The sequence below is a fragment of the Rhizobium sp. WW_1 genome, from assembly GCF_003610155.1.
Lineage (GTDB): Bacteria > Pseudomonadota > Alphaproteobacteria > Rhizobiales > Rhizobiaceae > Rhizobium > Rhizobium tropici_A.
The window spans coordinates 169,634-227,304 of record NZ_RAIN01000002.1 but is presented as its reverse complement, the minus strand read 5'-3'; the positions used below and the strand labels follow the sequence as shown (position 1 = coordinate 227,304).

The 57,671-nt window shown below is 59.7% G+C and carries 50 protein-coding genes (2 of these 50 running past the window's edge); 21 read left to right on the top strand and 29 right to left on the bottom strand.

Annotated features, from left to right (window positions below; translation table 11 throughout):
- Positions 1-622: the 3' portion of a CheR family methyltransferase gene (locus BJ928_RS08490; protein WP_047635516.1), read on the top strand. 224 nt of this gene lie to the left of the window's left edge; 622 of the gene's 846 nt are visible here — the last part of the coding sequence; its start codon lies beyond the left edge, outside the window; its stop codon occupies positions 620-622.
- Positions 623-627: 5 nt separating this feature from the next.
- Positions 628-1,710, top strand: a complete 1,083-nt coding sequence (locus tag BJ928_RS08485) for a chemotaxis response regulator protein-glutamate methylesterase (RefSeq protein WP_047635514.1) — start codon at positions 628-630, stop codon at positions 1,708-1,710.
- A 53-nt stretch (positions 1,711-1,763) separates the two neighbouring features.
- Here the strand turns inward: BJ928_RS08485 and BJ928_RS08480 are convergent, their stop codons facing one another.
- Positions 1,764-2,210 carry a GNAT family N-acetyltransferase gene (locus BJ928_RS08480; protein WP_047635512.1) on the bottom strand — a complete coding sequence of 149 codons (447 nt, stop codon included), beginning with the start codon at positions 2,208-2,210 and terminating at the stop codon, positions 1,764-1,766.
- Between the two features lie 227 nt (positions 2,211-2,437).
- Between BJ928_RS08480 and BJ928_RS08475 the strand changes: the two genes are divergently transcribed.
- From BJ928_RS08475 to BJ928_RS08460, 4 genes are all read left to right on the top strand, one after another.
- On the top strand, positions 2,438-3,160 hold the full coding sequence (locus BJ928_RS08475) for a ParA family protein (RefSeq protein WP_047635510.1): 723 nt from the start codon (positions 2,438-2,440) through the stop codon (positions 3,158-3,160).
- Positions 3,161-3,314: 154 nt separating this feature from the next.
- Positions 3,315-4,043: an SDR family oxidoreductase gene (locus tag BJ928_RS08470; RefSeq protein WP_047635509.1), complete on the top strand. Its 729-nt coding sequence runs from the start codon at positions 3,315-3,317 to the stop codon at positions 4,041-4,043.
- A gap of 3 nt (positions 4,044-4,046) precedes the next feature.
- Positions 4,047-5,741, top strand: coding sequence for a GMC family oxidoreductase N-terminal domain-containing protein (locus tag BJ928_RS08465; protein WP_047635508.1), 1,695 nt, complete (start codon positions 4,047-4,049; stop codon positions 5,739-5,741).
- 131 nt (positions 5,742-5,872) lie between these two features.
- Positions 5,873-6,766, top strand: coding sequence for a hypothetical protein (locus BJ928_RS08460; RefSeq protein ID WP_047635506.1), 894 nt, complete (start codon positions 5,873-5,875; stop codon positions 6,764-6,766).
- Between the two features lie 21 nt (positions 6,767-6,787).
- Here the strand turns inward: BJ928_RS08460 and BJ928_RS08455 are convergent, their stop codons facing one another.
- The 3 genes from BJ928_RS08455 to BJ928_RS08445 all read right to left on the bottom strand — a co-directional run bounded on the left by BJ928_RS08455 (position 6,788) and on the right by BJ928_RS08445 (position 9,228).
- Positions 6,788-7,558, bottom strand: a complete 771-nt coding sequence (locus tag BJ928_RS08455) for an SDR family oxidoreductase (RefSeq protein WP_047635505.1) — start codon at positions 7,556-7,558, stop codon at positions 6,788-6,790.
- Positions 7,559-7,642: 84 nt separating this feature from the next.
- Positions 7,643-8,485: an alpha/beta hydrolase gene (locus BJ928_RS08450; protein WP_047635504.1), complete on the bottom strand. Its 843-nt coding sequence runs from the start codon at positions 8,483-8,485 to the stop codon at positions 7,643-7,645.
- A 56-nt stretch (positions 8,486-8,541) separates the two neighbouring features.
- On the bottom strand, positions 8,542-9,228 hold the full coding sequence (locus tag BJ928_RS08445; protein ID WP_047635503.1) for an alpha/beta hydrolase: 687 nt from the start codon (positions 9,226-9,228) through the stop codon (positions 8,542-8,544).
- A 161-nt stretch (positions 9,229-9,389) separates the two neighbouring features.
- Between BJ928_RS08445 and BJ928_RS08440 the strand changes: the two genes are divergently transcribed.
- Positions 9,390-10,010, top strand: a complete 621-nt coding sequence (locus tag BJ928_RS08440) for an ABATE domain-containing protein (RefSeq protein WP_047635501.1) — start codon at positions 9,390-9,392, stop codon at positions 10,008-10,010.
- 82 nt (positions 10,011-10,092) lie between these two features.
- Here the strand turns inward: BJ928_RS08440 and BJ928_RS08435 are convergent, their stop codons facing one another.
- Together BJ928_RS08435 and BJ928_RS08430 are read right to left on the bottom strand one after the other, a co-directional pair.
- Positions 10,093-11,250, bottom strand: coding sequence for a patatin-like phospholipase family protein (locus tag BJ928_RS08435; protein ID WP_047635499.1), 1,158 nt, complete (start codon positions 11,248-11,250; stop codon positions 10,093-10,095).
- Between the two features lie 38 nt (positions 11,251-11,288).
- Positions 11,289-12,035 carry an acetoacetate decarboxylase gene (locus BJ928_RS08430; RefSeq protein WP_047635498.1) on the bottom strand — a complete coding sequence of 249 codons (747 nt, stop codon included), beginning with the start codon at positions 12,033-12,035 and terminating at the stop codon, positions 11,289-11,291.
- Between the two features lie 207 nt (positions 12,036-12,242).
- On the opposite strand from BJ928_RS08430, the gene BJ928_RS08425 reads away from it, so the two are divergent.
- The 3 genes from BJ928_RS08425 (at position 12,243) to BJ928_RS08415 (ending at position 15,452) form a co-directional block, all read left to right on the top strand.
- Complete coding sequence (locus BJ928_RS08425; RefSeq protein ID WP_047635496.1) at positions 12,243-13,031, top strand: 3-hydroxybutyrate dehydrogenase; 789 nt, start codon at positions 12,243-12,245, stop codon at positions 13,029-13,031.
- A 97-nt stretch (positions 13,032-13,128) separates the two neighbouring features.
- A complete protein-coding gene (gene ppk2, locus BJ928_RS08420) occupies positions 13,129-14,043 on the top strand; it encodes a polyphosphate kinase 2 (protein WP_047635494.1) in 915 nt (304 codons plus the stop codon).
- Between the two features lie 125 nt (positions 14,044-14,168).
- The gene (locus BJ928_RS08415; RefSeq protein ID WP_047635493.1) at positions 14,169-15,452 is read left to right on the top strand and encodes a cystathionine gamma-synthase family protein; all 1,284 of its coding nucleotides are present in this window, start codon (positions 14,169-14,171) and stop codon (positions 15,450-15,452) included.
- 39 nt (positions 15,453-15,491) lie between these two features.
- Here BJ928_RS08415 and BJ928_RS08410 read toward each other — a convergent pair whose 3' ends face one another.
- The 4 genes from BJ928_RS08410 to BJ928_RS08395 form a co-directional block, all read right to left on the bottom strand.
- Positions 15,492-15,875 carry an SgcJ/EcaC family oxidoreductase gene (locus BJ928_RS08410; RefSeq protein ID WP_047635491.1) on the bottom strand — a complete coding sequence of 128 codons (384 nt, stop codon included), beginning with the start codon at positions 15,873-15,875 and terminating at the stop codon, positions 15,492-15,494.
- A 61-nt stretch (positions 15,876-15,936) separates the two neighbouring features.
- A complete protein-coding gene (locus BJ928_RS08405) occupies positions 15,937-16,530 on the bottom strand; it encodes a hypothetical protein (protein WP_047635489.1) in 594 nt (197 codons plus the stop codon).
- A 180-nt stretch (positions 16,531-16,710) separates the two neighbouring features.
- The gene (locus BJ928_RS08400) at positions 16,711-17,568 is read right to left on the bottom strand and encodes a MurR/RpiR family transcriptional regulator (protein WP_047635488.1); all 858 of its coding nucleotides are present in this window, start codon (positions 17,566-17,568) and stop codon (positions 16,711-16,713) included.
- Between the two features lie 54 nt (positions 17,569-17,622).
- Entirely contained in the window at positions 17,623-18,666 is a 1,044-nt protein-coding gene (locus BJ928_RS08395) for a spermidine/putrescine ABC transporter substrate-binding protein (protein ID WP_047635486.1), read from the bottom strand.
- A 164-nt stretch (positions 18,667-18,830) separates the two neighbouring features.
- On the opposite strand from BJ928_RS08395, the gene BJ928_RS08390 reads away from it, so the two are divergent.
- Genes BJ928_RS08390 through BJ928_RS08375 form a run of 4 tightly spaced genes read left to right on the top strand, consistent with a single transcriptional unit; the run spans position 18,831 to position 22,797 of the window.
- Positions 18,831-19,925, top strand: coding sequence for an ABC transporter ATP-binding protein (locus BJ928_RS08390; protein ID WP_047635485.1), 1,095 nt, complete (start codon positions 18,831-18,833; stop codon positions 19,923-19,925).
- Positions 19,925-20,824, top strand: coding sequence for an ABC transporter permease (locus tag BJ928_RS08385; protein ID WP_047635484.1), 900 nt, complete (start codon positions 19,925-19,927; stop codon positions 20,822-20,824). Before BJ928_RS08390 ends, BJ928_RS08385 begins: the two co-directional genes overlap by 1 nt.
- 10 nt (positions 20,825-20,834) lie before the next feature.
- A complete protein-coding gene (locus BJ928_RS08380; protein WP_047635483.1) occupies positions 20,835-21,665 on the top strand; it encodes an ABC transporter permease in 831 nt (276 codons plus the stop codon).
- 1 nt (position 21,666) lies between these two features.
- Positions 21,667-22,797: a P1 family peptidase gene (locus BJ928_RS08375; protein ID WP_047635482.1), complete on the top strand. Its 1,131-nt coding sequence runs from the start codon at positions 21,667-21,669 to the stop codon at positions 22,795-22,797.
- A 50-nt stretch (positions 22,798-22,847) separates the two neighbouring features.
- Here the strand turns inward: BJ928_RS08375 and BJ928_RS08370 are convergent, their stop codons facing one another.
- Positions 22,848-23,786: a LysR family transcriptional regulator gene (locus tag BJ928_RS08370; protein ID WP_047635480.1), complete on the bottom strand. Its 939-nt coding sequence runs from the start codon at positions 23,784-23,786 to the stop codon at positions 22,848-22,850.
- Positions 23,787-23,913: 127 nt separating this feature from the next.
- On the opposite strand from BJ928_RS08370, the gene BJ928_RS08365 reads away from it, so the two are divergent.
- Positions 23,914-24,687: an SDR family oxidoreductase gene (locus tag BJ928_RS08365; protein ID WP_047635479.1), complete on the top strand. Its 774-nt coding sequence runs from the start codon at positions 23,914-23,916 to the stop codon at positions 24,685-24,687.
- A gap of 37 nt (positions 24,688-24,724) precedes the next feature.
- On the opposite strand, the gene BJ928_RS08360 is transcribed toward BJ928_RS08365, so the two are convergent.
- From BJ928_RS08360 to BJ928_RS08345, 4 genes are all read right to left on the bottom strand, one after another.
- The gene (locus BJ928_RS08360; RefSeq protein ID WP_047635542.1) at positions 24,725-25,498 is read right to left on the bottom strand and encodes a FadR/GntR family transcriptional regulator; all 774 of its coding nucleotides are present in this window, start codon (positions 25,496-25,498) and stop codon (positions 24,725-24,727) included.
- A gap of 115 nt (positions 25,499-25,613) precedes the next feature.
- Positions 25,614-26,570: an L-arabinose ABC transporter permease AraH gene (araH, locus tag BJ928_RS08355; protein WP_047635477.1), complete on the bottom strand. Its 957-nt coding sequence runs from the start codon at positions 26,568-26,570 to the stop codon at positions 25,614-25,616.
- Between the two features lie 16 nt (positions 26,571-26,586).
- Positions 26,587-28,092, bottom strand: coding sequence for an L-arabinose ABC transporter ATP-binding protein AraG (gene araG / locus BJ928_RS08350; protein WP_047635540.1), 1,506 nt, complete (start codon positions 28,090-28,092; stop codon positions 26,587-26,589).
- 67 nt (positions 28,093-28,159) lie between these two features.
- Positions 28,160-29,143 (bottom strand): arabinose ABC transporter substrate-binding protein, encoded by a 984-nt coding sequence (locus BJ928_RS08345; protein WP_047635476.1) that lies wholly within the window; start codon positions 29,141-29,143, stop codon positions 28,160-28,162.
- A 378-nt stretch (positions 29,144-29,521) separates the two neighbouring features.
- Here BJ928_RS08345 and BJ928_RS38760 point away from each other — a divergent pair, with 378 nt between their 5' ends.
- Entirely contained in the window at positions 29,522-29,668 is a 147-nt protein-coding gene (locus tag BJ928_RS38760) for a hypothetical protein (protein ID WP_156151459.1), read from the top strand.
- A 124-nt stretch (positions 29,669-29,792) separates the two neighbouring features.
- Here BJ928_RS38760 and BJ928_RS08340 read toward each other — a convergent pair whose 3' ends face one another.
- The 6 genes from BJ928_RS08340 to BJ928_RS08315 all read right to left on the bottom strand — a co-directional run bounded on the left by BJ928_RS08340 (position 29,793) and on the right by BJ928_RS08315 (position 36,528).
- Positions 29,793-31,997: a DUF1217 domain-containing protein gene (locus tag BJ928_RS08340; RefSeq protein WP_047635474.1), complete on the bottom strand. Its 2,205-nt coding sequence runs from the start codon at positions 31,995-31,997 to the stop codon at positions 29,793-29,795.
- A 113-nt stretch (positions 31,998-32,110) separates the two neighbouring features.
- A complete protein-coding gene (locus tag BJ928_RS08335; RefSeq protein ID WP_047635471.1) occupies positions 32,111-33,070 on the bottom strand; it encodes an ROK family protein in 960 nt (319 codons plus the stop codon).
- 33 nt (positions 33,071-33,103) lie between these two features.
- On the bottom strand, positions 33,104-33,805 hold the full coding sequence (locus BJ928_RS08330) for a ribulose-phosphate 3-epimerase (protein ID WP_047635470.1): 702 nt from the start codon (positions 33,803-33,805) through the stop codon (positions 33,104-33,106).
- Positions 33,798-34,619 carry an alpha/beta hydrolase gene (locus tag BJ928_RS08325; RefSeq protein WP_047635469.1) on the bottom strand — a complete coding sequence of 274 codons (822 nt, stop codon included), beginning with the start codon at positions 34,617-34,619 and terminating at the stop codon, positions 33,798-33,800. The genes BJ928_RS08330 and BJ928_RS08325 overlap by 8 nt, the downstream gene beginning before the upstream one ends.
- Entirely contained in the window at positions 34,616-35,452 is an 837-nt protein-coding gene (locus tag BJ928_RS08320) for a sugar phosphate isomerase/epimerase (protein ID WP_047635468.1), read from the bottom strand. The genes BJ928_RS08325 and BJ928_RS08320 overlap by 4 nt, the downstream gene beginning before the upstream one ends.
- Positions 35,452-36,528, bottom strand: a complete 1,077-nt coding sequence (locus tag BJ928_RS08315) for a Gfo/Idh/MocA family oxidoreductase (RefSeq protein ID WP_047635467.1) — start codon at positions 36,526-36,528, stop codon at positions 35,452-35,454. Before BJ928_RS08315 ends, BJ928_RS08320 begins: the two co-directional genes overlap by 1 nt.
- Positions 36,529-36,805: 277 nt before the next feature.
- Here BJ928_RS08315 and BJ928_RS08310 point away from each other — a divergent pair, with 277 nt between their 5' ends.
- Positions 36,806-38,005 (top strand): ROK family transcriptional regulator, encoded by a 1,200-nt coding sequence (locus BJ928_RS08310; protein ID WP_047635466.1) that lies wholly within the window; start codon positions 36,806-36,808, stop codon positions 38,003-38,005.
- Positions 38,006-38,044: 39 nt separating this feature from the next.
- Here the strand turns inward: BJ928_RS08310 and BJ928_RS08305 are convergent, their stop codons facing one another.
- Together BJ928_RS08305 and BJ928_RS08300 are read right to left on the bottom strand one after the other, a co-directional pair.
- Positions 38,045-39,427 carry an ATP-binding protein gene (locus BJ928_RS08305; protein WP_052227914.1) on the bottom strand — a complete coding sequence of 461 codons (1,383 nt, stop codon included), beginning with the start codon at positions 39,425-39,427 and terminating at the stop codon, positions 38,045-38,047.
- Positions 39,424-40,164 carry a response regulator transcription factor gene (locus tag BJ928_RS08300; protein ID WP_052227913.1) on the bottom strand — a complete coding sequence of 247 codons (741 nt, stop codon included), beginning with the start codon at positions 40,162-40,164 and terminating at the stop codon, positions 39,424-39,426. The genes BJ928_RS08305 and BJ928_RS08300 overlap by 4 nt, the downstream gene beginning before the upstream one ends.
- A gap of 719 nt (positions 40,165-40,883) precedes the next feature.
- On the opposite strand from BJ928_RS08300, the gene BJ928_RS08295 reads away from it, so the two are divergent.
- Complete coding sequence (locus BJ928_RS08295) at positions 40,884-43,139, top strand: LPS-assembly protein LptD (RefSeq protein WP_245432275.1); 2,256 nt, start codon at positions 40,884-40,886, stop codon at positions 43,137-43,139.
- A 174-nt stretch (positions 43,140-43,313) separates the two neighbouring features.
- On the opposite strand, the gene BJ928_RS39300 is transcribed toward BJ928_RS08295, so the two are convergent.
- Positions 43,314-43,658 (bottom strand): hypothetical protein, encoded by a 345-nt coding sequence (locus BJ928_RS39300; protein ID WP_245432280.1) that lies wholly within the window; start codon positions 43,656-43,658, stop codon positions 43,314-43,316.
- Between BJ928_RS39300 and bamA the strand changes: the two genes are divergently transcribed.
- Entirely contained in the window at positions 43,555-45,774 is a 2,220-nt protein-coding gene (bamA, locus tag BJ928_RS08290; protein ID WP_245432257.1) for an outer membrane protein assembly factor BamA, read from the top strand. The two genes, BJ928_RS39300 and bamA, sit on opposite strands and share 104 nt — an antisense overlap.
- 169 nt (positions 45,775-45,943) lie before the next feature.
- On the opposite strand, the gene BJ928_RS08285 is transcribed toward bamA, so the two are convergent.
- The 4 genes from BJ928_RS08285 to BJ928_RS08270 are packed head-to-tail and all read right to left on the bottom strand — an operon-like array spanning position 45,944 to position 54,994.
- The gene (locus BJ928_RS08285; RefSeq protein WP_047635464.1) at positions 45,944-47,347 is read right to left on the bottom strand and encodes an efflux transporter outer membrane subunit; all 1,404 of its coding nucleotides are present in this window, start codon (positions 47,345-47,347) and stop codon (positions 45,944-45,946) included.
- A complete protein-coding gene (locus BJ928_RS08280) occupies positions 47,347-50,628 on the bottom strand; it encodes an efflux RND transporter permease subunit (RefSeq protein WP_047635463.1) in 3,282 nt (1,093 codons plus the stop codon). The genes BJ928_RS08285 and BJ928_RS08280 overlap by 1 nt, the downstream gene beginning before the upstream one ends.
- On the bottom strand, positions 50,625-53,738 hold the full coding sequence (locus tag BJ928_RS08275) for an efflux RND transporter permease subunit (protein ID WP_047635462.1): 3,114 nt from the start codon (positions 53,736-53,738) through the stop codon (positions 50,625-50,627). Before BJ928_RS08275 ends, BJ928_RS08280 begins: the two co-directional genes overlap by 4 nt.
- Positions 53,735-54,994: an MdtA/MuxA family multidrug efflux RND transporter periplasmic adaptor subunit gene (locus tag BJ928_RS08270; protein WP_052227911.1), complete on the bottom strand. Its 1,260-nt coding sequence runs from the start codon at positions 54,992-54,994 to the stop codon at positions 53,735-53,737. Before BJ928_RS08270 ends, BJ928_RS08275 begins: the two co-directional genes overlap by 4 nt.
- Before the next feature lie 315 nt (positions 54,995-55,309).
- Here BJ928_RS08270 and BJ928_RS08265 point away from each other — a divergent pair, with 315 nt between their 5' ends.
- Positions 55,310-56,029 (top strand): response regulator transcription factor, encoded by a 720-nt coding sequence (locus tag BJ928_RS08265; RefSeq protein WP_047635533.1) that lies wholly within the window; start codon positions 55,310-55,312, stop codon positions 56,027-56,029.
- A gap of 233 nt (positions 56,030-56,262) precedes the next feature.
- Entirely contained in the window at positions 56,263-57,339 is a 1,077-nt protein-coding gene (locus BJ928_RS08260) for an ATP-binding protein (protein ID WP_245432256.1), read from the top strand.
- Between the two features lie 282 nt (positions 57,340-57,621).
- Here the strand turns inward: BJ928_RS08260 and BJ928_RS08255 are convergent, their stop codons facing one another.
- Positions 57,622-57,671 carry the 3' portion of an MFS transporter gene (locus tag BJ928_RS08255; RefSeq protein ID WP_082011976.1) on the bottom strand. It continues 1,495 nt past the right edge of the window, so only the last 50 of its 1,545 coding nucleotides appear in the window; its start codon lies beyond the right edge, outside the window; it ends in the stop codon at positions 57,622-57,624.

Genomic DNA, 57,671 nt, shown 5'->3' with positions numbered 1-57,671 from the left:
TCTGATCGATGCCGTGACGACGAACAAGACGGACTTCTTCCGGGAACCGAAGCATTTCGAGCACATGGAGAATGCCGCCCTGCCCGAACTTCTGGCGGCAGGCCATGGCCGCCTCAGAATCTGGAGCGCTGCCTGCTCCACCGGCGCGGAACCCTATACGATCGCAATGGTCATGGAAGACTATCGCGACGCCCACGGTGCCCCGGAATACAGCATTCTCGCCACGGACCTTTCAACTGACGTCCTCAGGGCGGCGCGCAGGGGCGTCTACCCCTCATCGATGATCGACCCGGTCGACCGACAAAGGCGGCTTCGCTATGTCATGGAGGCGCGCGATCCGGAACGAGGCGAAGTCCGGATTCACCCCAGGCTGCGCTCACGGATCGGCTTCGGCCGTCTCAATCTCATGGATCGCGCCTATGAAATCGGCGATAAGGTTCATATCGTCTTCTGCCGCAACGTGCTCATCTATTTCGACAAGCCGACGCAGGAAAAGGTCCTCTCGAGGCTTTGCGACAAGCTGGTGACGGGGGGCTTCCTCTATGTCGGCCACTCCGAGACGATCAGCGGGCTCAACCTGCCGGTCAAGCAGGTCGCCAATACGGTTTTCAGAAGGGTCTGACACCCATGGCCAAGAAGATCCGTGTGCTCATCGTCGACGATTCCGCCAGCGTCCGTCAGGTCATGACGCAAGTGCTGTCGGCAGATCCGGAGATCGAGGTCATGGGCGTCGCCTCCGACCCCTTCATGGCTGCGAAGAAGATCCAGGAAGAGATACCGGACGTCATTACGCTCGATGTCGAAATGCCGCGGATGGACGGTATCACCTTCCTGCGCAAGCTGATGGCGCAGCGGCCGATCCCGGTCGTCATGTGCTCGTCGCTGACCGAGGCCGGCTCGGAAACCTTAATGCAGGCGCTGGAGGCTGGCGCGGTCGACATCATTCTGAAACCGAAGATCGCGGCCGCCGATCATCTTGCCGAAACGGCTGCGATGATCCGCGAAACGGTCAAAGGTGCGGCAGCGGCACGGCTCGGCAGCACGCGCCGGCGTATCGTCGCGACAGCCGAACCCTCGGCCAAGCTGACGGCAGATGCCGTTTTGCCGCCGCCGAGCGGCAGGGCAATGGCCAAGACCACTGAAATGATCGTTTGCGTCGGGGCCTCGACGGGCGGCACGGAGGCGCTACGCGAACTGCTCATGGCGCTCCCGGCCAACACGCCCGGCATGGTCATCGTGCAGCATATGCCGGAAAAGTTCACCGCCGCCTTCGCCAAGCGCCTGAACAGTCTTTGCGAGGTCGAGGTCAAGGAAGCGGAGCACGGCGATGCGGTTCTGCGCGGTCATGTGCTGATTGCACCCGGCGGCAAGCACATGCTGCTGGAACGTCAGGGCGCGCGTTATGTCGTCGCGATCAAGGACGGCCCCCTCGTCTCCCGGCATCGACCCTCCGTCGACGTGCTCTTCCGCTCGGCTGCGCGCTCGGCGGCTGGCAACGCCATGGGCGTCATCATGACCGGCATGGGTGATGATGGCGCGCGCGGCATGAAGGAAATGCACGACGCCGGCGCCTTCACCGTGGCGCAGGACGAAGAGACATCCGTTGTCTTCGGCATGCCCAAGGAAGCGATCGCCCACGGCGGCGTCGACAGGACGGTCGGCCTGGATCAGATCGCCCGCGAAATCCTGGCGGCCGACAAGCGGCATTGATGATTTGAAGTCATAACGTCGCCGTTGCGGCGTGAAGCTCCAGATTTGGAGGCCTATCTCAAGGATTGCTCCATGTATAGAGATCGCTCAATCAGCCCCATTCTACGATAAAAAGCCTGGGCCGCTTCATTGGAAAATGACACATTCAGACTTAGGTAGTCGACTTCCTTTTCGGCAAGCCAATGTCGCATGTGCTCGAAAAGCGCGGTACCGAAGCCTTGGCGACGCTCGATCTCATCGACGCCGAACGCCATAATAAACGCCATCTTCTTGTAGCGGGATCGCGGATGTCCGGATAAGTCGACCAGTTGAATGGCATTCAATCCAACGACACCCCCGCCCTTCTGAAGCACGAACGTGGTGCAGTCTTGAATGATGACGAGCATCTCCTCGTCGCTGGTGTCGGCTCCATAGTCAATATTGTTCGAAGAGGATGCTATTTGACGGAGAAGCCTTAGTAGCACCGGCGTATCTTCAGCTGCTGCCTCGCGAATAAGCATTTTTCTCCACCGCACGAACCGCCTTCATAGTTCGGGACACATTCAATGGATGTGGTGTGCCGACGCCGCCGATCCAACTTCGACATGATGGCTGAAAGCGTGACACTCGATGAACGCTTCGCTTAAAAGAGTTTGTTAACCATAAATGCGTAACCATTTCCGCAAGCCATGACAGCTCCTCGCCTCACCCTATTGCGTTGTCCATCCGATCAGCCCAGGGAGTTCCCATGGCCGTTTTGACCTTTGCCAACACCAAGGGCGGTGCCGGCAAGACCACTGCCGTCGTCATCGTCGCCTGTGAACTCGCGCGAATGGGATTCTCGGTGGCCATCCTCGACGCCGACCCGCAATTGTGGATCTCCAAATGGCATGAGCGGTTGGCCGAGAGGGCGCCCGCATCGCTTTCAGTCGTTCCCTATGTCACGGCTGCCAATCTCGGCCAGCATGCGCGTAAACTACGCGGCGAGGTCGATTTCCTTCTGATCGACCTGCCCGGCGCCCGCAGTCCGCTGCTTGCACAGGCGCTCGGCTATTCTAACTATGTGCTGATCCCTGTGCAGGGCTCGGCCATGGATGCGGAAGGCGCAACCAACGTCATCGAGCTCCTGCAATATCTCGAAGATCGGGCCGATATCCGCATCCCGCATTCGGTGGTTCTAACCCGCGTCAATCCGATGGTGACCACGCGGGCATTGCAATCGGTGAAGGAATTGCTCTCCAGCCGGCGCGTCCATGTGATGTCCACGCCCATCATCGAGCGCGCGGCATATCGCGAGGTTTTCGGCTACGGCCAGACCCTTTATTCGATCGATCCCGGAACGGTCAGCAATCTCGACAAGGCACAACAAAATGCCCAGGCGCTGGCGCAGGAAGTTCTGCGCCGCATTCTGCCCTATAGCGGCCGTGTCGGCGAGCAGCTCAAAGCCGAAGGTTTCAGGCTTTCCGCCTGACGAACCCTGCCAGAAGGTCATGCTAGTCGCTACCGGCATCGATGTTCGTAGCTGAAATTTATGTGAGAAATATTTTTCATTGACGGATAAAGATGGCCTGCCTAGGCTTCCTCACGGGCGGGATTCTCCAAGGGCCGCCGGCGGGGAGGACATCTTGGAACAGAAGCTTGAAGGCAAGGTCGCGCTCGTCACAGGCGCAAGTTCCGGCATCGGGCGCGCGATTGCATTGGCGCTTGGTGAGAGGGGTGCGAAGCTCGCGCTCGTTGGCCGTTCCGCTGAAAGGTTGCAAGCCGTGGCCGACAAGTCCGGCGACGGCGCGCTGGTACTGCCGACGGATCTCACGGAACCGGGCGCCGTCAAAAATGTCGTCGATGCAACGATCGAGCGCTTCGGCCGGATAGACATTCTCCTGCCCAATGCAGGCCTCTATATTCCCGGCGATGTCGCCGAAGGCGATCCCGACACGTGGGACGAACTCATTTCGATCAACGTCAATTCGGTCTTTCGGCTCGCACGCGCCGCGCTGCCCGGCATGATTTCCCAAGGTGGTGGGCAGATCGTCGTAACCTCCTCGGTCGCAGGGCATCAGGCGATCCATTGGGAGCCGATCTATTCGGCGTCCAAGCACGCAATCCAGGCCTTCGTCCATGGGCTGCGGCGGCAGACGATGAAACACAATATCCGCGTCGGCTCGGTCGCACCCGGTGTCGTACTGAACGAGCTCTGGGGCTATACCGACCCTGCCGCCATCGATGCCAAGGTTGCGGCGCGAGAGGGCTTGAGGTCGGAAGATGTCGCCGATGCAGTGCTCTTCATGCTGACGCGGCCAGCCAACGTCACCATCCGCGATCTCGTGATCCTGCCGCAGACCCAGGATATCTGAGCCTTGGCCGAATTCGACTATATCATCGTCGGTGGAGGTGCGGCGGGCTGCGTGCTCGCCAATCGCCTGAGCGAGGACCCGGCTAACCGCGTCTGCCTCGTGGAAGCGGGTATGGATCGCAACGCGCGCAGGGCCATTGTGCGTATTCCGCTTGCCATGATCACCTTCATGGCCCCGGCGCTCGCCATTCTCGGCGGTCCGAAATTCATGTCCTGGTTCGAAACCGAACCGGAGCCCGGTCTGCAGGGCCGCTCCATCGCTCTTCCGCGCGGCCGGGGCACCGGCGGCTCGACCAATGTCAACGGCCAGATCTTTATTCGCGGCCAACGCGAGGATTTCGACCATTGGCACGACCTCGGCAATCCGGGCTGGGGTTACGACGACCTGCTGCCCTACTTCCGGAAGCTAGAGCGTTTCGAAATCCTGGCCGAGCCCGGCGCGGCCAAACATATCCGTTTCGGCGACATGCCGCTCGAAAGGCAGATCGACCCCGCCTACCACGGCTCAAGCGGACCGTTGAACATCGCGCCGCTACGCAGCGTCAATCCGATGGCGGAGGTGTTCCTGGAGGCGGCGCAGCAAGCCGGCCATCCCTTGAATGCCGATTTCAACGGCGCGCGGCAGAACGGCGTCGGTCTCTATACATTTACGCAGAAAAACGGCGAGCGCGTCACCGCGGAAGGTGCCTATCTCGATCCGGTACGGCATCGGCCGAACCTGACCGTGATGAGCGAAACCGAAGTCGCACGCGTCGTGTTCGACGGCCGGAAGGCGACCGGCATTGCGTTTCGGCGGCAAGGCCAGCATGGAACGCTTAATGGGCGCGAGGTCGTTCTTTCGGCAGGCTCGTTCGTATCGCCGCATCTGCTGATGCTATCGGGCATCGGCAATGCAAAGGACCTTGCACGCCATGGCATTCCTGTTATCGCGGATTTGCCCGGTGTCGGCGAAAACCTGCAGGATCACCTCGACGTCACAATCGAATACAGGGCGAAATCCATTGCCCCCTACGGGGTTTCCTGGCGAGCATTGCCGCGCAATGTCGGTCATGTGCTCAATTGGATTTTCAACAAGCGCGGGCTGTTTTCCTCAACAACGGGTGAAGGTGGTGGCTTCATCTCCACCGATCCGGAAAGCGACCGACCTGACATCCAGCTCTTCTTCTGTACCGGCCGGGCCAATACTCAGGCGGCATCAGGCTTTACCGGCCACGGCTTTCTGATGCATGTCTGCCAGTTGCGGCCCGGCAGCATCGGCCGCGTCGCCCTGAAGAGCGCCGATCCGCACGACAAGCCTTCGATCCTCTACAATTTCTTTCGCGGCGCCAGCACGATGGACGTACTGCGCAAAGGCGTCCGGCTCGCACGGCAAATCACCGCACAGACTCCTTTCGCACCGCATCTCGATGCCGAAATCGACCCTGGACCGGAGATCGAAAGCGACGGAGCGCTCGACGCCTTCATCCGCGAGCGCGTCGGCACCTTGTTTCATCCCGTCGGCACCTGCGCCATGGGGCGCGGCGAGCGTTCGGTCGTCGATCCCGTGACCATGCGCGTGCATGGCGTTGAGGGCCTGCGCGTCGTAGACGCCTCGATCATGCCGAGCATCGTTTCGGCCAACACGGTCGCAGCCACCTATTGTCTGGCTGAAAAGGCAGCCGATCTCATCCGTGCCGACGATAAGGCCGCTTCGACCTAGGAAGGCTTCTCCGTCCCGAAAGGCAAAGGTGCGGGCATTTATCCAGGCGCCGCGTCTTGACATGGACGGCATAGCCGCAAACATGGCGCAGCTTGTATTTGCCGATCGACTCAAACAGGTAGACCTGAAAGATGCGCTTCCCCCTCCTGCTCTCGCTGCTCGCTTCCCTTGTCCCCGCCGCCGCTGTTGCAGCCGGAACGCCTTGCACAGACCTTATCGAGAGCAGTGAGATCATCCAGCATGCGGACGGTTTCGCCATCTCCGACCTGCATGACGGCTGCGCGGTTACGAACGGCCTCTTCAAATCCGGCAGCAGAATGGGATGGACCTTTGAACGTGCCGAGTTCAAGGGAGACGGGCTCGCCGACTTCCTCAAGACCATGGCAAGCAAACCCGATCATCTGCCCAACTGGGGGCGGTTCTCCGTCGAGGGCGTGCGTTTCACGCCGATGCTCGACAGCGCCATGGCCAACTACATCACGACGGTCCAGCAATGGCCGATGGACATGTCCGGCTCTTTCCGTTTCGATCCGAAGGACGGTTATCTGGATATTCAGGAGCTGCAGCTCACCAATCTGCGCCTTGGCAAGGCGTCGTTTTCGGCCGAACTGAGCCTGCCGAAGAATGCCGGCATACCGGCGCTGACACAGGATGGAACGGTCAGCCTCACGCATCTGCGCTTCCGGCTCGATAACATGGGACTGTTCGAGGGGATGGCCATCCCCTCGCTCGCCGCATTCCTGCAGCAGATGAGCGGCTCGGATGATCCGGCGCAGGGCATCAACCAACTGCGAGACACCACGGTCACGGCACTCCAGGCCCTGCCCGACAGCCAGATCGATGCGGCATCGAAGAAGGCGCTGCTCCGCTTCGTGCAAGACCTGCCGCACCCCACAGGTTTCTTCGCGCTCGATCTTGCCTTCGACAAGCCGCTTAAGATCGGCACACTTGATTTCAACGGCGCGCAGCTGGCGCAAACCGCCCTGGCAAGCGCCAAGATCTCGGTCAGCTACAAGGCGCGCTGATATCGCGCAAGCAAGCATGGGTCAGATGGACTTCACCTCGCCGCCATCCATGCGCAAAGCCGAACCTGTCATCCAATGTGCGCCTGGCGAGACCAGGAAGGCCATCAGCTCCGCAATCTCCTCCGGTTCGCCATAGCGGGCGATCCCGGCTTCCCGCGGGAACTTGGCAGTTGCCTCCTCGACTGTCATGTCGTGCAAGGGCGCCCAATGTTCGACGTAGGATTGCCGCCGCCCGGTCATGACGGGGCCGGGCAAGACACTGTTGACCTGGACGTCATCGGCAATACCGCGATCGGAGAACGCCTTGGCCAAGGCGACAATTGCAGCGTTTATCGTGCCGACAGCCGCATAGGGCGCCTTGGGGAAAGCCGCCGAATTGCCGGACATCAGCACCACCGATCCTCGGCTCTCCTTCAATGCCGGCCAGGCGGTAATGGTGAGCCTGCGCGCACCATGTAGTTTCAGCGCCAAACCATCGTCCCATTGCTGATCCGTCATGTCGAAAAGGTCGATCTGCGGCACGGCACCCGCAATGTTCAGGAGCGCGTCGATGCGGCCGAAAGCCGACAGGCTTTCGTCGACGACCCGCTGCGCCGCCGGCGGTTCGCCGAGATCGGCGTCGATGACAAGCACTCTGCTGCCCGCCGCCTCCACCGCCTTGGCCGTCTCCTCCAGCTTGCCCCTGTTGCGGGCGACCAGCACCAGTGCATCAAAATCCCGTGCAAGGCGGATGGCGGTCGCACGTCCGATACCTTGGCTGGCACCGGTAACAATAGCCACTCTGTCCGACATGATATTCCTCCTTTTTCAAAAAATGCCGCTTGGAGAATGTTGCCCGGCCGCACCCGCCAATCGCCGACGCGGCCGGGCTCGACATCAACCGAGGAAAGCGCGGATTTCGTCCGCGATCTCAGCCGCATGGGTCTCCAGGGCAAAATGGCCGGTATCCAGGAACTTGACGATTGCTTCGGGAATATCCCTGCGATAGGCCTCTGCGCCCGGCGGCACGAAGAAGGGATCGTGCTTGCCCCATACCGCCAGCAATCGCGGCTTGTGGGTGCGGAAGTAATTCTGGAACGTCGGATAGAGCGCGACATTGCTCTTGTAGTCACCGAAGAGATCGAGCTGTATCGTCTCCGCTCCCGGCCGCGCCAGATAGAAACTGTCAAGCGAATAGCCGTCCGGAGAAACCTTGGAGACATCGGGAACGCCGTGCGTGTATTGCCACGCCGTTGCTTCGGGCGTGAATGCCGCCTTCAGCGCATTGCGGTTTTCCTCGGAAGGTTCGCGCCAGTAAGCCTGGATCGGGCTCCACTCGTCGCCCAGACCCTCTTCATAGGCATTACCATTCTGCGAGATGATGGCCGTGATCCGTTCGGGATGCTTCACCGCCAGCCGGAACCCTGTCGGCGCACCGTAGTCAAAGACATAAACGGCATAGCGATCGAAGCCGACAATTTCCGTGAAGCGGTCGATTGTCTCGGCGATGCTGTCAAAGCTGTTGCTACCCTTCGGCGCATCGGACTGACCGAAGCCGGGAAGATCGGGCGCGACGATGTGATAGCGGTCGGCAAGCAGCGGAATGAGATCGCGATACATATGGCTGGAGCTCGGGAAGCCATGCAGCAGCAGGAGCTTGGGCGCGCCTGGCGAGCCTGCCTCGCGATAGAAAATCTTGACGCCTTCAACATTGACGGTGCGATAGCTGATGTCAGTCATGATAAGGTCCTTTCATAACCTTCCTGATTAGATTTTTAGAGTTACAGATTGAGGATTCAGATCGTGGTCGCCGCAGCTCGAATAATGTCGACAACGACAGACGGCGCCGTAACCATCGGCATGTGATCAACCGGGATGGAGCGCTGCTCCGCCTTCATCCGCGCCGCCATGAAACGCTGGTTGTCGCCGCGGATCATTCGGTCTTCCTCGGCAATCAGGAACCAGGCGGGACGATCTTTCCAGAGCGGACGTCCGACGGGGACGGTAATACACGCCGGCGAGATTGGCCGCTGCGAAGCGGCGAGAACTGCAAGCTCGTCAGCCTTGGCATTCTGGGCAAAGGCTGTGGCGAATGCATTCTGCGGGAGGTAGATCAGCCCGTTGCTATCGGGCGCCAGTTTCGGTGCCTGCGGATGCGGCTCACCGCGATAGAAGACATCTGCGACCGTTTCCCCTTCATCCGGAGCAAGCGCCGCGACATAGACCAGCGCCTTGACCCTTTCGCTTGAGACGGCGGCGATGACGGCGCCGGCATAGGCGTGTCCAACCAGGACCACCGGCTTTTCCGTTCGCTCCAAGGTGCGATCCAGCGCGGCGATATCCTCGGCAAAGGAGGTCAACGGCAGTGGAGCGGCGGCTACCGAAAAGCCGGCGGCGGTCAATGGCGCGATCACCTTTGCCCAGCCCGACCCATCCGCCCAGGCACCATGAACAAGAACAATATCTGCATTTTGCGACGACATGAGTTTTCTCCTCGCGCCTTGAAGGCAGTAACCGTTTAAATAACATCTATAGGGTTACGTCCGATGTGCGTAACTTGTCAAGTGGCATTTGATAGGTTATATAGGCGCTGTGCTTTCGAGCGGCCGTTCGGCATCGCCGCCGGCCCGAACAGGAGTAGTCCATGGACAACCATTCACCCGCCATCTTTGTCGGCGACGCGCCGGGACTGGATTTCCTCAATTCGGTCGCAACGCCTGTGGACACGCCGATCGACTGGCTTAGCGATGGAGAGGGTTTGCTGCGCTGGCTGGAACAGGCCGAACTGGTGCCGCGAGAAACGCTTGTCGCCATGCGTGAGCAGGCGCTGCCCGGCGAACTCGACAAGGTCGCCGATCAGGCAAGAAGCCTGCGTGAATGGTTCAGGGCTTTCGTGCTTGCCCGCAAGGGAAAGCCACTGGCATCGGATGCCTTGAGCGAGTTGGAGCCGTTAAACCGCCTGTTGGAACGTGATGAAGGCTTCGGCCGGATCGTTGCTGATCAGCGGGATGAAAGCGGCGAGTTTGCTTTTCGTCCGATGCGGAAATGGCGCTCGCCCGAGGCGTTGCTATTGCCGATCGGGGAGACGCTGGGGCGCTTCGTCTGCACGGAGGACTTCTCCGATGTGAAAGCCTGCGAGGGCCATGCTTGCACCCTACTTTTCGTCGACCACACGCGCGGTCATCGCAGGCGCTGGTGCAGCATGGCGATGTGCGGCAATCGCGCCAAACAGGCGGCTCATCGGCACCGGCTAAAGCAGAGTTGAGACCGTCGTGCGAAAGCCGGAGCTTGCAACGCTCGCGCCGGCCTAATCAACCCTGAAATCCAGCCGCCTTTCGTCTGCCGGCTCAAACCGGATCTTCGCGGTGCAGATCATGGATCGCGACGGCATCGTCACTAAAGGGTGGCAGCAGCCATTCGCTGTGACGCAGCGTGCGCTTGGTGTCTTCAAGTCCCATGTCCCAATGCTCGCGCATCGAAGTGCCGGAGAACTCATAGTCCTTGGCGTGGCCTTCGTAGCTCTTATGCTGATAGATCAGATGCACGATGTTGACGACGCCGGCATTAGAATAATCCGCGATCAGCTCTTCCTCTTCAGGCGTCAGCTGGTCCTTCGGCACCCGCTTCAACGCACCGAGCAGCTTCATCTTCAGCCCGTGGATGCGCTTGAAATTGTCGGTGTTCTGCCGCGTGCGGCTCGAATACATGATGTCTTTATGGCGTGACAGCACATCCGGCATGCTGCGCGGCAGGACGCCGCGGGCGCTGAACAGATCCACCTGGAAGACGAGCGAGCTGCGGTCTTCTTCCTGATCGAGCAGATATTGCAGCGGCGTGTTGGAAACGATGCCGCCGTCCCAATAATATTCGCCTTCGATACGAATGGACGGCAAGGCGGGCGGCAGGGCGCCGCTTGCCATGATGTGCTCGGGGCCGATGCGGATGTTGTCGGTGTCGAAATAGACGAAGTTGCCGGTGCGCACATTGACGGCGCCGACGCTGAAACGCTTCTTGCCATCGTTGAGCACGTCGAAGTCGATCAGCATCTCCAGCGTCTTCTTCAGCTCGGACGAATCGTAGAAGCTGGTCGCGCCTTCGGCACCCGGCAGTTCGAGCCAGGGATTTGGAAAGCGCGGCTTGAAGAAGCCGGGCTGGCCCATCGTCATCGTCATCCAAGAGCTGGTGCGGTTACGGATATCGCGGAAAAAGTCGCCTTCCGGCGTATAGGCCCAGATCTTGCGGCCGGAGATGATTTGCCAGAACTGCTCCAGACGCTGCAGGCGCCGGCTCGGCTCATTGCCGGCGATGATCGCCGCGTTGACCGCGCCGATCGAGACGCCCGAAAGCCAGGTGGGCTCACAGCCGGCGTCGGCCAACGCCTGGTAGACACCGGCCTGATAGGCGCCGAGCGCCCCGCCACCCTGAAACACCAGAGCGACACGATCATATTGCGCGGCTATTTCAGAAATGGTCGGGGCTGCAGCCTTGGCGTTTCGTTCAAGCACGGTCCGTCTCCAGTATCATCTAACAATAAGGCAGCCGCTTACCGACGCTCAGCGAGGTAGTCGTGAACGACTTCACCCAGCCCGAGCGTCAGATCGGCGGTAAAATGCACGGCGGAAACCACTTCGAGGACCGGCAACCGCGCGACATCGGCCATGACATGCGGCCTGAGATCGAGAGCGGCTGGCGAGGTCCATGCTTCCTTGATGGTGATATCCGTCAGGTAGTAGCGCACCAGCTCGCAGATGCGCGGGGTGGCATCGACATGCGGCACGATCTTGATCAGGAAATTGGGCTCCGAAAGAACAGAGAGAAGCGGCCCTTGATCGACCGGCTTGTGCTTGTAGCCCATCGTCCCCGTGGCGCAGAGAACGCTGCCGTAATGCAGCGTGCCGACAATGACCTCGCCCTCGTTGACGATCTTCGGGCTGGCAAGCTTCTTCGGGAAACCCCAGATCTCGCGACCGCCGGTGATCGGCGCATCGTCGTCAAGATACATGGAGTGGACGTAGCCGCCCTTCTGCCCGCGATAGGTGACCGGGATGACCTGCCCGGTCTCGGTATAATCGCCGAAGCCGGTGGAATCGGGCATGCGGATGAATTCGTATTTCACCAGCGGCTCGTCGATTTCGAGCGGTGCGGGCACGACCGCCTCAAGCGCTTCGCGCGAGGTGCGGTAGGTGATGATGATATATTCTCGATCGAAGAACCTGTAGGGTCCGGGCGGATAGGAGGGATTGGTCAGCGGCATTGCATAGGCATGCTTGAGGATGTCTTCGACCTTCATCATATTGTCCGTCGCTAGAGAAAACCGCCGGGCGCCGGAGCGGAAATTTGCACGGTTGCATGACAGTGAAGTGTCAGGCGCCGAACGGTTGCGGCAAGAGGCCCCATCGCCACTGTAATCAAAGCGACATATCAGGCTGGCAGTGTGCGCCCAGCTTGAGCATTTCCCTTTACTCAACCATGTCATAGCGATTGCGGGAGTAGCATTATGGGTTCGTTGACTTCGAAGAATGCACTGGTCACCGGTTCGACGAGCGGCATCGGGCTTGCGATTGCCCGCGCCTTTGCAGCCGAGGGTGCGAATGTGACGATCAACGGCCTCGGCGATGCCGATGCGATCGAGAAGGAACGCGCCGCCATCGAAGCTGATTTCGGCGTAAAGTGCCGCTACTCCGGCGCCAACATGATGAATGGCGAGGAAGTTACCGCCATGGTGCATGAAGCCGAGGAAGCTTTCGGTAGCCTCGATATTCTCGTCAACAATGCCGGCATCCAGTTCGTTGCCCCGATCGAAGAGTTTCCCGACGACAAATGGGAAGCGATCATCCGCATCAACCTGCTTGCCGCCTTCTACGCCATCAAGGCCGCCATTCCCGGCATGAAGGCGCGCAAATGGGGCCGCATCATCAACACGTCCTCGGCGCATGCGCTCGTCGCCTCGCCATTCAAGTCTGCCTATGTTTCCGCCAAGCACGGTATTACCGGTCTTACAAAGACCATTGCTCTCGAAGCCGCACAGAACGGCGTGACGGTCAACTCCATAGCGCCCGGCTATGTCTGGACGCCGCTCGTCGAGAAGCAGATCCCCGAGACCATGAAGGCCCGCAACATGACGGAAGAGCAGGTCAAGCATGACGTGCTTTTGGCCGCCCAGCCGACGAAGGAATTTGTGACCGTCGATGAAGTCGCGGCAATCGCCGTCTTCCTTTGCGGCGACGCCGCCAAGCAGATTACCGGCACGACGCTTTCCGTCGACGGCGGCTGGACCGCAGAATAATGCCGAAGTCGCAGCCGGCACATGCTCGAGCAACGTGCCGGCTTTCTGCGGCTTCAGGGCTGCAGCACTAATATGAAAACAGAGCAGGAGGCGCATAATGACCGAAGAAAACCAGGACCCGCTCAGCCGCATCAAGGATGAGATCGTCGACAGCTTCGACGAAGAGCTGGAAATGCAGCTCGAAGAGGATCGCCTCGATGAGCTGGTCGCCGAGGGCCTCATCAGCGAAGGCGAAGCGACCCTCGACCGCAGGGTCTACTTCCGCGAACTCTTCCGTCTTCAGCATGAGCTGGTGCGCCTGCAGGACTGGGTGCAATACAAGAAGCTCAAGGTCGTCGTGCTGTTCGAAGGTCGCGATTCCGCCGGCAAGGGCGGCGCCATCAAGCGCGTCACACAGCGTCTCAACCCGCGCGTCTGCCGCGTCGTCGCGCTGCCGGCACCGACCGAGCGCGAACGGCATCAGTGGTATTTCCAGCGTTATACCGCCCACCTGCCGACGGCAGGCGAAATGGTGCTGTTCGACCGCAGCTGGTACAACCGCGCCGGCGTCGAGCGCGTCATGGGCTTCTGCTCATCGGAGGAGCTGGAAGAGTTCTTCCGTTCCGTGCCGGATTTCGAACGCATGCTCGTCCGCTCCGGCATCATCCTTCTGAAGTACTGGTTCTCGATCACCGACGAGGAGCAGGAATTCCGTTTCAACATGCGCATCCAGGACCCGTTGAAGCAGTGGAAGCTTTCGCCGATGGACCTGCAGAGCCGCGTGCATTGGGAAGAATACACCAAGGCCAAGGAAGAGATGCTGGAGCGCACCCATATTCCGGAAGCCCCCTGGTGGGTCGTCCACGCCGTCGACAAGAAGAAGGCGCGCCTCAACTGCATCGCCCATCTTCTGAGCCAGATCCCTTACGAAAACGTGCCGAAGCCGGAAATCATCCTGCCGGAGCGCATGCGCAACGCCGACTACCATCGTACGCCGGTGCCGCCGGAAATGTACGTGCCTGATATCTACTGACGATGTTGACGAGGCGGGTTCGCCAAAGCGAACCCGCCTCGTCTACCAAAGACTATGGCAAGCGGCACCGCAACTGATGATATGATGCGATTCTAAAATTCGTGTCGTTGGCTGAGGAGACCGTCATGACCGCGCCGCATCCGTCCAAAACGCATATCGGCAACCACGCACTTCATCCCGAAACCCAGATGCTGAATTATGGCTACGACCCGGAACTGTCCGAGGGCGCGGTCAAGCCGCCGGTTTTCCTGACCTCCACCTTCGTTTTCAAATCGGCCGAGGACGGGCGCGATTTCTTCAACTATGTCTCCGGCCGTACCGAGCCACCGGCGGGCACCGGCGTCGGCCTCGTCTATTCGCGCTTCAACCATCCCAACAGCGAAATCGTCGAGGATCGTCTCGCTGTCTATGAAAAAGCGGAAAGCGGCGCGCTGTTTTCTTCCGGCATGTCTGCAATCGCGACCACCCTTCTCACCTTTGCACGACCGGGCGATGCAATCCTGCATTCCCAACCGCTTTATGGCGGTACGGAAACGCTGATCGCTAAAACATTCCTCAATCTCGGGGTCGCAGCCGTTGGCTTTGCCGATGGCGTCAACGAAGGCTCGGTGACGGCAGCAGCCGAAGAGGCCATGGCCAAGGGCCGCGTCTCCGTCATTCTCGTCGAAACGCCAGCCAATCCGACGAACAGCCTGGTCGATATCGCGATGATCCGCCGCGTTGCCGATGCGATCGGCAAGAAGCAGGGGCATACGCCGATCGTCGCGTGCGACAACACGCTGCTCGGCCCGGTCTTCCAGCGGCCGATCGAACATGGGGCGGATATCTCGCTCTACTCGCTGACCAAATATGTCGGCGGCCATTCCGATCTGATCGCCGGCGCAGCCCTTGGTTCCAAGGCTGTCATCAAGCAGGTGAAGGCACTGCGCGGAGCGATCGGCACGCAGCTCGACCCACATTCCTGCTGGATGCTCGGCCGCTCGCTGGAGACGCTGCAGATCCGCATGGAACGGGCCAACAGCAACGCCCGGGCCGTGGCCGATTTCCTGCGGGATCACCCGAAGGTCGAGCAGATCCACTATCTGCCCTATAGCGATCCGTCATCGGCAACGGGCCGCACCTTCGCCGCCCAATGCAGCGGCGCGGGCTCCACCTTCTCCTTCGATATCAAGGGCGGCCAGCCGGCATCGTTCAAATTCCTGAACGCGCTGCAGATCTTCAAGCTCGCGGTCAGCCTCGGCGGCACGGAATCGCTTGCATCCCATCCAGCAACGACGACGCATTCCGGCGTGCCCATCGACGTGCGGCACCGCATAGGCGTGCTGGAATCGACGATCCGCCTATCGATCGGGATCGAGCATCCAGACGATCTGATCGCCGACCTGGCGTCTGCGCTGGACAGGGCCTGATGAAGCCATTGAATTCGACAGGCTAACAACGATGCCGGGTCAGTTGCGGACGGACAGAAGGTGTGCGTCTCGTGCGAGGCGCCACTGACCATCGGCCTCCTTGCGCAGAAGCGTAAGAGTATAGCCCGAACGATGAACAGCATCGCCACCCGGCGGTGTCACGGTTATGTCGATATGGTTGCGGATATAGGCCCAGTCGCCGAGCACCTGAAGCTCGACGATCTCGCTTGCGCCCTCCATCTTCATGCCGTCCATGCCCTTGGAAGCCGCGGCAAACGCCTCCTTCCCGAAGGGCTCCCGACCGGGAACCATGAAGACGACATCATCCGTCATCAACTCCAGAACGGTGGTCGTATCACCCTCCTTGCTGGCTGCGGTCCAGCTTTCCACGACATCCCGGATTGCCTTCTCATCCTCGGTCATTCCGAGATCTCCTCCACATTCAATGTCGAGATTCACAGCGCCTGTGCGCCACCGGCTACCATTATTCATCCGGCCATGCCTCAATATCCGGATCGACAATATAGCGTGCGCCGTCATGCCAGATATAGGTAATCAGTAGGGTCTTTGTGCCGGCGCCGGTGACGACATTGTAGCTGCACGTCAAGCGGTAGGGGCCCGTATGATCACGCAGCATACCTCGCGTGGTGGTGAAGTCTCCTTCGCCATCATCGGCCACGCCGACGACGCGCAGCTTATCATCCCCGCGCAATTTGCGAAGTTCAGCCTGCGCCACATCGAGCGGAGCGCAAGCCCCATTCATATCCGGCGGTCGTCCCGTGCGATCAAGGATGATCTGCCAGCGGCGGTCGACAAACCGAAATGGAATGGACTGAACGAAATCGGTTCCTTCCGCCTTCAGCGCGCAGAGGCGAATGGTCATCGGCTTTTCGAAGACGGGGACGCAGCCGAAAAACTCGCGGATTCGCGCAAGCCCAGGCTTCACCTCGTCAAGTGCGGATTGCAGCTGCTGCACGGTCGGAAGTTGGGGCCCGGTTGCCTCGGCAAATGCAGGCGTCGGACCCGCCGCCAAGACGGTGCAGAAAAAGGCGCGGAAAAACAAAGCCACGGTCGTCATCGATTGGTTCAAGGCATGGTGCGGTGCTACATTTATGCTCGGACTTCCTGCAAGCGCAAGGAGCGAGGAGCCGGTGATTAGAGCATGTCGCGCAAAAGTGTGCAGCGGTTTTGCGCCAACGACATGCAAAAATCAAAGAGCTAAAGCGCGGGGAGCGAATCTGAAAGATCGCGACGCGCTTTAGCTTTCGAAATCGCCGAACACATCCTGCAGACGGGTCAGAAGCTCGACACGCTCGTCGACCTTGCCGCGCAGAAGGACGATGATGTTGCTGAGAAGCAGATCCATCACCGCGGTCATCGTCGCAGCCCCATCCCAAAGCGGGCCATGCGAACCGGGTATGACAAGCGAGATATCCGACACCTCTTCCGCCCAGGGACAGAACTCATCCGTCAGCAGAATGACCTTGACGCCGGCACGGCGGGCCTCCTCCGCCAGCGGTCGCGCCTTTGAGGCGAAGCGCCTGACGTCATGAAGGAAGAGCACACGGCCTTCGACCGAACCGTCAAGCAGTTCGGAGTAGGTGCCGTTCAAGCCATCCATGAAGGCGACCCGCGGCCGGGTGTAGGAAAGCTGGGCGGCGAAATATTGCGCAATGCCGCGAACATTCTGATAGGCGGCGACATAAACCTCGCTCGCCGAGATCAGCGCATCGATGGTCTGCTGCCATTGCGGCGTCGTCGTCAGCTCGTAAATCATGCCGAGATTGTCGACCTGCTGCTGCAACAGGCCCGCAAGGAACTTGCCGTCGCGCAGATCCTCCTGGAAACGATCCAGCGATCCCTTGACCTGCCAGGCCGGATTGGAGCGACTGCCACGGCGCAACGCCGCCTTGAGTTCGTCGAGACCATCGAAACCCAGCCGCCGCAGATAGCGGCCGACGGTCATCTGCGAGATCTCGAGTCTTGCTGCAATGGATTTGGCTGTCTCGAAGGGAAGTTCGGCGATATTGCGCTCGATATAGCTTGATATCAGCTTGTCGGATTTCGACTTGCGCATCTCAGCGCTCTGAACGAGCTTCAGTATATGCTTCGACAATCTTCCCTCCGGTGAAGCTCCGCCCGCGGGCCGGGCGGAGTATCTTTTGCAATACTACTGCGCTGTTTTGACTTTCGTCCATGCACGATCGAACTGACGCAGCCCCGGACCGAGATTCTCGAAGATCTGCAGACGCTTCATGGTGTCGTCGGTCGGATTGATCTCCTTGCTATTCTTGATGTTTTCCGGCGTCAATTGGCGCGCCGGAACGTTGGGCGTGCCGTTCGTCTGCTGCGAGACGTTGAGTGCCGCAATATCCGGACGCGTGTAGAACTGCTGGAACTTGATGGCATTGGCCTTGTTCGGCGCCGTCTTCAGCACGCACATGTCTTCCTGATACATGGTCGCGCCCTCCTCGGGAATGACATAGCCAAGATCCTTGGGGTTGCCGAAGACGTTGATCATAGAGCCGACGAAGAAATGCGCAGCAGCAATATCGCCGGATTCGACCATCGGCCGGGAATCGTAGGTGAAGGCGGCAACATAGGGCTTCATGTCGATGATCGTATCTGCAGCCTGCTGCAGCTCTTCCGGCTTGACCGAATTGACGGAATGGCCGTTGAGCATCAGACCGACACCTAGCACTTCGCGCATATCGTCGAGCAGAGTGAACTTCAGATGCTTGGCCTTGACCGTTGTGACCAGATCCTTCCAGCCGGTGATGTCCTTGCCGAGAACCCTGCGGTTATAGAGAATGCCGACCGTGCCGAAGGCGTAGGGCAAGCAATATTCGCCCTTGGGGTCGCTCTTCGCCCGCAGGAAGCGCGGGTCGATGTTCTTGAAGCCTTCATAGCTGCTGATATCGGTCTTTTCGAGGAGATCGAGCTTGGCCATGATGTCCTGCATGTGCACGGACGGGAAGACGATGTCATAGCCGGTGGCGCCGCCCTGGATCTTGGCGAGCATTTCCTCGTTCGAGGAATAGGTCGAGAGATTGACCTTGATCTTGGTTTCCTCCTCAAACTTCTGGAGGACGGCCGGATTGATGTATTCGCCCCAGTTATAGATGTTGAGTTCATCGGCGAGAACTGCTGTGGGCAGCAATGCGGTAAGCGCAAAGAGACCCAGGCGCCGAAACGCGCCTTTCAAAATCATCATTTCTGTTCCCCTTAGTAGGATTATTGTCCCTTCGGCACGCTTGGTTCGGCCTTTCTCGGAAGCAGTAACCGACCGCACTGAGGGCGTTGACTTCGACGAAAAAATGATATCAACATATCCAAATCACGCAAGAGTTAATTTAATAACATTTCGGGGAACGACGAATGCGAGATGCGATTGTGCGGCTGGCCTCAGCCGCAAAGGCCTTTGCGACTCCTGAGGGTCGGCAGGTCAAGGCATTGGACGGCATCGATCTTGAGATCGGCCGCAATGAATTCATTACACTTCTCGGGCCTTCCGGCTGCGGCAAGACCACGCTTTTGCAGGCGATCAGCGGCTTCGTCGAACTCGACGCGGGTCGCATTATGATCGACGGCGAAGACATGACCGACCGGCCGCCCTATCGCCGGCCGGTCAACACGGTCTTCCAGAATTACGCCCTGTTTCCGCATATGAGCGTCGGCGAGAACACGGCCTATGCGCTGGAGGCAGCTGGCGTCGGCAAGACCGAGCGCATCGAGCGCGTGCGGGCAATGCTGAAGATGGTCGGGCTCGAAGGCATGGAAGGCCGCCTGCCGCGGCAATTGTCGGGCGGCCAGCAGCAGCGCGTGGCGCTTGCCCGTGCCATCGTCGCGCGCCCGAAGGTGCTTCTTCTCGACGAACCGTTATCGGCGCTGGACCGGCATCTGCGTGAGACGATGCAGCTCGAGCTTAAGAACCTGCAGCACGAGCTCGGCATCACCTTCATCTTCGTGACGCATGATCAGCAGGAGGCGCTCACCATGTCGGATCGCGTGGCGGTGCTCGCCGAGGGCCGCATCCAGCAGCTGGATACGCCCAGGCAGATCTACGATCATCCGCAAAATACCTTCGTCGCAAGCTTCATCGGAGCAAGCAATCTCTTCGAAGGCAGCAGCGACGGTCGGACCTTCGTTACCAGCGAGGGCACGGCGATCCTGCATGCTCCGGCGGCAGCGGCGGAAGGCAGGGAACCAGCCGTCGCGCTCATCCGTCCGGAGAGTTTCTTCCTCGCAAGCTCCGCAGACACTTGCCCGGCCATCGATGTCACCGTGGAGCAAATCGTCTATGTCGGCTCCTCCTTCGAGGTCTTCGCTCGAACCACGAGTGGCCGCAAGCTCATGGCGCAGATCCCGGCGTCGCAGCGCGGTGCAATCGGTCAACTCAACGCCGGCCAATCGGCACGCTGGCACTACGATCCGGCAAGCGTCCACCTCATCACCACGAGGGAGGCCGCCTGATGAATATCGTTGCGCGCCGGCGACTCCAGCTCGGGCTGCTGCTCGGGCCGGTGACGCTGTTCCTTCTTGTCTTCTTCCTCGTCCCGCTTGGCATCATGGTGGTGACGAGCTTCCTGACGCCCGGCCTCTATGGCGGTGTCGAATGGAGCTTCTATCCCGACAATTTCGGCCGCATCCTCGGCTTCGCCAATCCGGAATTCGAGGAGTACGATCCGGTCTATATCGGCATCTTCCTCCGCTCGATCCGGATTGCGGCGATGACCGTGGGCGCGACGCTTCTCGTCTGCTATCCCGCCGCCTTCTACATCAGCCGCCTGCCGGACAGATGGAAGAATTTCTGCCTCTTCCTGATTACGCTGCCGTTCTTTTCCAGCCTCATCGTCCGACTGTTCGTCTGGGTCATGATCCTGCGCCCGACCGGGCTGGTCAACAATACGCTGATGGCGACAGGCATTATCTCCGCGCCGCTGGAGATGATCTATACGGACGGCGCGATCATCCTCGGCATGGTCTATGTCTTCATTCCGTTCATGTTCATGCCGATCTATGCCAGCATCGAGAAACTTGATTGGCGACTGGTCCAGGCGTCGCTCGATCTCGGCGCCGGCCCGATCCGGACGTTCCTGCGCATCATCCTGCCACTGACGGCGCCAGGGATTGCCGGCGGTTCCGTCATCGTCTTCATCCCCGCGCTTGGCAATTTCGTCGTGCCGGCGGTGCTTGGCGGCGCCAAGGTGATGATGCTCGGCAATCTCATCGAAGGCCAGTTCCTCTCGGCACGCAACTGGCCCTTCGGTTCGGCGCTCGCCATGATGGTCATGGCCGTGATGCTGGTCCTGCTTCTCGCCTATGTCATCCTGTCCGGTCGTCGCAATGCGACCGCGGCGCTGACGGCATGAGGAGGGTTTGATGAAGATTGCACGCACCCTCTTCAACGGCGGCCTGGCGCTCTACACGCTGCTGTTCTTCGCTTTCATCTACATTCCGCTCGTGCTGATCGCCGTCTATTCGTTCAACGCGAACCCGGTCAACATGATGAGTTGGAGCGGCTTCACGACGGATTGGTATGCGCAGGTTTTCGGCTTCAAGACGGCAGTCTCCGAGAACGCGCTCTACATCGAATCGACCGATCAGCTGATCGCCGCCGTCTTCAACAGCCTGAAGATTGCCTTCACGACGACTGTCATCTCGACCCTGCTCGGCACCGCCATGGCGATCGCGCTTCACCGGTTCAATTTCTTCGGCAAGCGCTTTTATCAGGTCGCCATGTTCATGCCGATGCTGATGCCCGATATCGTTCTTGGCATCGCGCTTCTGATCTTCTTCGTCAGTGCTGGCATCCAGCTTGGCTTGATGACCATCATCATCGGCCAATGCACCTTCCTGACCTCCTATGTGTTCATCGTCGTGTCGGCGCGTCTTGCCGGCATGGACCGGACGCTGGAGAACGCCTCGGCCGATCTCGGCGCCAACGAGTGGATGACATTCCGCCGCGTGGTGCTGCCACAGTTGATGCCCGGCATACTCGGCGGCGCGCTGCTTGCCTTCATCATCTCGATGGATGATCTCGTGATCACCTACTTCATCGCCGGCGTCGATGTCACGACCCTGCCGATGTTCATCTTCGCCATGCTTCGCCGCGGCATCAAACCCGAGATCAACGCAATCGCGGTGATGATGCTGACCTTCTCCTTCGTCGTCGCCTCCCTTGGCCTTTACCTTCGCTCCCGGCAGAAATGACATGACCATGAAAACAAGCACACGCAAACCGCGCGGCCGCCAGTTCGGCCTCCCCTTCACCGGCCGCACCGGCGCAAACAATGCCATTACCGATGTCGCCGGCATCGGCGTCGGCTTCCGCACCATCATCGAGAACGAGCCGCGTCCCGGCCGCAAGCGCCCGACGCGCACCGGCGTAACCGCCATCCTGCCGCATATGGACTCCGAGACCCCCGTCCCCGTCTATGCCGGCGTCCACCGCTTCAACGGCAATGGCGAGATGACCGGCACGCACTGGATCGAGGACGGCGGCTATTTTCTCGGTCCCGTCGTCATCACCAATACGCATGGCGTCGGCATGGCGCATCACGCCACGGTCAAGTGGATGATCGACCGCTACGCCTCGACCTACCAGACCGATGATTTCCTCTGGATCATGCCCGTCATCGCCGAGACCTATGACGGCGCTTTGAACGACATCAACGGGCTGCACATCAGCGAAACCGACGTGCGCGCTGCCCTTGATAGCATCGCAGCCGGGCCGGTTCAGGAAGGCAATTGCGGTGGCGGCACCGGCATGATCACCTATGGCTTCAAAGGCGGAACGGGCACATCCTCTCGTATCGTCCAGTTCGACGGGCGCACCTACACCATCGGGACGCTGGTGCAGGCCAATCACGGTCAGCGCGACTGGCTGACGATCGCGGGCGTACCGGTCGGCCAGCACATGCGGGACGGCACGCCGCAGAGCCAGCTTAAGGAGCGCGGTTCCATTATCGTCGTCATCGCCACCGACCTGCCGCTCGCGCCGCACCAGCTCAAGCGCCTTGCCCGCCGCGCCGCCATCGGCATCGGCCGCAACGGTACGCCCGGCGGCAACAACTCCGGCGACATCTTCCTGGCATTCTCGACCGCGAATGCGCATCCGATGGCGCATAGAGCCAATGGCCACCTTCCCCTGGAGATCGTCAACGACGAACCGCTGGACCCCGTCTATATGGCTGCGGTCGACAGCGTCGAGGAGGCCGTCGTCAACGCCATGTTGGCGGCCGAGGACATGGGCGGAACGCCCTATGATCGCCTTCGTATTCAGGCCATTCCCCACGAACAGCTTGCCGAACTCATCAGGCAATATGGCCGCATGGGCGCGTAGAGACGCGCTGTCGCGCGAGAAGAGGCAAGCCGGCCGCGTTGCGAGGTCACTTAGATGCGGACGGCATTGCGCTCGAACGGGCTCGATTGCCGCACGACCGTCTCTTGCAAAAGCACCTGCAGCCAGTCAGCGAAGACCTGAACGCGGCGGGAGAGATGCCTGCGGTGGGGATAGAGCAACGTCATCTGCAGCGGTTCCGCGCGATAATCCGGCATGACCTCGACAAGCTCGCCTGCCTGGAGATGCTGACACAGGTCATAGGCCGGATTCTGGATCAAACCGAGGCCGGCGACCGCGCACGCAATGTAGCCCTCGGCGCTGTTGACGGTGACGCGACCGCGCAAGGCCAAGCTGCGTAGTACGCCATCTTCCATCCATTCCCAGGGCTCGGTTCGCCCCGTCGAGGGCGAGGCATAATTCACGGCCCAGTGTCCGTCGAGATCCGCTGGCGTTTGCGGCGTGCCGTGCTTCGACAAATAGCCGGGACTGGCGACATTGATGAGCGGCAGCTTTCCAATCGGCCGGGCAATCAGTCCGGAATCGACAAGCGGCCCGACGCGAAGCACGCAATCGACGCTATCCTCCACCAGGTTGACGGCACGGTCGGTGACGCCAAGATCCACTTCGATGTCGGGAAATTGATCGAGGAACGACGGGAGCGCCGGCGCGATGATCAACCGGCCGATGCGACCCGGCACATCCGTGCGCAGCTTGCCTGAAGGCTTGGCGTCGCTCTGGCGAAACAGGCTCTCCGTTTCCTCGACATCGACAATGACCCGCAGGCAGCGGTCATAGAACGCCGCGCCATCCTGAGTGGGCGAAACCTTTCGCGTGCTGCGATGAAGCAGCCGTGCGCCGACGCGCCCCTCCAGTTCGATGACAGCAGCCGAAACAGACGAGCGCGGCAGGCCGAGCGTATCGGCAGCGCGGGTGAAGCTGCTGCACTCCACGACGCGGGTAAAAATCCTGAAGAGGTCGATACGATCCAATCTAAACCGCCATTGTCCATGAATTCTGACAGATGATGTCAAATTAGCCCGCTTTATCGGAGAATTCCAGACGATAGATTTGCCTCAGGAAGGACGGCACGGTGCCGTCCCCCAAGGAGGCTCATTCATGACCGACCATTCCATCAGGGGAAAAACCGTCATCATCGCCGGGGGCGCCAAGAATCTTGGCGGCCTGATCGCCCGCGATTTTGCGGCTCACGGCGCAAAGGCAATTGCCATCCATTACAACAGCGCTTCAACGAAGACCGAGGCCGATGCAACGGTTGCGGCCATCAAGGCCGCCGGTGCCGAAGCGGCGGCATTCCAGGCTGATCTCACGACCGCAGGTGCGGCCGAGAAACTCTTTGCCGAGGCCGTCTCCGCCTTCGGCCGCCCCGATATTGCGATCAACACCGTCGGCAAGGTGCTGAAGAAGCCGATCGTCGATATTTCGGAGGCCGAGTATGACGAGATGAGCGCCGTCAATTCGAAATCCGCCTTCTTCTTCCTCAAGGAAGCCGGCAAGTCGCTCAATGACAACGGCAAGATCTGCACGCTCGTCACATCGCTGCTCGGCGCCTTCACGCCGTTCTACTCGAGCTATGCCGGGACAAAGGCGCCGGTGGAGCATTTCACCCGGGCTGCCGCGAAAGAGTTCGGCGAACGCGGCATCTCGGTGACCGCGATCGGTCCCGGCCCGATGGATACGCCGTTCTTCTATCCGGCGGAAAGCGCCGATGCCCAGGCCTATCACAAGGGAGCAGCCGCACTTTCGAAATTCTCGAAGACCGGCCTTACCGACATCGAGGATATCGTCCCCTACATTCGTTTCCTCGTCAGCGAGGGATGGTGGATGACCGGGCAGACCATTCTGGTCAACGGCGGCTATACGACGAAGTAGACGGATCGGGCTGGTTTCCCGATCTTCGGATGCCGGCCTATTCCGAATCGTCGTTCAGCTTGGCGGCGCGCAGCGCGTCGCTAAGCTCCATTCTGGCCGTTCCGATCAACTGCTCCATGGCAAAGCGGGCGGCATCGGGCCGGCGCATGCGGATTGCATCCAAAACATCCTGATGCCGGGCGATCGCATATTCATGCGACTGGCTCGCCCGATTGGTCAGGCGAAAGCTTGCAAGCAGAGCCGCGCGGATGGCGGTAGCGAACTGCCGGAAAACCCAGTTGCCGCTGGCATTGATGATGGCCGTGTGAAACTCCAGATCCGCCTGGCTCCAAGCCTCGTTATCCCTGGCATTGGCGGCGACCATATCCTCGAAAGCCTCGGCAATCTGCGCCAACTGCTTGGCTGTGGCATTGGCAGCGGCCTGCGCCGCGGCAGCAGGCTCCAGCACCTGGCGCGCATCGAGCAGGGAATCGTAGAAGCTGCGGTCGTTGCTGAGCGCGAGCGTCGCGTCGAGAACCAGCGGGTCCAGATAGTTCCAGTTTTCCCGCGGAAGGACCGTGGTGCCGGCGCGGGTGCGCGAGCGCACCATTCCGAGCGCCGACAGATATTGCATGGCCTCGCGCAGGCTGGTGCGGCTGACGCCATAGACCTCGGAAAGCTCGGCTTCGTTCGGAAGGATCGAGCCCTCGGCAAGAGCGCCCGAGACGATCTGGCCGATGAGTTTCTTCAACAGCTCCTCGCGCACGGTGCGCCGTCCCTGTTCGGGCGCGGCCCCGCTCTGCGTCCGTAAAGATCCCAAACGCGTACTCATCACTTGCACTCCCTTCCGCTGCCCGGCGGCGATCATGAGCGGCACCATGCCCCGGCATCAATGCGCAACTGCAAGCTCGGCAAACTTCTCCCCAAACTTCTCTCAGGAAATCGGGTCACACGCGGCTACCGCGCCCTGCCGCCGACGAACGCAGATTGTCCAGCAGAACGGCGATCAGCAGAATGCAGCCGCGCACCAGATATTGATAGAAGGCCTGGATATTGAGCAGGTTCATAACGTTTTCGGCAATGCCCATGATGAGAACGCCGACGATAACGCCGGTCATTGCCGCACGGCCGCCAGCCAGGGACACGCCGCCAAGCACGCAGGCTGAAATGACGGAGAGTTCGAGCCCGGTTGCCGCATTCGGCTGGCCCGAGGTGATGCGTGAAGCAAGCAGGATGCCGGCGATGGCGCAGACGAGGCCCTGCAGGGCGAAGATCCAGATCCGCATGTTGACGACGTTAACGCCGGCAAGGCGCGAGGCCTCGGGATTGCCACCGATTGCAAGCGTATTCTTGCCGAAAACGGTGCGATTGAGCGTGAAGCCGAAGATGATGAACAGCGCCACCATGATCCAGATCGGCGTCGGCACGGTGAGGAAGCGCGACAGTGCCAGCTGATAGAAGGCCGGATCGTTGATGCCGACGGCGCGGCCGTCCGAGGCGATCAAGGCGAGGCCGCGAACGATCTGCATGGTGGCGAGCGTGGTAATCAAGGCATTGATGCGGAACTTGGCGATGACGACGCCATTGACGACACCGACGGCGCTGCCTGAGATCAGGGCCGCCACGAGCCCGAGTGGGATAGAGCCGGTGGAGTTCGACACCATGACGGCGATCATGCCGGAGAAGGCGACGGTCGAACCGACCGACAGGTCGAAGTCGCGCGAAGCAAGGCAGAACATCATGGTGCAGGCGACGATGCCGATCGTCACCACCGACTGCAGCAGGCCGAGCATGTTGCGCTCGGTCAGGAAGCTCGGAACGAAGAGCGACACGATCACAAAGGCGATCGCGAAGATCACCACCAGACCCTGTTCGCCGAGAAGGATTTTTTTCAACGAATTCATCACAATCGTTCCTGAATTAGATTATGCCGGCGGCATTCTTGTCGGGCAGGGCAGCGGTCAGAATGGCCCGTTCGTCGAAATCGGCGCGGGCGACATTGGCGGCGACGCGGCCCTGGCACATGACCATGATGCGGTCCGAAATGCCCATGACCTCGGGGAGCTCGCTGGAAATGACGACGATCGCCATGCCGCCAGCCGCCAGCTCATAGAGAATTTCATAGATCTCCGACTTGGCCCCGACATCGATGCCGCGCGTCGGTTCGTCGATGACGAGAACCTTGACGCCCTGCTCGGAAAGCCAACGGCCGAGGATGACCTTCTGCTGGTTGCCGCCCGAGAGATTGACGATATCCTGCTTGCGCGAGGGCGTGCGTACCCTGAGCTTGGCGATGAACTGATCGGCGACCGAAGCTTCCTTCTTCGGGTTGAGGATGCCGAAGGGCGAGAAATGCCGCCGCGAGGAGATGGCGATGTTTTCCTCGATCGACCGCCCCTGAATGATGCCGTCGAATTTGCGGTCCTCCGGGCAGAGTACCATGCCGGCGCTGATGGCGGCTTTCGGGTTGTTCGGCGAAACGGCGACGCCGTCGATCGAGACGCTCCCCTGATGGCGATGATCGGCGCCGTAGAGGAGGCGAGCCATCTCGCTTCTTCCTGCACCGATGAGACCGAAGAAGCCGAGGATTTCGCCCCTGCGTACCGAGAAGCTGACGGGATTGCGCAACTTCAAGCCAGAGAGTTCTTTAGCCTCGAGGCGCACGTCACCGAGCGGGCGTTCGCGCCAGCCCCAGATATTGCTGATCTCGCGGCCCACCATCTGCGAAATGATCTGCTCGCGCGTCGTATCGGCAATTTTCGGATGATGTGCGGCAAGTTTGCCGTCACGCAGCACGGTGAGGCTGTCGCAGAGCCGGAAGATTTCATCCAGGCGATGCGAGACATAGAGGATGACCGTGCCATTGGCTCTCAGCCGGTCGATCAGGGAAAACAGGATTTCGCTTTCGCGCGACGATAACGAGGAGGTCGGCTCGTCGAGCGCGATTACCCGCGCATCGACCATGACGGCCTTGGCAATCTCCACCATCTGGCGGGCACCGATCGACAGCGAGGAAACTTTGGCTGTCGGATCGACATCGATGCCGATCTCCTTGAGCTTCGTGCGGACGGTCTCGATCAATGTCCTGCCGTCAATCACACCGGCCTTGCCGGGAAAACGACCGAGCCAGAGGTTTTCGGCGACGGTCAATTCCGGCACCAGCTGCAGCTCCTGATGGATGACGATGACGCCGGCATGAAAGGCATCGCGCACGGAGCCATAATGCTGCTCCGCGCCATCGATGACGATGCTCCCTGTATCTGCCGATTGATCGCCCGAGAGAACCCGGATCAGCGTCGATTTGCCGGCACCGTTTTCGCCCATCAGTCCATGCACAGCGCCTCTTTCGACAGCGAAGGAGACGTCGGACAACGCCTGGACACCCGGATAGCCCTTGGAAATGCCCTTGAATTCGAGGAATGCCATGATCGCTCCATCGAGAGAGGGCCCGGCGGCAACGAGCCGCCGGACGGACATCATCCTGGCAGGATGATCATTCGATGCCGAGATCCTTGCGCACCTTTTCGTAGTCACCACGCAGCGCGAGGGAGCCGGAAGTCAGCGTCAGCTTCGGCGGCTCCTTGCTGTTGGCAATCCAGTCATACATGTTGATGGCCGTCTCGTAGCCATGACGCTTCGGCGAGATGATGACCGTGCCGAAGAAGCCGGTTGCGGCGGGCTTCTTGAACTCGTTGATCGCCGAATCCGCGCCGCCGATGCCGACGCCGATCATGTTCGTTGCCGGGATGCCGACCGATTCCGAAGCGCGGACAGCGCCGAGCACGGCTTCGTCGTTGAGGCCGAAGGCGACCCAATATTTGATGTCGGCATGCTTGTTGAGAACCGTAGTCGCGGCGTTGAGCGCGGCTTCAGTATCGGTCTTGGCTTGCGGCGCATCAAAGATGTTCGCGGCCGGGAAGCCTGCTGCCTTCAGCACCGAGATCGCGCCCTCGACGCGATCGACAGCCGTTGGGAGCTGATCATACGAAACGCGGATCGCGCCGACATTTTTCATGTCCCAGCCACGCTTCTTGACTTCATCAACGATCGCCTGTCCCACGGTTTCGCCGATCTTGGTGGCGGAGATGCCCATGTGCGGCACATCCTCGAGCGGCTTGCCCTCGGCGTTCACCAGACGGTCGTCGACAGTCATCAGCTTCAACTGATTGGCGGCGGCCTTGGCAACGATGCCGGGGCCGAGCTTGACGTCGGGCGTGCAGATGATGAAGCCCTGCGCACCCTGTGCGCCGAGATTGTCGATCGCCGACTGGACCTTTTCGCCATCTTCGGCGCCGATCTTGACGAGGGTGAAGCCTTTCTCCTTGGCGGCCTGGTCGGCGAACTTCCATTCGTCCTGGAACCAGGGCTCTTCAGGCTGCTTCACGATGAAACCGATTTTGACGTCCTCCGCGAAAGCGGAGCCAGCCGCGAGAACGGCAAAGGTGCCTGCAAGGATTGCCGCTTTGAAAAAGCGCATGATCTCTCTCCCTTTGTTTGCGCGTCCCCATCCATCTCCCGGGAACCGCTCGACTTCCCTAAGTTATATTGTAATACAAGTCAATTATTTGTATAATAATTAGACTGTATTTACAGGCCGCTAGGCCTGATGATTTGAATAGGAAAAAACATCATACCAGTCAACATTTGTGTATGATTATTTATGGCAGTGTTTTGGCAGGCATCAATCGATAGCCGCCAATAGCCTTCAATACGTGGGAGTTGCCAGGTGCCGTGTACGGAAAGCTGACAAAAGCACTAAAATAAATCATATATATTTATTGGCACGGCATAGGGCGAGTATAGGGTGCCAATCCATTCGGCCTCGACCTTGGTTGTGAGAGAAAGGCGACCGTTTATGACCATTGTCGACCTGCAGAACGGCTCGCTTTCAGCGCGCGTCTTAATCTTCGGCGGCACCTTGCTCGACTATTCCTGGATCGTCGCCGGCAACCGCATCAGGAACAATGCTTGCCGGCGCAAGGGATGCGACTATGAGCTCTAGTCAAACAGGCTCTTCACGCCAGTCCAGCGATTTTGGACGGCGGCCCGAGTGTGCTGCAGCATTAATAGGACGCCGCTGCGGATCACGCAGCGGCAATAGCCCTCTTGCGATGAAGCAGAACGCCCTATCGCGATTTAAGCTGGGCAATCGAGAGCATCAAGTCGGCACTCATGCCCGTCCCGGAGCCTCGCGTGAGAATGGCGGACGCTGGGGAGGTCGTATTGCCGCCATTCGCCGCATCGTAAACGGCCGAGAAGCGCTTGAGCAGGTTGTTCACCTTGCCGGCATCGTGCAAATCCTTGATCGGGAAAAGCTTTTCCAGCATCGCCGCCTGACGGGTCACATCCATGTTCGACATGGATGCCGGCAGTGAGTAGGTCGTCTTGATCACGTTGTAGAGCGCCGGATCGGACATGATGTCGTAGACGGAGTTAACCTGCGGCGCCTTTCGCTGAAAATAGAGCGCCAGGCGGACACCTTCGCTGGAATTGCCTTGCTGCGTTTCCAGGGTCTGATGAAGATAGAGATCGTTCGTGGCAAGACGCGCGCCCTTGTTCTGACCTGCCTCGATCTTGGCTGTGGTCAGATTGCCCTTGGCATCGAAATTGAACACATTCACCATCGCCTTAAACTGCTGGCCCGCCGGCGTGTTCAAGAAGCTCTTGGCATCCTCCGGATCGGCGGTGAAGGCCTTCTTCAACGTGTTCTTGTCGACAGACTTGGGATCGATATTGTTTGCGACGAGGATAAACTCCGTCAGCTTCTTGTCGGCCAGGAGGTCATCGACCGTCTTGACCTTGGCGATCGACTTGCTGAAATCCGTCGCCGCGTCCTTCGCATCCTTGACCGCCTTGTCCCGCATCTCACCGGTCAGCCCGAAGGTCTTCGACTTCGAATAGCCGGATATGAAGCTGTTGATCGATGTCTGCGACAGCGCCGTGACCGGTGCTCGCAGATTGCCGGTGCTGTCGAAATTGAACGCCTTGGCAAGCTCGACAAACCTGTCGTCCTTCAACGAGTTGACATAGCTCTTGCTGTCATAGGGATCGCTCTCCATGATCTTGCGCAACTGATCCCTGGAAACCTCGTTCTTGCCAATTCCAAAGGCGCGAAGCGCCATGTCCTCGATGGTTGGAAGATTCTTGCTTTTCGTATCGTTGGCGGCAAAGAAGTCCGCGATCGTTTTTATACCGCTGACCGCGGTCTTGTAGTGCTTCTCGGCATCGCCGAACAGCGCTTGCTTCGCCCCCTGGGCCTGTTTCAGGTATTTGGTCGAGATATCGTCGATCGCCTGCTGGGTCTGTGCGGGCTGACCGGCCGGCAAAGTTCCGTCGGACGCGAATTTGAAGTGTGCGACCATGTCCGTCATGTCGGTTACGGCGGCATAATCAGGATTGGTAAAAGCAAGATTGAACTGGACCGGAGTGAGCTTGGGGTTGAGATTGAATGCCGACTTTATGTAGGAAAACAACCTGTTGTCGCCGGTGATATCGGTGATCGACTGAACTTTCGTGATCGCCTGGCGATAGTAGTCGTCATTGCTGATCGCCGCCGCCGGCGTCAGCAAGCTCGGGACCATGTTGTCATAGCGCGAGATCATGGCCTCCTTCTGCTGCGTCGTCTGCGCCGTCGCAGCGGAAAGCGTTCCATCGGCATTGAAGCTGAACTGCGACGCGATCAGCTTGTAGGTCGCCTGGACCGATGCCGAGGAGAAGTTGCTCGCCGTGTTGACGAAGCTGTTCGGATCGTTGACGTCACTCGTCAAGACCGACTTCATGAACGTCTTCGACACATTGTCCGGGTTCAAGCCGTGCGCTCGAAGAATATAGTCACGCATCCTGCTGCTGTTGACGATATCGTCAACATTCGACACCTTGCCGATCCAGGTGTCGTAGAACTTGCTTTCCTTTTTGGCCAAGGTCGTTTCATTGGCAAAGGATTGCTCATAAAGGCCGATGGTATCGCTCTTCTGGGTGTCACTTTGGGCCGATTGATTTTTTGACGCTCCGCCGAAGTTGAAGGCGGCAGCGAATTGACGGTAGCGACTATCGGTCAACTTGTTTGCGAAACTGCTTGGATTGCTGAGGTCGCTCGTCAAAACCTTTTTCATGAAGGCCTTGGCGTAGGTCATGTCCTCAAGGCCGTAGGCCTTCATCGCGTAGCTGTACAGCTTGTAGTCGCTCAGAAACTCGTCGACATTCTTAACTTTGCCGATATGCGTATCGTAATATTGCTGATCGCTTTTGACTGTCGCCTGCTTGGCGATACGCGCAAGCGTCGATGCCATGTCCTTTGTCGCGGACACATAGCCGAGATACGTCGAAATCATAGATCGCCCCCACAGCGCAGTTCATCGGTATTCGCCCCGCATGGACTATCGCAACCAGACCTTGCGCGAGGCTAGATCGGCAATCCCTGGCCTATTGCCGGAAGGTACGGCAATCACAGCTCCGAAGAGGGTCGCCTGGAGAAAGACGCGAGGGCCGCCGCGCCAATAAGCCCCGAATTCTGGCCAAGCGCAGCGCCCACGACCCTGACATCGCGAAACGCCGGCATGGCGTTGCGCTCGACATGCGATTGAATGCCGGCTTGCAGGCGGTCGAACTGCTGCGACAGCCCACCACCCATGATGACGATTTCCGGGCTGAACATATGAATGAGGCTCGTAAAGCCTCGCCCGAGAAGCTCCGCCTCCTCATCGACCAGAGCAGTGGCAAGCGCGTCGCCCTTCTCTGCCGCGATAAAGACGCTACGGCTGTCAATGCCTTCGCCACTACCTGCCAGGGAAGTTTCCGCACATTCGGCAATCCTTGCACGCGCGCGCTTGGTGAAAGCAGTTCCGGAAGCATAGGCCTCGAAGCATCCCTTGCCGCCGCACGAACAGATCAACCCGTCCGGGACGATCGACATATGGCCGACATGACCGGCCATTCCCTTGCGACCACGCACGACGCGCCCATCCGCTATGATGCCGCCGCCGATGCCGGTGCTGACCGTGACATAGACGAGGTTCTGGAACCCCTTGCCGGCGCCGAACTGCCATTCCCCGACCGCAGCGGCGATGCCGTCATTCTCGAGGCTGACCGGCAGCAATAGCCGCTTGCGCAATTCCTCGCGCAAAGGATAGTTCGAGAAGCCGCGCAATGTCGGGATATCAAGCGCCAATCCCAATTCCGTGTCGAGCGGGCCTGGCGCCGACACGCCGATACCGGCGATGGTTGACGGCTCACAGGCTGAGCGCAATTGCTCTGTCAGACCGCGGATTTGGCCAAGCACCCGATCCGGCCCCGCCTGCGCATCGGTGCGCTCCTCCACACGCCGATGGATGTTGCCCTGCTCGTCCACGAGCGCCGCCCGGACCTGCGTTCCACCCAGATCGATCCCGATCGCGAACCGGCTCACTCGTCACTCCATATCAAGATCAAGGTGCGGAGGTCAAAGCGCATGCAGCCACGCCATTCTCTCCTGTAACGAGGGAGCGTTGAAGGCCAGAGAGCCTAGGACGACAGTTTCGGCGCCCGCTTGACGAAGCAGAGGAACCGTATGCTCGCGAATCCCGCCATCGGCTGCCAGAACGATCCTGTGCGTCGCGCCCGACGTGTCGATGAGATGCTTGGCCTCACGCAACCGATCTCCCGCCCTCTCGTCCAGCCCCTGCCCCTTGACGCCGATCGCCGTGCCGAGGAGCGTGAGGAAATCCAGGCGCGAAACGTATCTCTCGACCTGCGCCACTGGTGTCTCGACCTTCAGCACCATGCCAGCCGCGATGCCGCGGCGAGCCAGCAGATCCAACGCCGCATCGGCAACAGCCTCGTTTTCAAGATGGATGCTGATGAGGTCGCTGCCCGCATCGGCAAACTGCTCGATCTGCGACAGGAGAATGCTGTCGGCGGTCATCAGATGCACGTGGATCGGGCGCGCCGAGATCTTCCGGATACCCGCGACCAGATCGGGAAAAAACAGCATCGCCGGCGCGAAGTGGCCATCGGCGACGTCGATGTGGAGAACATCGACATAGGGATCGACCCTGGCGAGATCGTCGGCGAGGCGCAGCAGATCCGCAGACCAGACGGAAAATTCGCCGATCAATCGATTCTTGGGAAGATTAGCGATCCAGTTCTTGGGAGGATTAGTCATTGTCTTTGAGGTCCTTGAGAAAATCGCCCATCGCCTTGCGGAAATCGGCCTGATATTGCGAACGGCTTTCGGCCTTCGGTGTAATTATCGCCAAGCGCGCGCCCGGGATTTGGGCAGCAAGATCCTCCGCATAGGCAAGCGGGTGGACGAGGTCGCGCTGATGGCCGATCACCAGCGTCGGCACTGATATCAATGACACGTCGGCATCGGTAACGCCTGGGCCGTCGGCGGAAATCGCGGTCAGCAAGGCTGCCGTGACGGCATGAGGCATCCGCGAGAAGAAGCCGACCAGCGAGGCGAGATTGTCCGGAGCGTCTGTGGCCAATCGCCGGCCGGTGCTGCCTGCGAGAAATGCCTCCCTGCCTTCTTCGGGCGACATCTGCCGCAAGAGATGCCCGACTTCCGCATTCGGAGCCATGTTCCGTGGAGCAGGCTGAGTAAGCCATGCAGGCCGGGCAATCACGAGCGCTCTGACGAGATCCGGGCGCTTGACCGCCAGATGCAGCGAAATCGCCGCTCCCATGGAGATACCGCCAAGGACCACGGGCGCCGATATGTTCTTCTCGATGTAAGACGCCAGGTCATTGGCAAAGGTGGCAATGGAGAAACGATCGGGATTGCCGGCCTCGGAGCGGCCATGTCCTCTCGCCTCGACCGTTATCCGGCGAAAACCGGCATCCGGCGGAAAGGCCTCGTTCGTCTGCCCGGCATCCCCGCACAGGCCATGCTGGAAGACGACCGGTGCGCCTTCTCCCGCGCTGTCGACATGCAACAGCGTGCCGTCGCTTGTCCGAAACGCCGCCGCCTCGCTCATCGCGTCCCTCCGTCGGCAAGGAGGTTCCGGAGGAACGCCGCAACGCCTGGAGCTTCGTCCGCCTTGAGGCCATGAGTCACGAGACTGCCGTTAAAGCCGATCTGCTTCAGCCGGCCGAGATAATGCGCGTAGTCGAGGACACCCTTGCCGGCGGTTGCGAAGCTGCCGTCCGGATTGCGATCCTTTGCATGGGCCATCACGATATGGTCGGCCAGGAGATCGATGGCCGATGATACGATGGTCCGTTGCTCCTCCAAGGGAGCAACCTCGAAGAGGTTGGCCGGATCCATCACGATCTTCAGTCTCGGGCTCTTGAGTTCGGCAATCAGTCGGTGCGCCTTTTGCGCGGAATTGATGACATTGGCCAGTTCCGGCTCGATGCCGAGATCGACATCATATCGATCGGCAATGCCGATGGCGATTTCCATGGCCTCAAGCAGATCCCGCCAGGCATCGGGCCGATCGTTGCCGGGATGCGCCCGCCATTGATCGAGAGGATCGCGCGTGCCCGTGCAGAGCGTGATCAGACGCGTGGACACTCCGGCGCAATGCGCGGCGAGTTCCTCCAGCCTGCGATGGCCCTGCTTGCGCACGGCGGTATCGGGATGGATCATGTTGTAGGTGCCGGAGACAGCGACGATCTCGACCCCGGCTCGCTTGGCGCCGGCGGCAATGGCAGCCGCCTGCTCGTGGCTGATGGCATCGGGCATGGGTGCCAGACCGGAACAGGCCATATTATATTGCGCGCAGGCAAAGCCGGCTTCGGCAACGGACGTGAGCACGGTCGCCGGCACGGTTCCATCGAACGTCTTTGCGAAGATGCCGAGCTTCATCACACACCGCCTGTCACATCGGCAAGTGCCACCGCCTTGCCGCTTTCGGCGGAGCGGGCGATTGCCACCATCGCCTGGACCGAGGCAAGCCCGTCATCGATATCCGCACCCTCCATGACGGCGCCATCGAGAATGGTCCGGGCAAAGCCCTCCACCTGCCGGCGGTAGAAATGGCCGTCGGCGCCGAGTATGCGATGGGTCATGCCGTCAGCTTCGCGGAAAATGTCGACCTCGCTCGTTTTGTAGTACCAGGGATTATAGGTCTTTCCGAGAATGCTGCCGTTCTTGCCATAGATCTGGAAGCCTTCATGCCAATCCATCCGCACCTGCACAGTGAGATCGAGATGGCCAAGCGTGCCGGAGGCAAATTCGACGTCGATGAACCAGCACCAAATGCCGGCACGCTCCGACAGGCGGGCATGGACCGAAACGATGTCGCCGGCGAGATAGCGCGCGGTATCGATCAGATGGCAGCCATGCGCCAGCATGTAATAGCGACGCAGATCCGCCTTTGGATTGACGGACGGCTTGCGGGCATTGGCGCTGGTGACGATCAGCGGCTGTACCGCGTCGGTCATCGGATAACGATGGGTATTGTCGCAATACCATGCCTTGAGCGCCACCATCTCGCCCATCTCGTCGCGAATGAAGCTCTTGGCGGCCTGCAGCCCGGCGTCGAACCGCTTCATGTGGCCGACCTGCAACGTCTTGCCGGATCTTTGCACCGCAGCCTTCAGATCAAGGCATTCCTCGACGGTGACGCCGACCGGCTTCTCGCAGAGCACATGCTTGCCGGCTTCCAGCGCCTTGATCGAGGCGGGAACATGAAAGGCATCCGCCGTTGCGATAATGACGGCATCAAGATCGGGATCGGCCAGCATCCGGTCATAATCGGCATAGGTCTTGCGAGCACCATGGGTGATCGCCATCCGCTCCCTTAGATCGTCGGCGACGTCGCAGATTGCATAGAGGTCGGCATTGATGGCCTTGGTGCAGCTCTCGAAATGCGCCGCCTGGGCGATCTGGCCGGCGCCGAGCACGCCGATGCGAAGGCGTCGTTCGTCTTTTGCTGGCATCGATAGTTCCTTCGCTTCCGTAGTGGTGTCGAGTGGCGCTCGGCCGAGCGCCTGGAAAACGGACTTCAGGGAAAGAGCCGTACATAAAAACCCCTCCTCGCCCATGCCTGGCCGGCAACGGTCGATTTGCCCACGACTTCTGGCTCCTCCTCGCTTCTCGTTATAAATCACGTCTATAATTTTTTTACAAAAGAAATAAAATATATTTCGAAGAATCGCAGCAAAGTGCTGCTACTGATGCAGCCTGGAATCAAAAACGGAATCGGACGACGAAACTGTGGCGGATCAGACGATCGCGAAATATCTGAACGAGTTGACCATCCTGACCATGCTGCGCGTTCAGGGGCAGGCCAGCCGCATCGAGATCGCCCGCCATCTCTCTGTCACGCCCGCCACGGTAACCCGCCTCATCAACAACCTGATCGAGCAGGGGCTCGTCGAGGACATCGAAGCCCCCAGTTCCGGCCGCCAGACCAATCGCGAGCCGGGCAGGCCTGCCACCAATGTCGCCCTTAAGGCCGACAGCGCCTTCTTCCTTGGCGTCGAGGTCGGCGTCGACATATTGCGCTTCGCGCTGCTTGATCTGGCGGCAACCGTTGTCGAAACGAGCGAGATGCCGTTTCACAACCGGATGTCGCCCGAAGAGGTTGCCGGAGAGATTGCACGGCAAGTCGACAGGCTCCGGAACAACCGTTTCTTCAAGGGCAAGCTCAAGGGCGTGGGGATTGCCTTTCCCGGCATCGTCCGCTCCGATGGCTTCGTCGTCAATCTGCCCATCGTCGGCTGGCGCAATGTCGACTTTCCGAGCCTTCTCCCCGAACGGATCGATCTGCCCTTCTTTATCGAGAACGACGCCAATGCCGGCGCTTTCGGCTGCGTCTACAACGATCCGTCGCTGCCCAATACCTGTACACTTTTCCTGAAGCTCGACGCCGGCTGCGGCGGCGCAGTCGTTGTCGATGGCAGGTTGCTGCGTGGCGCCAACGGCACGGCCGGCGAATTCGGCCACCTCCGCCTGTCCGATGACGGCCCCTTGTGCGGATGCGGTAACAAGGGCTGTCTGGAAAGCAAGATCGGACTTGCCGCCATCGCCCACCGCTTTCTGGAAACACCCGATCTCTCCGGGATCGAGCTTACGGAACTCCCTGGGCACATCGTCGATCTCGCACTCCAAGGCGACCGCAAAGCCATCGAAACCATCGATCACTTTGTTCACTGGCTCGTCCAAGGGCTCGTCTCGCTCGTCAATCTCTATAATCCGAGCGTCGTCTTCCTGGGAGGTCCGGTATCACGACTGGCGCAAGCTGCAATCGACCGGATCTCGGAAGGTGTCGGCCGCGGCATCGTCACCGGCATCCCCGCCCCTGCCCTGATGCTGTCCACACTCGGACCTCAGGAAGGCGCCATTGGCGCCGCCGCCATCGCCCATCATCACACCTTCGATATCTCAAGGCTCGGGCTGATAATGCCGCGCTAGCGACGCCATGCCGATTGGCCCGTCGTGTCGACCGAAGCCTCAGTTCGCAAATTCCTCCAACCGTGATTGATTGAACGACAGCCGGACGACTAGGCCCGAGGGCGAGTTGTCGGCGAAGGAAATGGTTCCGCGGTGACGTGATACGACATCGCGCACGATGGAAAGACCCAACCCGAATCCGCTTCTCCCGATCAGCGATCTCGCATCGTCAGCAATGTAGAAGGGCTCCAGCACCTTGGCCCGGTGTTCCTTCGGAATCCCCGGACCATTGTCGGATATCCGGATTTCAAAGCCGTTCTCCCCTTGCCTTTCCAGCGATACCGCAACTTCCGTCCCATGCTTGATCGCGTTGTCGATCACGTTGGAGAGCGCCCGCCTCATGCCCAATTCCTCGCAGAAGTAAGCCATTCTCGGAGGGCCATGATACTGTATGTCGAAACCCAAATCTGCAAACTCGTTGCAGACGGTCTGGATGAGGCTCGGCATGTCGATGACGTAACCGGCGCGCCGATCGTTCTGCTCACGCAGATAGTGCAACGTCTCCGAGATCATGTTGTCTATGATCTCGATTTCGTCGATCATGCTTCCGAGTTCGACCGAATGGACGCTGCGCTCAAGCTTCAGGCGCAGGCGTGTAAGAGGCGTGCGAAGATCGTGGCTGATAGCCGCCAGCATGCGAGTCCGCTCTTCTATCAGGGACTGTAGACGACCGTGGAGGTGGTTGAGAGCCCTCGCCACCTGGGTAACCTCTTCCGGGCCTGCATCGCTGATCGGCTGCGCCTGCGTCGACACATGTCCCAGCGCGTCGGCTGCCGCCGCGATCGACGACAGCGGGGCCATGAGCCGCTTGATGATATAGATCGCCAGGAAAAGCACCACGATCATGACGGTGGCAACGACGAAGCCAAGCTGAATAAAGATGAACCGTTGCATCGGCGGACGGTGCGTCGTCTGGAAGATCAAGGCATATTGATCATTGATCTTGACGACGACGGAATTGCCCGTGGAGATCGAGATATCGGATGCCGGCAGGTTCCAATGGGAGAGAAGCTCGTTCTGTAGCTCGTCGGAGAAGTTATTGTCCGGCACTGTGCGTCTTTCACCGGACGTAAATTCCCGGCTGGAGAAGAACGCCGTGCTGGGAACGATTTCCATATGCATATCGAGCCACCGGGAACCACTGACGATCTTCCTTAATTCTTTCACCGACGAACTTTGCCGCGCCTCCTCCGCAATCGTCGCTATGCGCGCGGCCGCAGACACCGCTGCAAGCTTGGAGTCGCCTTCATTGTGCGATCCATACGAGAGAAAGAGAAACGCAACCGACGTGCATACCGTCCCCAGCACAACGGCCGCCAGCACGACGGCGATCATCTGCGTGACGATGGACTTGTGGTTGATGAAGCGAAGATACCTCGTCATAATATCTCTATGCTGGGTGTAAAGACGTAGCCTCCCAGACGAACGGTTTTGATGAAGGTCGGAGAGCGCAGGTCCGGTTCGATCTTCTGGCGTATTCGGCTGATATGTACGTCGACGCTGCGGCCGATCGGGCCGGCCGTGCCGCTGTGCGTCAACTCCAACAACTGCTCTCTGGTCAGGATACGCCTCGCATTCTGACAGAAGGCGAGCAGGAGATCGAACTCCGTGCTCGTCAGCGTCACACGAGCGCCTTCGGGGCTGAACAGCTGCCGCTGCCCGGGCTCGACGCGCCATCCTTCGAAACGAAAGGCCGAATGGAAGGGATCGTTTGGCGCCCTGTTGATATGCGAGCGCCTCAAGAGAGCATGGATTCTCGCAAGCAGCTCGCGATGATTGAAAGGCTTGGTGACATAGTCATCTGCGCCGATTTCCAGCCCTATGATCCTGTCCACATCCTCCGAACGCGCCGTCAGTAGGATTATGGGAACCAGTGAGGTCGCTCTCAACCGACGGCAAATGCTCAGTCCGCTTTCGCCAGGCAGCATCACGTCGAGAATGACGAGATCCGTCGTATTGTCTTCCAGATACGCATCCATCTCCTCGGCGGAGGGCGCCCACGCACTGTTAAAGCCGTTTTCGGCCAGGACTTCCGACAGTATCTTTGCAATCTCGCTGTCATCCTCCACCAGGAGAATAGACTGCTTCTGCTCCTTGTTTGCAGTTCTAATGGTATTCATGGGCACCCTTACTGCAGCTTAGGCCAATTCGGGCACATTCCGATGCTCTCGAGACATGTCGCCGATGTTCTTTAGATCTCGTGGGGTTATTCCCGCACAAGATGTATCGTCCATTAGGCAGACTGCACCGAATTTTGTCGAGCATGTGGCAAGTATCATCTGATACATTATCAATGCTGTCACTTTGTTTCAAAAACTACACAAAAATATATACAGAAAAACAAAATATACAGTCGGAAATATGTAGAAATATAATTTAACGCAACTTAATCCAAAGCATAGCTATCTTCGTCTATTCCTTGCCAAATGGCAATGGAGTCCGAAATCGTGCGTTCAGCTACGCATACTTCTGCAGTATCCGATATCAAAGATCGGATCATTGCGAACCCCGGTAACGTCGCAACATGCTGGGGCAAAGCAACAGCGAATCAGCGGTTTGCGGCGGTACGATACGGGGAAACAAGCAGGAACGCCTCACCGCTATCCAGCTATCTATCGCATAGCAATAGCGCAAGGAAAGTCATCTCCTGCAGCATGATTGCGATCACATATGGTCGGTACACGCCCTGGAAGAAAGTGCCTGCATCTCCCGCCCAGTCTCTGGAGTTCGGCATTTGAGGCGTATGGTTCTGCGTAGTTCGAGTTCCCACACGGTAGCACTGTCAGTCTTTGTATTTGTTACATGTGCTACCGGCGATCACGTGCTTGCTCAGGATCAAGTGCAGCAGCAACCAGCGGGGCAGAAGCCGGCTCTACCAACAACCACCAACATCAAGATTCCAGACGGAACAAAACTGCTTTTGCAGGCAAACGAAGCTATCTACAACAAGGATACGCAAGTCATAACGGCACGCGGCGCAGTTCAAATCCACTATGGAGGCTATAAGCTGGTCGCCGATCGTGTCGACTACAATCAAACGACCAAGAGAATGACTGCAACCGGAAATGTGGAGCTGATCACGCCTGATGGCAACCGGACTTACGGTAGCAGGATGGATGTGACGAATGACTTTTCCAACGGTTTCATCGATGCCCTGCGGGTCGAGATGCCCGACAATACCAGATTGGTGGCCATCAAGGGCAACCGCGTCAGCAGCTCCCAGGTTATCCTGAGCAAGGGCGTTTATACGGCTTGCGCTCCATGCTCCGAACAGGGCCGCGCTCCGCTATGGCAGGTGAAAGCCGAAAGGATCATCCAGAACGGCATTACGCACACGATCAGGCTAGAACACGCCAGGCTTGAGCTTTTCGGCCAACCGATCGCCTATGTCCCATGGATGACTGTCCCCGACAACACGGTCAAGAGAAAGTCGGGCTTTCTGTTTCCAACATTCAGCGTCTCTCAAAATCTCGGCTTCGGCGCCGCAATTCCCTACTACTATGTGATTTCGCCGAGCATGGATGCAACCGTCACGGCAACAGCCTATAGCAGCCAGGGCGTGCTGCTGCAGGGCGAGTTCCGCCAGCGGCTCGAAAACGGCACATACACCTTGCGAACCGCCCTTATCGACCAGGCCGATCCGGGATCGTTCTCAGCCGGCACGCCCGATGCGGACGCCAGGTTCAGAGCGCTCATCGCCTCCAAGGGCGACTTCAAGATAAATCCGCGCTGGACCTTCGGCTGGGACGTCATGGCGCAGACCGACAACGACTTCGCCCGGACATACAATATCCAGGATCTCAATCAGAGCACCCGCGTCAATCAGGCCTATCTGACCGGCATCGGCAAGCAAAACTACTTCGACATGCGGGGCTATTACTTCGACGAACAGGACTCGACGACCGGCACGACATCGCAAAAGCAGCAGGCCGCCGTCTTTCCCGTCATCGATTATCACGCGATCGACCCCAAGCCTGTCTACGGCGGAGAGCTGTCGCTCACCAGCAATTTCACCAATCTCTCACGCGGCACCGCCGACGTCGTCGTCAATCCGGACAATACCGACCGCTTCCTCGGACTTGCCGGTGACTACACCCGCCTGACGACCGAAGTGCAATGGCAGCGCTCCTTCATCACCCCTCAGGGTCTGGAGTTGACGCCGCTGCTTGCTGCGCGCGGCGACACGATGGCCCTCGGGATGGACGGCCCGAACTCCATCAGCCCGTCCTATGTCTATGCGGGCAACTATGACACCAACGGCGTCGCCGCGCGCGACATGCTGACGGCCGGATTGGAGGCCAAATATCCGATACTGGCAACCACCACGCACTCCACACAAGTCTTCGAGCCCATAGCGCAGATCTATCTCCGTCCGAACGAACAGCTCGCGGGTCAATTGCCGAACGAAGACGCCCAGAGCTTCGTGTTCGATGCGACCAACCTCTTCGATCGGGATAAGTTCTCGGGTTTCGACCGCGTGGAAGGGGGAACGCGCGCCAATGTCGGCATGCGCTATACCGGCAATTTCGATAGCGGCTACAAGCTGGACAGCATCTTTGGCCAGTCCTATCAGTTGATGGGCATGAACTCGTTTGCGACGCCGGACCTGGTCGGCGCCGGCCTCGAATCGGGGCTCGAAACGGCACGATCCGACTATGTCACATATTTCGGCGTGACTATGCCCCACGGTGTGACGCTGTCGACCTCGTACCGGCTCGATCACGACACCTTCGCAATGAAGCGCGGCGACACGACGATTGGTTATGTTACGCCGATTGTCGACACGCAGCTGACCTATACGCATATCGAAGCTCAGCCTGACTACGATATTCCAACGACCGAAGACGAGCTCCAGCCGCAGGTCAAGCTGAAGCTGTCGGATGAATGGTCGGTCAATACGAAGCTCGGATATGATCTGCGTGCCAAGGATCTGAGCGAGCACGACTTTGGCGTCACCTATTCCGACGAATGTACCACCGCAAGCCTGGACTATGACTGGAAAAGGGACACGACCAGCGCGACCGGCGTCGACTGGTCGATAATGCTGCATCTGACATTCCGAACCCTCGGCGACGTCAAGGTCGGTGGCAACTGAGCCACCCGGCATTGAACCGCTTCTCTTCAGAGGTTTTCGAGGGAGAAGTCGGAATGCTTGAAGCTCTCGCCCTTACCGCCGTTCCGATAGCAGTCCGATGCGCTCGGAGCGCATGACGCGGCTCGCGTTATGGTGGCGTTACGAAGACTCGGTCGAAATATTACTTAACATTACTTAACACCGAAGAGCACGGGGAAGTGATAGTGCTCTTTCAACCTCATAGGCAGATTCTCCGGCCGCATGGACATTCATTTCTTTGAAAACCCGCGGAACGACCGCCATTTCGAAATGCAAGGTAAAAGCGTAGATGAACTCTAATTTGCGGCGGTCAAAACTAAAACGTTCCAATTCAACAATTGCCATTTTAGCATTCATAAGCACCGCCACAGCCATTCCACTGCCCGCACAGGCGGCCATGGTCAGCGACATACGTGTATTAGGTGCGGAACGCGTCGGGTCCACGGCAGTAAAAGACAATATAACGATAGCACCCGGCAAGAGTTTCTCGGAAGCAGACATCGATGAATCGATAAAACAACTTTATGCGACCGGCTATTTTTCGGACGTGCATATCTCCGTCGAGGGGCATAGCCTCGTTGTTTCCGTACACGAGAACAATCTGATCAATGCTGTTGTCTTCAACGGGAACAAGCAGATAAAGGACGACAAGCTATCAGGGTTGGTCAAATCCAAAGCCGCCGGTCCATATAGTGAAAGCCAGGTTCAAGACGACATAAAGACGATCAAGGACGCTTATGCGTCGATCGGGCGCAACAATGTCCAGATCACGACGAAGGTGATCAATATCGCGAAGAACCGCGTCAACCTTGCCTTCGTCATCAATGAAGGCGATCGCACGAAGATCAGCAAGCTGACATTCTCCGGAAATCATGCCTTCGGCAGCGGCCGTCTTGCCGCCGTCATCAGCACGAAGAAATCGGATTTCCTGTCGTTTCTGACCCGCAAGGACATCTACAGCGAAGACAAGAAGGCCGCCGACGAGGACGCGCTTCGCAAGTTCTACTACAATCACGGATATGTCGATTTCCGACTGGTTTCCGACAGCGCAACCTTCGACGATGCAACGAACAGCTACGCCGTCAGCTTCGTGGTCGATGAGGGCGAGCAGTACAAGTACGGCGATATTTCCGTCACGTCCACCGTGCAGGGTATCAATGCGGACGATCTGAAGAGCCTCGTCCTTACTAGCAAGGGCGATACCTATAACGCCCAGAATATTCAGAAATCGATCGACGCGATCTCGAAGCGTATCGAGGCTGCCGGCTATCCCTTCGCCAAGGTAACGCCTCGCGGCAATCGCAATCCCGAGGATCACACCGTCTCCATCGAGTATATCGTCGACCAGGGCGAGCGGGCCTATGTGGAACGCATCGAAATTCGCGGCAATACGCGAACGAGAGACTATGTCATTCGGCGCGAATTCGATCTCAACGAAGGCGATGCCTTCAACGAGCAGATGCTGGCGCGCGCAAAACGCCGTCTCGAGGCACTCGGCTACTTTACGTCGGTAAAGATCTCGACAAATCCGGGAAGCGCGCCGGATCGGGTCGTCATCGTCGTCGATGTCGAAGATCAGCCGACCGGCTCTTTCGGGATCGGCGGCGGTTATGCGGTCGGCGCCAACGGCGGCCCGCTACTGGAAGCCTCCGTGGAGGAGAAGAACTTCCTCGGACGCGGCCAATATATCAGGATCGCCGCGGGCGCGAGCACGAGCGGAAGCCAGACCTACACTTTTTCCTTCACCGAGCCGTACTTCCTCGGCGAGCGCCTCGCCGCCGGCTTCGACCTGTTCAAGAGCATAACGACCAGCAGCGACTACTACGACTACGGCGAAGAAGGCGTCACGCTGCGTGTCACTGCGCCGATTACCGAAGACCTGTCCACGACGCTCCGCTACACCTACAAGCAGATTACCTACACCGGCGAGAGCGATTGGCAGGACAATCTTTCCGCACCATACCTCAATCTGATCAACAATGGTCCGTGGACGCAATCAAGCGTTTCCCAGACCTTCAGCTACAATACGCTCGACGATCAGAACCTGCCACGCGACGGCTTCATCGCCAAGGTCACGCAAGAATTTGCTGGCCTTGGAGGCGACTCCAATTACTACAAGCTTAGCGGTAAAGCGCGCTATTACCATACACTTTCGGACTCGCAGGACATCGTCGGCATGGTGACCGTCGGTGCCGGTTACATGACCTCGACCAACGGTCAGGATCTGAATATCTTCGATCAGTTCATGATCGGCGGCACCGAGATCCGAGGGTTTCAGGATCAGGGTATCGGCCCGAGAACATCCTTTGACAATCCGCTCGGCGGCACGAAATATTTCACCGCCTCGGTGGAAACGAGCATGCCGACGCCGGGCATGCCGCAGGATCTCGGCTTCCGCAGCTCCGTTTTCGTGGATGCGGGAACGCTCTATGGCAACGACGCCAATGTCGACGGAGATGTATTGCACGACGGATCTGCGCTACGCGCATCTGCCGGCATCGGCCTGACCTGGGCCTCGCCATTTGGCACGATCAATCTCAGCTACGCCGTGCCGTTCCTCAAGCAGAGCTACGACCAGGTTGAAAACTTCCGCTTTGGCTTCGGCAATCAGTTCTAAGGGAGCCTCGGTGGAGGAGCAGCATCGGCCAGCAGAGACGGCGCCAGATTATGGCGCCGTTTGGCAAGGAAACGACTGAACCGCGCCATGCCCTTCGACCCGGCCGATTACCGATCGGCTTTGACTTTCGGTTCATACCGTCTGGCCGCTCGTACCTATGCGCAGGCAGCTATGGCTGCGCATCCTTTGGCAGTTGCGCAACACTCCAATTGCCACCGAGCGCTTCGATCAGGCTGGCGCTGGATGTCAGAAGGCCTTCCCGGATCTGCAAAGCCGCCTGCTCGTTCGAAAGCGCGGTTGCCTGCGCAGTGACGACGCTCGTATAGGCGCCTGTCCCGGCCTTGTATTCATTGATCGTTATCGTCACCGCCTGACGGGAGAGCCGCACCGCCTTATCCTGGGCGGCCGCCTGCCGCTTCAGGATGCGGAGGTTCGATAGCTGGTCCTCGACGTTTTGAAACGCTGACAGCACCGTCTGGCGGTAGTTGGCGACGCTCTGGTCATAGGTCGCGCGCGCGGCCTTGACCGCGGCGGAACGTTCGCCGCCGTCGAACAGGGTCTCGCTGGCGCTCGCCCCGAGCGACCAAATGGCATTGGTTGCCGAAAAGAGCGGCGACGCACCACTATATCCGGCAAGAGCCGACAGCGAGACGGTCGGATAGTAGGCCGCCACCGCGACGCCGATGAGCGCATTCTGCTGTTGCATCGTGCGCTCCGCCTCGGCGATGTCCGGGCGGCGTTCCAACAGAGAGGAAGGAATCGCGGCCGGGGGTGCGGGTACGGATTGCGCCAGCCTGCCCGGCCGGATCGAAAGCTCGGACGGCGGCTTGCCGATGAGCAGCGCGATCGCATGCTCATATTGGGCACGCAACTGCTGTGCGGCGATGGCGGACGCCTGTGTCGTCGCAAGCTGCGTCTGCGCCGTGATGACGTCAGAGCGGGCGGCAACGCCGCTGGCATACTGGTTCTGAGTGATCGTAAGGGTTTCCTGATAGGCCTTGGCCGTGGCGTTCAGCAAATCGATCAGCGAATCCTGATATCGCAATTCGAAGTAATCCGTCACCAGCTGCGCCTGCGCTGTCAGCGTGAGGTCGGCGAGTTCCGCAGCGCTTGCCTGGGCACCTGCCTTGTCGCTTTCGATCTGCCGGCGCACCTTGCCCCAAAGGTCGAGATCCCAGCTGGCACTCCCCTCGGCCGTTCCGGTCGTCTGCGTAATCCCGGCGCTGCGTTCGCGCGTCACACCTGGATTGATGGACAGCGAGGGAAACAGGCCCGATCGTGCCTCGGCGATAACAGCCTGCGCTTCGCGATAGGCCGCCTCATAGGCCTTGAGGTTCTGGTTGTTGATGGCGACCTGCGGCACGAGCTCGTTCAGCAGCGGGTCCTTGTAGACGCCCCACCAAGGCCCCCGGTCGACGCCATTGCTCGGCTGCGCCACTTTCCAGCCCTTCGGCGCCTCCTTGAAGGCAGCCGGGGTCTCGACGGTCGGCTTCATATAGTTCGGGCCCGTGGTGCAGGCCTGAAGCATCGACAGGGTGCTACATAAAGTGCAAATTGCCCCGATCTTTTTCATTATTGCGCTGCTCCCGTAGCGGCTGATTTCGGAAAGACGCGGCTCCAGAATCTCCAGGAGCTGGCGCGCAGGCGATCCAGATAGAGATAGACGACCGGCGTCGTATAAAGGGTCAGCAACTGACTGACGATAAGGCCGCCGATGATGGCGATGCCGAGAGGCCGGCGCAGCTCCGATCCCATGCCCTGATCGAGCACAAGAGGCACGGCACCGAACAGTGCCGAGCAGGTCGTCATCATGATCGGACGGAACCGCATCAGGCATGCCTGGCGGATCGCCTCGACCGGCGGCAGGCCGTCGGTGCGTTCGGCCTCCAGCGCAAAATCCACCATGAGAATGGCGTTCTTCTTGACGATGCCGATGAGAAGGAACACGCCGATCAGCGCGATCAGGGTGAACTCGACATTGGCCAGGAGCAGCGCCAGCACTGCGCCGACACCGGCGGAGGGCAAGGTGGACAGGATCGTCAGCGGATGTACGTAGCTTTCATAGAGGACGCCAAGTATCGCATAGACGGCGAGCAGCGCAGCCGCGATCAGCAAGGGCATGCTCGCGATGACCGATTGCGATGCACCGGCAGAGCCGGCAAAGCTGCCGCGGACAGTGATCGGCATGTCTATGCCGCGCACCGCCTGCTCGACGGCGACAGTTGCATCCGCGAAATTATATCCCGGCGCAAGATTGAATGAGATCGTCGAGGCGGTCGCCAGGCCCTGATGACTGACCTGTACGGGCGTAGTCGCCGGCGCCAGATGCGCGAAGGCGGAGAGCGGAATCATCGTCTCGCTGCCGGTGCTGACCGCCGATCCGCTGGAAGCGCTGCCGCCACTGTTGGCGATGGAGTTCGTCGCCTGATTGCTGGCCGAAGAACTGCTCGTCGTACTCGTCGAGCTGCTTTTGCCGACATTGCTGGTGACGGTGTCCGAAGCGGCATTGGTGGTCTCGGTGCCGCTTGCCGATTCTCCCTCGGAGCTGACATAGATCTGCTTGAGAGTATCGGTGTTCTGAAGATATTGCGGCGCGAGTTCCATCACGACATGATACTGGTTCTGCGCCTTGTAGATCGTCGAGACCTGCCGCTCGCCGAAGGCGTCATAGAGCGTCTGATCGATGATGCTGGGCGTGAGCCCATAGCGCGCCGCGGTGGGCCGATCGACGACGACGCGCGTCTCCAGGCCGCCCGTCTGCTGGTCCGTCGCGACGTCGGCAAGCACCGGGCTCTCCTTCATCGCCGCCAGCAGCTTGTTCGACCACAATTGCAGTTCGGCGGTATCATCGGCCTGGAGCGTATATTGATATTGCGCAAAGCTCTGCCGCGCGCCGACCGACAGATCCTGTATCGGAAACATCATCAGCTGAGCGCCGGGTATCGCCGCAAGCTTCGGGCGCAGCCGTGCCATGACATCGAATGCAGAGGCGGTACGGTCCTCCAGAGGTTTCAGCGTGATGAACACCTGTGCCTGGTTGGTGGCGCGACCGCCGGTATAGCCGGTCACCGCCGCCACGGCCGGATCGGCTTTCACGATGGCCTGCGCCTGAGCCAGCTTCTTGCTCATCGCCTGAAACGAGATGCTCTGGTCGGCGGTGATGCCGCCGATCATCAGCCCGACATCCTGCTGCGGAAACAGGCCTTTCGGCACGATGGCAAACAGCAATATGTTCAGCCCAACGGTCAGCAGCAGGGTGATGACGACGAGAACAGGATGCTCCAGGGCGCGGCGCAGGGAGTGGTCGTAAAGATCCTGCAATCCATCAAGCACTCCATTGGCGACGCGAGCCAGCAGGCCGGGCTTGTCCTGCTGCTCGCGGCGCAGGAGAAGCGCGCACATCATGGGCGTCGTCGTCAGCGACAGAATGAGGGACACGGCGATCGCAATCGACAGGACGACGGCAAATTCGCGGAAGAGCCGGCCGACGATACTGCCCATGAGCAGAATCGGAATGAACACTGCAATCAGCGAAACGCTCATCGAAACGACGGTGAAGCTGACCTCCGCGGCCCCCTTCAGAGCCGCCTCGACATGCGACATTCCGCTCTCCAAATGACGAGAGATATTCTCGAGCACGACGATCGTATCATCGACCACGAAGCCGGTGGCGATAGTCAACGCCATCAGCGAGAGATTGTCGAGACTGTATCCGCACAGCTGCATGACGCCGAACGTGCCGAGAATGGAAACCGGCACCGTCACGGCCGGAATGAACGTCGCGCGCAGGCTGCGCAGGAAAAAGAAGACGACAAGGACGACGAGAATGACCGAGATGATCAGCGAAAGCTCGGTATGAGCCAGCGAGGCGCGGATGGTGCTGCTACGATCACCCGTCAGGGTCATCTGGACATCGCCCGGCAAGGCCGCCTTGAGCTGCGGCAGCTCCGCCCTGACGCGATCGACGGTGGCGACGATATTGCTACCGGGCTGCTTGAACAGAATGAGGAGGACGGCGCGCTGCCCGTTGATCAAACCTTCATTGCGCAGGCTTTCAACCGAATCGTCGATTTCGGCGATATCGCGCAGGAACACGGGCCGGTCGTTGCGCCAGGCAATGACGAGGTCCCTGTACTCCGCCGCCTGCAGAACCTGGTCGTTGGCATAGAGCTGATAGCGTCTGCCGTCATCGTCGACCGAGCCCTTGGCACTGTCGGCGTTGGCGGCTGACAGCGCGGCGCGCACATCTTCGAGGCCGATGCCGTATTTGAACAGGGCGCCCGGGTTCAGCTCGACACGGACCGCCGGGAGCGAGCTTCCGCCGATATCGACATTGCCAATGCCCTCGATCTGCGAGAGCCGTTGCTGAAGCAGGGTCGCGGCGCTGTCATAGAGCTGGCCCTGCGTCAGGGTATTCGAGGTCAGAGCCAGGATCAGGATCGGAGCGTCGGCGGGATTGAATTTATTATAGGTCGGGTTGCTTTTGAGCGAACTCGGCAGATCGGCGCGCGCCGCGTTGATCGCGGCCTGAACATCGCGCGCCGCGCCATCGATGTTCCGGTCGAGACCGAACTGCAGCGTAATGTTCGTCGAGCCGACGCTGCTCTGCGAGGTCATTTGGGTCACGTCGGCAATCTGGCCGAGATGTCTTTCGAGCGGCGCCGCCACCGTTGCCGCCATCGTATCCGGGCTTGCACCCGCCATTTGCGCCTGCACTCTGATCGTCGGAAAGTCGACCGCCGGCAGCGGCGCGACAGGGAGCAGGCCAAAAGCGAGCAAGCCCGAAACGCCGATGGCGATCGTCATCAGGATCGTTGCGACCGGGCGCCGGATAAAGATCGAACTGATGTTCATGGCGCTGGCGTCTCCGGCTCAAGAGCTCTTCCTCCCCGCTCGCGCAGCCATTTCGCCAGACGATCGAGCGCCAGGTAGACGACCGGCGTCGTGAAGAGCGTCAGCAGCTGACTGACGCAAAGCCCGCCGATCATGGCGATGCCGAGCGGTTGCCGAAGCTCCGAGCCGCTTCCCGATCCGAACGCCAGGGGCACGGCGGAGATCAGCGCCGCAACCGTCGTCATCAGGATTGGCCGGAAGCGCAGGAGGCAAGCCTGATGGATGGCGGCGCGTGGCGCAAGACCTTCCTCACGCTCCGCCGCAATCGCAAAATCGATCATCATGATGGCGTTTTTCTTGACCACGCCGATCAGGAGGATGATGCCGATGATCCCTATGATGTCGAGATCGGCGCCCGTGACCTGCATCGCCAGCAACGCGCCGATGCCGGCAGACGGCAGCGTCGACAGGATCGTCAGCGGATGGATAAAGCTTTCATAGAGGACGCCCAGCACGACATACATCACCAGGACGGCCGCGATCACCAGATAGACTTCGTTCGTCAGCGAGGATTGAAATGCCTCCAGCGCTCCCTGGAAGCTGGTCTCGAAACTCTGCGGCAGTCCGATCGCCTGTTCAGCATTCGTGACGGCGGTGACAGCTGTGCCGAGCGAGGCGCCGGGCGCCAGGTTGAACGAAATCGTCGTGGCGGGAAATTGCGCGAGATGGCCGATCTGGATAGGCTTGTGGCCGATGACTATGTGCGCGATCGCGCTTAGCGGCACCTGGCCGGTGCTTGCTGTCGCCGACGGCAGGTAGATCGAATCCAACGCCGGCATCCCCTTGAGCAGTTTCGGCTGAGCCTCAAGGATGACACGCATCTGATTGGACTGGGTGAAGATCGTGTTGACGAGCCGCTGTCCGAAGCTGTCGTAAAGGGCGTTGTCGATCGTCGCCAACGTGATGCCGAAACGGGCAGCCGTCGCGCGGTCGACGTCGATCGTCGCCGAAAGGCCGCTGTCCTGCAGGTCACTCGTTACATCCGCGAGCTCCGGCGCCTTGCGAAGCGCATCGAGCAGCTTCGGCGTCCAGGTGCTCAGCTCGTCCAGCGAGGGATTGTCGAGGATGAACTGGTATTGCGTCGCGCTGATCTGCGTGTCGACGGTCAGATCCTGGACGGGTTGCATATAGAGCGTGATGCCCGCAACCTCTGCCACTTCCTGCTGCAGGCGACGAATGATCTGGCTGGCCGTCTGGCTACGCTGATCCCTTGGCCGCAGATTGATCTGCATTCTGCCGACGTTCAGTGTCGTATTGGTGCCGTCAACGCCGATGAAGGAGGAGACGCTGACGACATCCGGGTCCTTCAGCACCGCATCGGCGAGGGAAATCTGCAACTCGCTCATATGCTCGAAGGAAATCGACTGAGAGGCCTCCGTGATGCCCTGAATGATACCGGTATCCTGGGTGGGAAAGAAGCCTTTCGGGATCGCCACATAGAGCCAGGCGGTCACGCCCACCGTTGCGGTCGCAACTAGCAGCGTTATGAGCTGATGCTCGAGCACCCGGGTAAGCGCCCAGTCATAACCGCCGATCAGGTAATCGAACCAGCTCCGCCTCTTTTTCTTCCCGGACGTCTCCGGCCGATGCGGCCTGCCGCTCAGCAGCCGCGCGCACATCATGGGCACGAGCGTCAACGACACCACGGCGGACAGCACGATGGTCACCGCCAGCGTCACTGCGAACTCATAGAAGAGCCGCCCGATCACATCGCTCATGAAGAGAAGCGGGATCAGCACCGCCAGGAGCGAGACCGTGAGGGATATGATGGTGAAGCCAATCTCGCGAGAACCTTTCAGCGCGGCTTCGAGCGGCGGCAGACCCTCTTCGATATGACGGCTGATGTTCTCGATGACGACGATCGCGTCGTCGACGACGAAGCCGGTCGCGATCGTCAACGCCATCAGCGAGAGATTGTCGAGGCTGAAGCCCCAAAGATACATCGCCGAGAACGTACCGACCAGCGACAGCGGCACCGACAGGCTCGGGATGAAGGTTGCCCGCAGATTGCGCAGGAAGAGGAAGATCACCATGACAACCAGGCAAACAGCGAGCGTCAGCTCGAATTCGACATCGGCAACCGATGCCCGAATAGTCGTCGTCCGATCCGTGAGCTGCACGACGCTGACGGAAGAGGGTAGCCCGGCCGTCCATTGCGGCAGCATCGCCTTGATCCGGTCGACCACCTGGATGACGTTGGCGCCGGGCTGGCGCTGCACGTTCAGAATGATGGCGGGCGTTGTGTTCATCCAGGCGCCGAGCTGCGTGTTCTCCGGACCGCGCACGACGTCGGCGACGTCGGATAGGAGCACCGGCCGACCGTTCTTGTAGGCGATCACGCTGTTGAGATAATCGGACGGATCTTTGATCTGGTCGTTGGCATCGATCGTGTAGGAGCGGTGCGGCCCGTCCAGCGTGCCCTTCGGCGTGTTGATATTGATATTGCCGAGCGTCGTGCGCAGATCGTCGATGTTCAGGTCATAGGCGGACATGGCGCGGATATTGGCCTGGACACGGACGGCGGGCTTATAGCCGCCGCTCAACGTCACCAGGCCGACGCCTGGAAGTTGCGATATCTTCTGTGCCAGACGCGTGTCGGCAAGGGTTTGCACATCGGTCAGCGGCAGCGTCGACGATGTCATCGCCAGGGTAAGAACCGGCGCATCCGCCGGATTGATCTTGGCATAGATCGGGGGAGCCGGCAGGCCGGACGGCAAGAGGTTGCTGGCGGCATTGATCGCAGCCTGGACCTCCTGCTCGGCAACATCGAGAGAGACGGAGAGATCGAACTCGAGCGTGATGACCGATGCGCCGCCGGACGATTGCGAAAACATCTGCCGCAGACCAGACATTTGCCCTAGCTGCTTTTCCAGCGGCGCCGTCACGGCGGATGTCATCACGTCCGGGCTCGCTCCCGGATAGAAGGTCTGCACCTCGATTGTCGCATATTCCACCGCCGGCAAGGCCGAGAGCGGTAACTGCTGCCAGGCGATAATACCAACGACGAGCAGTGCCGCCATCAGCAGCGTTGTCGCAACCGGTCGCAGGATGAAGATACGGGACGGATTCATAGCGATGCGCCCGGCTTCTTACGCCCGCCCTGCTTGCCGCCATTGTGAGCGGGCGCGCCCGCTGGCGTGCTTCCGGGAATGCTGACCTTGGCGCCATCGCTCAGATGATCGCCGCCATCCACCACGACCTTCTCTCCCTCGGCCAACCCGGAGAGCACCGCAGTTTGGCCGTCCGCCGACGGGCCTGTCTTTATCTTGCGCAGGGAAACGGTGTCGTCGGAATTCAAGACATAGACGAAGGTTCCGGGCGTGCCGGTGTCGACGGCGGCATCCGGCACCAGGACGACACCGTGCAGCGTATCCACCAGCAGCGTCACATCGACGAACTGATTGGGGAACAGGCTGTCGTCCTTGTTGTCGAACAGCGCGCGCAATTTGAGCGTGCCGGTTGTTGTATCGATCTCGTTGTCGAGGGCGTCGAGGGTGCCTTCCGCCAGCTTGATCGTGCCGGTGCGATCATATGCGGCGACGCCAAGCTGAGCGCCAGCTTTCAATCGGCCCTGGACCTGCGCCAGGCTATCTTCGGGAAGAGTGAAAATCACCGAAGTCGGCGTTGTCTGCGTTACGACGACAATACCGGTGGAGCTGGATGCGGTGACATAGTTGCCGGCATCGACCTGGCGCAGGCCGACCCGACCGTCGACCGGCGAAACGATCCGGCAATATTCCAGATTGAGTTTCTGTGCATCGACCTGTGCCTGGTCGAGGACGACCGTTCCCTCATCCTGCTTGACGGTAGCCTTCTGCGTGTCGAGGGTCTGTCCTGTCGTCGAATCCTGCTTGATGAGGCGCTCGTAGCGGGTCAGATCGAGGCGTGCGTTGTCGAGGAGTGCCTGATCCCTTTCGAGTTGGCCCTGGTATTGGGCAAGCGCGACCTCGTAAGCGCGAGAGTCCACCTGGGCGAGCAGATCGCCCTTCTTGACCATCTGACCCTCGTGGAAATTGACCGCCGTCAGGTAGCCGCTGATCTGCGATTGGACTGTGATCGTCGCAAGCGACGTCACCGTACCCAAGGACGACAAGGTGACAGGCATATCCCCTTTGGTTGCGGGGGAGACACCGACCGATTGCACGGTTTGCATCGGTGCCCCGCGGCGCGGTCCAAAGGACGTGGCGCTTTGCTGCCAAGGGTGGCGCCAGACGATGAGCCCGGCAATGGCGGCGACGAAGAGCAGAAACCAGGGCCACCAGCGGAATTTTCGCGATTTGCCGGTCTGAACGTTCGATTCCTGGGGAGGGGTAGCTCGTGTATCCATGACAACTGCAACAACAAAGACAGCCAGGCCCGGAGCTGGGCATGGTTCCAAGGTCACAATGAAGGTCCACGAGAGTCCGGAATCAACTAACTTATTGGTAAGTTTACATCTTTAAACATTGTGTCAATACTGACACAATCGGCGTGTTGCGTTTGCCCGGCCTCAATTCTATTTATAATTCAAGTACAGCAACGGGCTGGTCGCCAGCGGATCGAGCGGCCTCTCCAGGGAGGTTGACCCATCTGCGGGCATGAAACTTCGGCCTCGTTCGACTATAAGTTTCGTTGAACATATTCGTGATTGATCGAGGATCGCTTGTCCGAAACCCATATCCTCATCGTCGAAGATGACCCGGATATCAGCGCACCTTTGGCTGGTTTCCTGCGCGAAAAAGGCTTTTTGACCTCGGCATGCGTGGATACCAAGACGGCGCGCGAGATTCTCGCGGCCAATCAGATCGATCTCATCCTCCTCGACTTGATGCTGCCCGGCGAGGACGGCCTGACATTTTGCCGACAGCTGCCCTCCACCAATCGGCCGCGCATCATCATGCTGACCGCGCTCTCCGAAACTATAGACAAGGTCATCGGGCTCGAACTGGGGGCCGACGACTATGTCTCCAAACCCTTCGACCTGCGTGAACTGCTGGCCCGCATCCGGGCGGTTCTTCGCCGCGAGACGGGCACAGACGGCATCCCCGCCCGGCCAAGCTCGGAAATGCTGCTGCAATTTTCCGGCTTCGCCTTCTATCCGCATCGCCGGTTTCTTCGCGCGCCGTCCGGACTTCGGGTGCCGCTGACAGGCGCCGAGACCGATCTGCTGCTGATATTCTGCCAGAAAGCGCAGCAGCTCCTCTCCCGCCAGGAGTTGATCAACCTCACCCGTGGCGACGATTTCGCCATATCCGCCAGATCCATAGATCTGCTGGTCAGCCGGCTGCGGCGAAAACTGTCCGTCGACGACCGGCTGACGGACCCGATCCGCACGGTTCGCGCCGACGGCTACGTCTTTCAGGCCGAAGTCACCAGCGGATGATCCAGCGTTTCTTCACAACCACGATCGGACAGATCCTCGCGATTATCGCGAGCTCTTCCGCCGTCAGTTTTCTGCTGATTCTCCTAACTCTGTCTTTCATGCACTCCGGCGCGTCACCTTCGCTACCTTGGCCATGGCAGGTCACCGTTCGCGTCGTAAGCCTCGTCGACAGCCTGAGGACCGCCCCGGACGAGCAGCGGGCCGCGGTGGTGGCCGCATCAAGGCGACCCGACATGGAAATTGCACTTACACATACGCCAATTGCCTGCGACGGGTACTCTGCGGATGCACGCAATCTGGAAACGTTACTGCGATCAGAACTCCCGGACATTTCCACGCGGACAACAGTCCACGAATGCAGCTCCTTTGACGGTCTCGATAGCATCCAGGTTCTCATTGGTGTCGGGGAGCTAACGCTCGATATCCGTACCGACAAACCCGTCTATTCCCGTTGGCTGACTCCACCGATCATATCGATGATGCTCTTCCTCTGCGTAGCGGTGACGGGCATGTCGACTTGGGCGGCATGGAGGGTCATAAGACCGCTGGAGCGCCTTTCCGCAAAGGCAGATGCCTTTGGTCGCGAGATCAATGTGACGCCGCTGGAAGAGGAAGGGCCGGTCGAGGTCAGGCGCGCAGCACGAGCTTTCAACCTGATGCAGGAGCGCGTCAGCCGCTCCATGAGCGACCGGACGCGGACGCTGGCGGCCATAAGCCACGATCTCAGAACACCCTTGACGCGCATGCGCCTGCAGCTGCAAGCCGAGCAATCGGAGCTGAAACGCGCCAATCTCTTGCGCGACGTGGACTTGATGCAGTCCATGGTGACTTCGGCGCTCGCCTTCCTGAGCGGCAGTTTCCATGGCGAGGAAAAGGAGTGGCTGGATCTTGGCGCGCTCCTGTCGACGCTCAGCGACGAATACGAGGACAGAGGCGCAAATGTCGCATATGACGGCCCGCAGCATATGCGCTTCTTCTGCAGGCCGAATGCGATCAACAGAGCGCTGACCAATCTCGTCGACAATGCGATCCATTATGGCGATATCGTCAATATCGTCGCGTCCGAGACGAGTGACGCCATCATCATCGACGTGATGGATGACGGCCCCGGCATCCCCAGCGACAAGGTACAGGAGGTCATCGAGCCCTTCGTTCGCCTCGACCCTTCCCGCTCCAACCGTCCCGGAAGCGTTGGTCTCGGCCTCTCCATCGTAAAGGAAGTCGTCACTGCACACTTCGGCACGCTCGAGCTGATCCAAAGACCACCGAAGGGCCTCATTGCCAGGATCAGTTTCGCAAACCAGCACTGAGGCGCCCCGCGCCAAACCGCGCCGTACATCGGATTGCGGCTCTCGCAAGTCCGGCCGCAGGCAAGGGCAATTCAACTCATCTCGGGCTTCTCAAGGAAACGCAAGGCCGTGTCTCTGGCCGGACGCCAAACTCGAGCATCATCCGAAACTGCGGCCAGCACCCATTCTACTCGAGCTCTCGCACCTGCCGACACCGATGTCCGTCACGAGCGAATGCAGGGAGCCTCGTGACGGCACCCTGCAGAGCACGCGCTCAGAAGCATGAGGAGGCGCGAAGGGACGTCAGTTCCTCGGCGCAAGCGCCTCCCCGGAGAAGACCTGCCTGTCGTCGG

Excerpts from the sequence above, each read along its gene's own strand:
- BJ928_RS08445 (WP_047635503.1), bottom strand. The coding sequence starts at position 9,228 with ATGTCGTCGCAAAATGCAGATATTGTTCTTGTTCATGGTGCCTGGGCG.
- BJ928_RS08455 (WP_047635505.1), bottom strand. The coding sequence starts at position 7,558 with ATGTCGGACAGAGTGGCTATTGTTACCGGTGCCAGCCAAGGTATCGGA.
- BJ928_RS39300 (WP_245432280.1), bottom strand. The coding sequence starts at position 43,658 with ATGTCTGCTTCCGAGAAACTCTTGCCGGGTGCTATCGTTATATTGTCT.
- BJ928_RS08345 (WP_047635476.1), bottom strand. The coding sequence starts at position 29,143 with ATGCGCTTTTTCAAAGCGGCAATCCTTGCAGGCACCTTTGCCGTTCTC.
- BJ928_RS08330 (WP_047635470.1), bottom strand. The coding sequence starts at position 33,805 with ATGACTAATCCTCCCAAGAACTGGATCGCTAATCTTCCCAAGAATCGA.
- BJ928_RS08375 (WP_047635482.1), top strand. The coding sequence starts at position 21,667 with ATGACCATGAAAACAAGCACACGCAAACCGCGCGGCCGCCAGTTCGGC.
- BJ928_RS08395 (WP_047635486.1), bottom strand. The coding sequence starts at position 18,666 with ATGATGATTTTGAAAGGCGCGTTTCGGCGCCTGGGTCTCTTTGCGCTT.
- BJ928_RS08390 (WP_047635485.1), top strand. The coding sequence starts at position 18,831 with ATGCGAGATGCGATTGTGCGGCTGGCCTCAGCCGCAAAGGCCTTTGCG.
- BJ928_RS08485 (WP_047635514.1), top strand. The coding sequence starts at position 628 with ATGGCCAAGAAGATCCGTGTGCTCATCGTCGACGATTCCGCCAGCGTC.
- BJ928_RS08315 (WP_047635467.1), bottom strand. The coding sequence starts at position 36,528 with ATGCCAGCAAAAGACGAACGACGCCTTCGCATCGGCGTGCTCGGCGCC.
- BJ928_RS08340 (WP_047635474.1), bottom strand. The coding sequence starts at position 31,997 with ATGATTTCGACGTATCTCGGCTATGTGTCCGCGACAAAGGACATGGCA.
- BJ928_RS08320 (WP_047635468.1), bottom strand. The coding sequence starts at position 35,452 with ATGAAGCTCGGCATCTTCGCAAAGACGTTCGATGGAACCGTGCCGGCG.
- BJ928_RS08270 (WP_052227911.1), bottom strand. The coding sequence starts at position 54,994 with ATGGATACACGAGCTACCCCTCCCCAGGAATCGAACGTTCAGACCGGC.
- BJ928_RS08260 (WP_245432256.1), top strand. The coding sequence starts at position 56,263 with ATGGAAATTGCACTTACACATACGCCAATTGCCTGCGACGGGTACTCT.
- BJ928_RS08410 (WP_047635491.1), bottom strand. The coding sequence starts at position 15,875 with ATGACCGAGGATGAGAAGGCAATCCGGGATGTCGTGGAAAGCTGGACC.
- araG (WP_047635540.1), bottom strand. The coding sequence starts at position 28,092 with ATGGCATTCCTCGAATTCAAGGGCATTTCCAAGGGCTATCCGGGTGTC.
- BJ928_RS38760 (WP_156151459.1), top strand. The coding sequence starts at position 29,522 with ATGACCATTGTCGACCTGCAGAACGGCTCGCTTTCAGCGCGCGTCTTA.
- BJ928_RS08460 (WP_047635506.1), top strand. The coding sequence starts at position 5,873 with ATGCGCTTCCCCCTCCTGCTCTCGCTGCTCGCTTCCCTTGTCCCCGCC.
- BJ928_RS08440 (WP_047635501.1), top strand. The coding sequence starts at position 9,390 with ATGGACAACCATTCACCCGCCATCTTTGTCGGCGACGCGCCGGGACTG.
- BJ928_RS08480 (WP_047635512.1), bottom strand. The coding sequence starts at position 2,210 with ATGCTTATTCGCGAGGCAGCAGCTGAAGATACGCCGGTGCTACTAAGG.
- BJ928_RS08325 (WP_047635469.1), bottom strand. The coding sequence starts at position 34,619 with ATGAGCGAGGCGGCGGCGTTTCGGACAAGCGACGGCACGCTGTTGCAT.
- bamA (WP_245432257.1), top strand. The coding sequence starts at position 43,555 with ATGGTCAGCGACATACGTGTATTAGGTGCGGAACGCGTCGGGTCCACG.
- BJ928_RS08415 (WP_047635493.1), top strand. The coding sequence starts at position 14,169 with ATGACCGCGCCGCATCCGTCCAAAACGCATATCGGCAACCACGCACTT.
- BJ928_RS08425 (WP_047635496.1), top strand. The coding sequence starts at position 12,243 with ATGGGTTCGTTGACTTCGAAGAATGCACTGGTCACCGGTTCGACGAGC.
- BJ928_RS08360 (WP_047635542.1), bottom strand. The coding sequence starts at position 25,498 with ATGAGTACGCGTTTGGGATCTTTACGGACGCAGAGCGGGGCCGCGCCC.
- BJ928_RS08275 (WP_047635462.1), bottom strand. The coding sequence starts at position 53,738 with ATGAATCCGTCCCGTATCTTCATCCTGCGACCGGTTGCGACAACGCTG.
- BJ928_RS08405 (WP_047635489.1), bottom strand. The coding sequence starts at position 16,530 with ATGACGACCGTGGCTTTGTTTTTCCGCGCCTTTTTCTGCACCGTCTTG.
- BJ928_RS08430 (WP_047635498.1), bottom strand. The coding sequence starts at position 12,035 with ATGAAGGTCGAAGACATCCTCAAGCATGCCTATGCAATGCCGCTGACC.
- BJ928_RS08380 (WP_047635483.1), top strand. The coding sequence starts at position 20,835 with ATGAAGATTGCACGCACCCTCTTCAACGGCGGCCTGGCGCTCTACACG.
- ppk2 (WP_047635494.1), top strand. The coding sequence starts at position 13,129 with ATGACCGAAGAAAACCAGGACCCGCTCAGCCGCATCAAGGATGAGATC.
- BJ928_RS08300 (WP_052227913.1), bottom strand. The coding sequence starts at position 40,164 with ATGAATACCATTAGAACTGCAAACAAGGAGCAGAAGCAGTCTATTCTC.
- BJ928_RS08285 (WP_047635464.1), bottom strand. The coding sequence starts at position 47,347 with ATGAAAAAGATCGGGGCAATTTGCACTTTATGTAGCACCCTGTCGATG.
- BJ928_RS08280 (WP_047635463.1), bottom strand. The coding sequence starts at position 50,628 with ATGAACATCAGTTCGATCTTTATCCGGCGCCCGGTCGCAACGATCCTG.
- araH (WP_047635477.1), bottom strand. The coding sequence starts at position 26,570 with ATGAATTCGTTGAAAAAAATCCTTCTCGGCGAACAGGGTCTGGTGGTG.
- BJ928_RS08365 (WP_047635479.1), top strand. The coding sequence starts at position 23,914 with ATGACCGACCATTCCATCAGGGGAAAAACCGTCATCATCGCCGGGGGC.
- BJ928_RS08385 (WP_047635484.1), top strand. The coding sequence starts at position 19,925 with ATGAATATCGTTGCGCGCCGGCGACTCCAGCTCGGGCTGCTGCTCGGG.
- BJ928_RS08450 (WP_047635504.1), bottom strand. The coding sequence starts at position 8,485 with ATGACTGACATCAGCTATCGCACCGTCAATGTTGAAGGCGTCAAGATT.
- BJ928_RS08475 (WP_047635510.1), top strand. The coding sequence starts at position 2,438 with ATGGCCGTTTTGACCTTTGCCAACACCAAGGGCGGTGCCGGCAAGACC.
- BJ928_RS08305 (WP_052227914.1), bottom strand. The coding sequence starts at position 39,427 with ATGACGAGGTATCTTCGCTTCATCAACCACAAGTCCATCGTCACGCAG.